This is a genomic window from Hominiventricola filiformis (assembly GCF_020686965.1).
In the GTDB taxonomy this organism is placed as follows: domain Bacteria; phylum Bacillota; class Clostridia; order Lachnospirales; family Lachnospiraceae; genus Hominiventricola; species Hominiventricola filiformis.
The window spans coordinates 1-57671 of the sequence record NZ_JAJEPS010000004.1 but is presented as its reverse complement, the minus strand read 5'-3'; the positions used below and the strand labels follow the sequence as shown (position 1 = coordinate 57671).

Sequence of the window (57671 nt, the reverse complement as noted above, 5' to 3'; positions counted from 1 at the left end):
GCAGCAGCGTGTGGGAATTGCCCGCGCCCTGGCAGTAAAACCGGAATTTATCGTATGTGACGAACCGATTTCCGCACTGGACGTATCCATTCAGTCCCAGGTGGTAAATATGCTGGAGGACATGCAGGAAGAGATGGGACTGACCTATCTGTTCATTGCCCATGACTTATCCGTTGTCCGCCATATTTCCAACCGGATCGGTGTTATGTATTTAGGCTCCCTGGTGGAGCTGGGTGAAAGCTATGAGCTGAACCGCCACCCGATTCATCCGTATACCCAGACACTGCTTTCCGCAGTACCGGTACCGGATCCGAAGCTTTCCAGAACGAGACAGAGAATCGTCCTTCAGGGTGATATTCCGAGTCCCATGAATCCGCCAAGCGGATGTCGTTTCCATACCAGATGTCCCTATGCGACCGAGCGCTGCAGCATAGAAATGCCGGCCTTTAAAGAACACGAGCCGGGACACTGGGCAGCATGTCATCTTCTGGATAAATAAGAGTATCAGAACGTAAGTTCTTTTGATACATGCGTGTTTTCACGCGAAGAATATAAAGGAGGATCGTATTATGAAAAATACGAAAAAGTTTCTGGCACTGGCACTGGCTTCTGTTATGGCAGTATCTGTAGCAGCCTGCGGAAGCAGCAGCTCCACTAACGACACATCTGCAGCAGACAGCAGTACTACTACTGAAGCAGCAGATACCACTGCATCCGCCGATGGATATAACCTGGCAGTCTGCCTGGCATCTGAGCCGATGACCATTGACCCGGCTCTGAACTCTGCTGTTGACGGAGCAATTATGGCCAATCATATGTTCGAGGGCCTTGTAAAATGGGTCGACAACGGAAACGGAGAAGCAGAGCTTGCTCCTGGACAGGCTGAGTCCTGGGAGAAGACCGTGAATGATGATGGTACCGTTACTTACGCAATTAAAATGCGTGATGGTATCAAATGGTCTGACGGAAAAGACGTAACTGCTGGCGATTTTGAGTACAGCTGGAAACGTCTGGCTGATCCGGCTACTGCTGCAGACTACTGCTATATGATCGATATGGTACAGGGATATGCAGAAGTTGCAGACGGATCTGCAGACAAAGATACTCTTGGAATCAAAGCCATTGATGACAAGAACCTTGAGATTACTCTTTCCTATGACTGCCCGTATTTCGAGGAGATCATGGCATTCCCGGCTACTTTCCCGGTTCGTCAGGATATTGTAGAAGGAAATGAAGAGTGGACTTACAGCCCGGAGACCTACATCGGAAACGGTGCATATAAAATGGTTGAGTGGTCCCATAATGCATACATTCTTACCGAGAAGAGTGAGACTTACTATGATTATGAGAAACTTGGTCCGGACACCATCAAATACACCCTGCTGGATGACAACAACGCTATGCTGGCAGCATTCAACAGCGGTGAGCTGAACTTCATCATGAACTTCCCGACTGACGAGATGGCTAACTATCTCGCATCTGGACAGATCACGGTAGCTCCGTACATCGGAACCTACTATGTATGCTTCAACACAGAGGATGAAGTATTCTCCAACCCGCTTGTTCGTCAGGCATTCTCTCTGGTTATCGATCGTAACTACATCGTAGAGAACGTATCTCAGTCCGGTGAGGTTCCGGCTACCGGATATGTTCCGTCTGGTGTATATGATGCAGAGGGCGCTAACGGTGATGATTTCCGTACTGTAGGTGGCGAGTACTACAGCGTATCCGCTGACGATTATCAGGCAAACTGCGACAAAGCCCGTGAGCTTCTTGCAGAGGCAGGATATCCGAACGGAGAGGGATTCCCGGCTGTTGAGTACATGTACAACACTGACGACCGTCATAAAGCAATCGCTGAGGCACTGCAGAACATGTGGCAGACCGAGCTGGGCGTAACCGTTAACCTGAGCAATCAGGACTGGAACGTATTCCTGAAGAGCAGAAAAGACGGAGATTTCCAGATCGCACGTAACGGCTGGATTGCTGACTACAATGATCCGTGCTCTTTCCTGGATATGTGGTATACCGGCGGTGGAAACAACGATGCACAGTACTCTAATCCGGAGTATGATGCTCTGATCGACGCAGCAAAAGCTACATCTGACCAGACTGAGCGTATGGCTGCTTTCCACAAGGCTGAGGATCTCCTTATCGGACAGGATAGCGTTCTTGCACCGATCTACTTCTATACCAACCCGTATATGCTGTCTGATAACATCAGCGGTATGTACTACACTCCGCTTGGATATTTCTTCTTCGGATATACCCAGCAGAACTAATGATTGTAAAAATCATGGCGCAGGCCGGACAGGAAACTGTCTGACCTGCGTCTTTTTTTGTCCATTCATTGAAACCGTAAGCATTTTCTGCTAAAATAGACAGGAAGTTTGAAAATATGGAGGCACCGGTGTGCGGGATTATGATGCGGAAGAACAGTTAAGACAGAAGAAAAGGGAGCGGCAGCGGATGGAAAACCGCAGAAGAGCCCGTGAGCGACAGCGGAGAAAACGACGAATGTTGATGGCCGCGACGGGAACCGCCGCAGTGGTTCTGTTGGCGCTGGGAATCTGGTTGATGACCGGCCGGACAGGGAAGGCAAAACTGTCGGAAGATTCTGGAGAAACAATGCAGGAACAGACAACGACATCAGTGTCGGATACCGGAGATGATGCAGGGGATAATTCGCAGGATGTGGAGCAGGCTTCTGGGGAAGAAGATCAGGAAGCGGAAGAGACAGAAGCTTCGGTCCAAACATCCTCCATGCCATTTGCGGCAGGTTATGATGCAAAAGAAACAGACAGTACCACCTACCTGGGCAGTGATTCGGTACAGAGCGGCTATGCATTGTTAGTAGATCTCGATGACAATACTATTGTATCTCAGAAAGGGGCTTATGATCGGATCAGCCCGGCTTCCATGACGAAGATTCTGACCGTTCTGGTTGCGGCTGAGCATGTGACGGATCTTGATGATACCTTTACCATTACCAAGGAGATCACCGATTTCAGCTATTCCCATGACTGCAGTGCGGTGGGATTTCTGGACGAGGAGACGGTAACCGTCCGGGATCTTCTCTATGGAACGATCCTTCCCTCCGGCGGAGATGCGGCTGCAGGTCTTGCCTGCTATGTGGCAGGTTCCATGGATGCCTTTGTGGACATGATGAATGAGAAGCTTGCAGAGCATGGACTGTCCGATACGGCACATTTTACCAACTGTGTGGGATTATATGATGAAAATCATTACTGCAGCATTTATGACATGGCCATGATCTTAAAGGCAGCTGTGGAAAATGATCTGGCACGGGAGGTGCTGACCGCACATACCTATACAACCAGCGCAACAGAGCAGCACCCGGAAGGAATTACCATTTCCAACTGGTTTTTAAGAAGAATCGAAGATAAAGATACAAAAGGCACGGTAGTCTGTGCCAAGACCGGGTTTGTTGCTCAGTCTGGCAACTGTGCTGCTAGCTATGAGGAGACAGACAGCGGTAAACATTATATCTGTGTGACTGCCAATGCGCACAGCAGCTGGCGGTGCATCTATGATCATGTGGCTGTTTATCAGGAATATACAAATTGAAAGGAAGAACATTATGGAAAAAAATGAGATTCTGATGATCTATGGAAAAAACTATAAGGAGATGACTAAGGAAATCCTTACATCTGCGAAACTGGCCGAGCAGATCGGTGACAAGAAGAAAAAGATCGGTCTGAAGCCGAATCTGGTAGTTGCAAAAACTCCGGACAGCGGTGCAACCACTCATATGGAGATGATTGAGGGAACCATCGAATACCTGCAGGAGAATGGATTTAAAAATATTTCCATTACGGAAGGTTCCTGGGTTGGTGATCGTACTCAGGCTGCATTCCGTGTCTGTGGTTACCCGGAAGTGGCGCGCAAATACGGCGTAAAACTGGTGGACAACCAGCAGGATACTTATAAATCCTACAACGCAAAGGGTATGCAGCTGAATGTCTGTGATTTTCCTATGTCTCTGGACTTCCTGATTAATATGCCGGTTCTGAAAGGACATTGTCAGACAACGATTACCTGTGCCCTGAAGAATAACAAAGGTCTGATCCCGAACAGTGAGAAACGTAAATTCCACACTATGGGCCTGCATAAACCGATCGCACATCTGGCAACTGTTGTACCGAATGATTTTATTCTCGTTGATAATATTTGTGGAGATCTTGATTTTGAAGAGGGTGGCAACCCGGTAACCATGAATCGTATTATGGCATTCCGCGATCCGGTTCTCTGTGATGCATATGTCTGCGAGACAATGGGCTATCCGGTCAGTGAAGTGGCTTATATCGGTATGGCAGAGAAACTGGGTGTCGGATGTGCGGATACTTCCAAGGCAAAGATTATCGAGCTGAATGAAGGTTGCAATGCAAAGGGAAAGATCCGTATGACCAGAAGAGTGCAGGAACTGGCAAAATATGTGGAACCGGTGGATGCCTGCAGTGCCTGCTATGGTTCTCTGATCTATGCGCTTGATCGTCTGAATGATATGGGCATGCTGAGAAATTGTAAGAAAAAGATTGCCATCGGGCAGGGGTATAAAGGACAGACCGGTGAGATCGGTATCGGTCACTGTACCTGTGGCTTTGAGAAGAGCTGCAAGGGATGCCCGCCGAAAGCCATTGATATGGTAGAATTCCTGAAGAAAGAGCTGTAAGATGAATTATAAGGCAGTTTTGCAGTATGATGGGACACGCTATCGTGGATGGCAGACCCAGGGAAATACGGATAATACGATACAGGGCAAGCTGGAAACATTGCTCACGAAGATGGCAGGAGAGCCGGTGGAAGTGAATGGTTCCGGAAGAACGGACGCAGGGGTTCATGCCGCCGGACAGGTTATCAGTTTTCGGTGTAAGACGAAAGAATCACCCGAGGAGATCTGCCGATATATGAATGAATATCTGCCGGAAGATATTGCTGTTCTGACCGTGAAGGAGGCTGCTCCCCGGTTTCATGCGAGACTGAATGCCGTGCGGAAGACCTATGTCTACCGGATCTGGAATGCACCGGTCAGAAATGTATTCCGCAGAAGATTTACCACATGGATCCAGAAACCGCTGGATCTTGATGCCATGGAACAGGCGGCAACTCTTCTATGCGGAACTCACGACTATCGGGCGTTCTGTTCCCTGAAGAAGTTCAAGAAGTCTACCGTGCGTACCATTGAGAAGATCGAGATCGGAAAGATGGGACAGGAGATCCGCATTTCTTATACCGGAGATGGATTCCTTTATCATATGGTCCGCATTCTGACCGGTACGTTGGTGGAAGTGGGACTGGGGCTTCGGAAACCGGAAGAAATGACGGAGATACTGGAAGGGCAGGAGCGCACAAAAGCCGGACGGCTTATGCCGCCGGAAGGACTGACGCTGGAGAGCGTGGAATATTAGATATATGGGGTGATCTTTGATCGCCCCATAATAATTTAAAGCGGGGATGAAAAATGAAAAAAACAGATTTGAGATACAGAGCATACGTACAGATTTTAAAAGAAGAACTGGTACCGGCAATGGGATGTACCGAGCCGATTGCACTGGCCTATGCGGCGGCAGTAGCGAGAAAGACACTGGGAGTACTGCCGGATAAAGTAGAAGTGGCAGCCAGTGGAAGTATTATCAAAAATGTAAAATCTGTGATCGTGCCGCATACCGGACATCTGAAAGGCATTCCTGCGGCAGCGGCGGCAGGAATTGTGGCAGGGGATGCGGAAAAGAAACTGGAAGTAATCTCCTATGTGAAAGAGGAACAGGTTGAGGAAATCAAACAGTTCCTGGAACAGACCCCTATTACAGTGGAACATCTGGAAAGCGGTATTACTTTTGATATTGAAGTAACCGTTCATGCAGGCGCAGATTCTGCAAAGGTGCGAATTGCTAATTACCATACTAATATTGTAAGAATTGAGAAAAACGGAGAGATCCTTGAAAATATTCCAGTATCGGGAGAAGAGGAGAATAACCTGACGGACCGGAGTCTTCTGGATATGGAGCATATCTGGGAGTTTATCAATACCGTAGATGTAGAAGATGTAAAACCGATACTGGAGCCGCAGCTTCGTATGAATATGGCCATTGCAGAAGAAGGTATGACCAATGATTACGGTGCTAATATCGGAAAAGTCATCTGGAAAACCCAGGAACATACGACTGCCAACCATGCCCGAGCCATGGCTGCCGCCGGATCTGATGCCCGTATGAACGGCTGTGAGATGCCGGTTGTCATCAATTCAGGAAGCGGTAATCAGGGTATCACCGCATCTGTGCCGGTTGTTATCTTTGCAAGAGAACTGGGTGTATCCGAAGAGAAGATGTACCGTGCCCTGGCACTGTCCAACCTGACGGCAATTCATCAGAAGACGCCTATCGGAAGACTTTCCGCATTCTGCGGTGCCATCAGTGCAGGCGTAGGCGCCGGAGCTGGTATTTCCTACTTAAAAGGCGGAGATTACAAAGTGCTGATTCATACAGTAGTCAATGCCCTTGCCATTGTATCCGGTATTGTCTGTGACGGCGCAAAAGCTTCCTGTGCTGCCAAGATTGCAACCGCAGTAGAAGCAGGCATCATGGGATATGATATGTACATGTGCGGACAGGAATTTCATGCAGGAGACGGCCTGGTTGGCGCAGGTGTGGAAGCCAATATCCAGAACGTAGGCCGCCTTGCAAAAGATGGAATGAAAGAGACCAATCAGGAGATCATTAAGATTATGATTGGATGTTAAATCGTAATTTTCTCCCGCTCTTTCAGTATTTTCGGAAAGAAATGAAAGAACAGGCAGCTGGTCATGGTGGCGGACACCACATCGGCCACCGGTTCTGAGAAGAAGGCAGCATCTGCGGTGAGCAGGGCAGGCAGAAGGATGAGCCCGGTGAGGAACACAAATTTCCGGAAAGCAGAGCAGAAGAGTGCCAGCTTCACTTTGCCGAGGGCGGTGGTCTCGTCCACCAGCGGATACTGTACGGCCAGCGGGATAATCATGAAGGTGAACCGCTTAATATAGATAACGGAACGGCTCAGAATCACAGGATCCTCCGTGAAAAGCTGTACATAGACAGGGGATACGGTCCAGGTCACAATGGTCATTAGAATACAGAAAGTAACGCACAGTCCGGTGATGCACAGAATCGCTTTTTTGATTCTCTCTGCATCACCTTTTCCATAGTTAAAGCTGACCACCGGCTGGCTGCCGAGAGTAATGCCGCCCATGGGCATAGTGATGAGCAGAAGATAACTCTGTACAATGGTTGCACAGGTGACCAGCGTATCACCCTCACCCGGACCGCCGTAACGCTGCAGCACGGTGTTCAGCACAATGAGCAGAATGCTGTCACTGGCAAGAATCAGGAACGGGGAGAAACCAAAGGTGACAATTCGTTTCATGACGCTTACATGAAAATCGCCCCAGCCAAGTCGTACCGGCATCCGTTTGCTGAACAGGCAGTCAAGTACAAAGAGACAGGAGACGATCTGGGAAATGACCGTCGCAATGGCAGCTCCGGCAACGCCCATATGGAAGACAAAGATGAAAAGCGGATCCAGAAGAATATTCAGGATCGCGCCGATGACGACTGTTGCCATGCCTAGGCCGGAAAATCCCTGGGCAATGAGAAAGCTGTTCATGCCGCCGGAGATTAATGCGAAGAAGGTTCCGGCAGTATAAATCGTCACATAGGTATTGGCATAGGAAAAGGTTGCATCACTGGCGCCAAACCACATGAGCAGCGTATTTTTACTGAGCAGGAATCCGCTGGTCAGTACGGCAGACAGAATCAGAAGCATTAAAAATCCGTTGTTCAGTACCTGACGGGCTTCTTTTTCATTGCCGCTTCCCATTTTCATAGCCATGATGGGGGCGCCGCCCTGACCGACCATGGAGCCGAAGGATGCCAGAAGTGTAACAATCGGCGCACAGATGCCGACACCGGCCAGTGCCAGATCGCCGACACCGGTTCCAATATACATTCGGTCTACAATGGAATATAAGACATTTACCAGCTGCGCCAGCATCGTAGGGATGGCCAGCTTTACTACCAGACGGGGAATTTCATCCCGCCCAAGATCATTTGTTCGACTCATGGGATCAACCAATTCCTCCAAGTAAAATTCCCAGTATCAGTACAAGTACACATAGCGGACAGTAAATATATTTGCAGACAGGAAGAAACAGATCGGTAAAGGGTTTGTCCCTTCCTTTGTTTACTTGTGTTTCTACATATGTCTTTCCACAGATCCAGAAGAACATGATTCCGGCAAGTCCGGCGCCAAGAGGGCAGATATAGATGGACAGCACATCCATCCAGTCGGATACGATGCCCTGAATGCAGATGGAAACAATCAGTGAAAATACAGCAATCAGAGTACAGGAAGTCTTTCTTCCAAGGTGAAGCTTTTCCTGGATGGTTGCAATGGGCGCTTCATACAAGTTAATGAGTGAGGACAGCCCGGCGGAAAAGACAGCCACAAAGAAGATCATGGCAATCAGATGACCACAGGGCATAGATTTAAACAAAGCCGGCAGATAGATGAACATCAGTCCGGGTCCACCCTGGTCAAGCTGTGCACCGATGGTTGCCATAGCCGGAATGATAACAATGGCTGCAAGAAGAGCTGCAATGGTATCAAACAGGGCAACACGTCCGGCAGCCGCCGGAATATCCTCCTTGTCAGAGAGGTAAGAGCCATAGATCAGTGTACCATTTCCAGCGACAGATAAAGAAAAAAAGGCCTGTCCGAGAGCAAAAATCCAGGTTTTCGGGTTTGCTAATATAACCGGATCAATTCGGAAAATATACCGGTAACCGTCGATAGCACCTGGCTGGAATGCTACATAGATTCCGAGAATGGCGAACAGAATAAAGAAAACCGGCATCATGATCCGGTTGGCTTTCTCGATACCCTGACCGATACCAAACATCAGGATGATCATGCCAATGAGCAGCGCAACAATCTGCCAGCCATTATTTCCAAAAGAACCGGCCATCTGCCCGAATTCTGCTCCGAATCCATCTGCGTCAGATGGCGCCAGAGTAGCTCCGGTGAAGGAACCAACCATATATTTTAGAATCCATCCCATGACAACAGTATAGCCGATAGCCATGGCAAGGGCGCCGAGTACAGGAATATATCCAAGAAGTTCTCCTGTACTGCGGTGCCCTTTGATTTCACACGCATAACCAAATGCATCTACAGGACCGGAGCGGGCTGCTCTCCCAAAACTCATTTCGCCGATGACTCCGGTAAAACTGATCAGTGCCACAAAAAGAAAATACGGAAGCAGATAGGAACCGCCTCCGTACATGGAGACTCTGGTTGGAAACATCCAGATATTGCCCATACCCACGGCAGAGCCGATACAGGCCAGAATAAATCCCCATTTATTGTTAAAAGAATCTCTTTTTTTCATTTGTTACTTGTCCCTCGCATTCATAAACTCAATGTATCTATGATACATGATTGGAGTCGGAAAGTAAATGAAAAAGAGCATCAGACGAACTACAGAAAAAACTCAATACCAAATACCACGGCGCAGCAGATGACAGCTACCGGTAAAAGTCCAGCACCTGCATAAGCAGCGATGATACCAATCAGCAGTGCCAGTGCACCGGAGATGGGAGACTGGGTGGCGTGGATAATGGCAGGGAATGTCATTACTGCAAGTGTTACATAAGGTACATAGTACAAAAACGACTGAAGAAACTTATTTTCAATTGGTTTTCGGATCAGGGTCAGCGGAAGTACGCGGATCAGGTAAGATACGGCTCCGGTGATAAAAATGTAAACATACATATTATGCGTCATGTTCAGGACCTCCTTCGGTATGGATCGGGAAGAAATAAGCTGCTCCGGCAGACAGTATTACAGTCAGGATAATGGTTCTGGTGCCTTCGGAGATGGAAGAGATCAGCGGGAGACAGGAGGAGGCGTAACTTGCAGCAAATGCCAAAATGATCAGTGCTGCAACGACCTTATCCTTTTTTGCCGGAGGAATGATGATTGCCAGGAACATGCCAAACAGAGAAACACTTAATGCACTCACAACACGGGCCGGCATGATATTTCCGGCAATGATACCGCAGGCCGTTCCGGTTGCCCAGCAGGGAATGGCGGTCAGCATGGCGCCGTAGGTATAGAAAGGTTCCAGATAGCCGGGACGGGCAATGGCGATGCCAAAGAGCTCATCGGTAATATCGTAACCCATTAAAAGCCGGTGCCCGAAGGAAAGCCCGGGTTTCAGACGCTGTCCCATGGCGCAGCTCATGAGAAGATACCGGGCATTGGCAATCAATGTAACGACAGCAATTTCTATGTAGGAAGCATTGGCTGCGATCACGGTAATTCCGGCATATTCTCCGGCAGACGCATTATTCAGAAAGCTGAGCAAAAATCCCTGAACTGCATTCATGCCCGCGTTTCTTGCGGCAATACCCAGTGAAAAAGCCACTGCAAAATATCCAAGTCCTATGGGGATGGCATCCTTCATTCCCTCCTGGAATATCTTTGCATTTGATTTACTCATAACACGGATTCCTCCCAAGAATCAGATTTATTTTCTGAGCAATATTTTAGCAGTCTTCTTTACATAAGTAAAATGAATGATTATGATGAATACATAAGAAAAAGTGATGAGGTGAACAACATGTTATCCAGATATGAAATATTTTGCAAAGTAATGGAAAATGGCAGTTTCACAAAGACAGCAGAAGAACTGGGATATTCTCAGAGTGCCGTCAGTCAGGCAGTTCGGACTTTGGAACAGGAGACAGAAACGGTGCTCATTGACCGGAAAAAGGATGGAATTGGACTGACCGCAGACGGTGAGCAGTATCTTCCGTATTTTCAGCAGATCTATCAGGCGGAAAAGAATCTGGAACGAAAAGAAGAGGAAATGAAGGGACTTACCAACAGCGCCATTCGAATTGGAACTTTTACCAGTGTCAGCCGTACCTTCCTGCCAAGACTGATGATGGAATTTAAGAAACAATATCCGGAAGTGCGATTTATTCTTCAACAGGGGGAATATACCAGTATTGCCCAGTGGGTAAGAAACGGAAGCGTGGATTTTGGATTTGCCAATGCAGAAGCAGTGCCAGGGCTGGAAACCAGTATTTTATATAAGGATGAAATGGCGGCCGTACTGCCAAAAGGACATCCACTGACCGGAAAGCAAGTCATTTCACTAAAAGATCTTGAGCAGGAACCTTTCATTCTTCTGGATGAAGGAGAGTACAGCGTACCTGAGCAGGCTTTTCGGCGGGCGGGGCTGCATCCGAAAATTGAGTACAAAGTATACGACGATTACTCTATTTTAGCTATGGTACGACAGAGCCTTGGAGTCTCTGCCATGTATAAAAGAGTGCTGGAAGGATTCGAAGCAGGGCTTGCCGTCCGCCCGGTAAAAGAGCGGATGGAACGTCCGGTGGCACTGGTGTGGAAAGATTGGAATACGATGCCCTTTGCAGCAAGAAAGTTTGTGTCTTATGTGCGGTTAAAATTTTAACAAACTACCAGATCTTGCAGATATTGAGAAATTTTTGCGTGAAAGACACTTTTTCTTGTATTTCCTATGGGCCATGATATAATAACAGCGTCTTGAAAGTTATACTACGCTAATTATTTATCACAAGGAGGTTCATAGATGAAAAATTTTGAACAGTGGGGCGGATTTGAAGGCCGCATCTGGAAAGAAGAGATCAATGTAAGAGATTTCATCCAGAAAAACTATACCCCGTATGAGGGAGACGAATCCTTCCTGGAGGGACCTACAGAGGCAACTGACAAATTATGGGGAATTCTGCAGGGACTGCAGAAAGAAGAGCGTGCAAAAGGCGGCATTCTGGATATGGATACTCATATTGTATCCGGCATCACATCCCATGGAGCAGGATATATCAGTGAAGAGACCAAAGATCTTGAGCAGGTCGTAGGACTTCAGACAGACAAACCACTGAAGAGAGCATTTATGCCCTTTGGAGGAATCAAGATGGCCGAGCAGGCATGCCAGACCAATGGCTACGAGCCGGATCCAGAGCTACACAAAATCTTTACCGAGTACTGCAGAACTCATAATCAGGGCGTCTTCGATGCTTATACTCCGGAGATGAAGAAAGCACGTCACAACAAGATCATTACCGGACTTCCGGATACCTACGGAAGAGGACGTATCGTCGGTGACTACCGTCGTGTGGCTCTGTACGGAATTGATTTTCTGATGGAGAAGAAGGCAGAAGATTTCGCGAACTGCGGAGATGGAACCATGACTGATGATGTGATCCGTCAGAGAGAAGAGATCAGCAGACAGTATCAGGCACTTGGTCAGATGAAGAAGATGGCTGAAATCTACGGCTTTGATATTTCCCAGCCTGCCAAGAATGCAAAAGAAGCAGTACAGTGGCTGTATTTTGGATATCTGGCAGCTGTGAAAACCCAGAACGGTGCAGCTATGAGTGTTGGTCGCGTATCTACCTTCCTTGATATCTATATTCAGAGAGATCTGGAAAATGGCAGCCTCACTGAGAAAGAGGCCCAGGAGCTCATCGACCATTTTGTTATGAAGCTTCGTATGGTAAAATTCGCAAGAATTCCGTCCTATAATCAGTTGTTCTCCGGCGACCCGGTATGGGCAACTCTGGAGGTGGCTGGTATCGGTGTAGATGGACGTTCCATGGTTACCAAGAATGACTATCGTTTCCTGCATACGCTGGTCAATATGGGACCGAGCCCTGAGCCGAACCTGACCGTATTGTATTCCTCCGCGCTGCCGCAGAACTTCAAGAAATTTGCAGCTGATATCTCTATCCGCACCAGTTCTGTACAGTATGAGAATGATGATGTGATGAAGCCGGTATGGGGTGATGATTACTCCATCTGCTGCTGTGTGTCTGCAACCCAGACCGGTAAAGAGATGCAGTTCTTCGGAGCAAGAGCAAATCTGGCAAAATGCCTTCTGTATGCCGTAAACGGTGGTGTAGACGTAAAGACCAGAGAGCAGGTTGGACCGGCCTATAAACCGATCACTTCCGAGTATCTGGATTACGATGAAGTCATTGCAAAATACGACAAGATGATGGACTGGCTGGCAGGCCTTTACGTAAATGTACTGAACCTGATCCAGTATATGCATGACAAATATTACTATGAAGCAGCTGAGATGGCCCTCATTGATACTGATGTGAGAAGAACCTTCGCAACCGGTATTGCAGGATTCTCCCATGTAGTAGACTCCTTAAGTGCCATCAAATATGCAAAAGTAAAAACCGTTCGTGATGAGACAGGTATCGTAGTCGATTATATCACCGAGGGAGACTTTCCAAGATATGGTAACGATGATGACAGAGCAGATGACATCGCTGTATGGCTTCTGAAGACATTCCTTGACAAGATCAAAAAGCATCATACCTACAGAAATTCCGAGGCAACCACCTCTATCTTGACCATTACTTCCAACGTAGTCTATGGTAAGGCAACCGGAAGCATGCCGGACGGAAGAAAAGCAGGCGAGCCGCTGTCTCCGGGAGCAAACCCGAGCTATGGTGCTGAGAAGAGTGGACTTCTGGCTTCCCTCAACTCCGTTGCAAAACTTCCCTATGAGTGGGCACTGGATGGTATTTCCAATACCCAGACCATCAATCCGGATGCACTGGGACACAGTGAGGATGAGAGAATCAAGAATCTGGTACAGGTGATGGACGGATACTTCGATCAGGGCGCACATCACCTCAATGTCAATGTATTTGGAACCGAGAAACTGATCGATGCGATGGAGCATCCGGAGAAAGAGGAGTACGCAAACTTCACTATCCGTGTATCTGGATATGCAGTGAAATTTATCGATCTGACAAGAGAGCAGCAGATGGATGTGATCTCCAGAACCTGCCACAAGAGCATGTAATTGGCTATGAATGAGCATACCGTAATCACCGGAAAGATTCATTCTCTGGAAACATTTGGACTGGTAGATGGTCCGGGAGTCCGGTGCGTGGTATTTCTGCAGGGCTGCCATATGCGCTGCAGATACTGCCACAATCCGGAGACTTGGAGCATGCAGGGAGGCGAAGATTCCACAGCAGAAGAAATGTTTCATAAAGTGTACCGTTACCGGAATTACTGGGGAAAAGATGGGGGGCTTACCGTCAGCGGCGGTGAGCCTCTTCTCCAGTTAGACTTTGTAACGGAATTTTTCTGCTTGGCAAAAGAAAAAAAGATAAACACAGCACTGGATACCTCCGGCAATCCATTTTCCATGGATCCGGAATATCTGGAAAAATTTGACCGGCTCATGAATCTCACCGATCTTTTTTTGCTTGATATTAAGGCGGTGGATGGAAAGATTCATAAGGAACTGACGGGACAGCCCAATGACAATATCCTTGCCATGGCCCATTATCTGGCTGACCATGGAAAATCTATGTGGATCCGCCATGTACTGGTACCCGGACTGACAGATTCGGAAGACGACCTTCTGGCACTCCGGGATCTGGAGCGGTCTCTTCCAACACTCAAAAGAGTGGAAGTTCTTCCTTATCATACCCTTGGTTTGTTCAAATGGAAAAAGTTAGGAATAACATACTCACTGAATGGAGTGCCGACACCGACGGAAGAAGAAGTAAGAAGAGCGGAAGAAATTCTTGAAGTACATAAATATTAAGTAATAAAGGAGTTTGATAAATTCTATCAGCTCCTTTTCTTGCGTTTTTTGTTTTGGTCTGTTATGATAATCCTTGGTTAGCAAATACTAACTAACGTGAATAAATCAGGAAACTCCATTTTCAAAATCACCGGAACCTGGACAATTCCGGTGAAGGAGTCCTGCTTGACATGGTAGTAATGAAAAATTTTACATAAAGGAGACATTTACTATGGATTATTTAGAGATTGAAAAGGTAGTAGGAAGAGAGATTCTGGATTCCAGAGGAAATCCTACGGTAGAAGCAGAAGTTTATCTGGCTGACGGAACCATCGGCAGAGGAACCGCTCCCAGTGGTGCATCCACCGGAGAGTTCGAGGCTCTGGAGTTAAGAGATGGTGATAAGAGCAGATACCTTGGAAAAGGAGTTACCAAAGCAGTAGAGAATATCAATACCGTCATTAATGAAGTATTGACCGGTATGGATGCATCCGATACTTATGCCATCGACAAAGCGATGATCGAGGCTGACGGAACCAAAGACAAATCCAAACTGGGTGCAAATGCAATCCTGGCTGTATCCATCGCAACAGCAAGAGCAGCATCTGTTTCTCTTGATATTCCGCTGTATCGTTTCCTTGGCGGTGTATCCGGCAACCGTCTTCCGGTTCCGATGATGAACATCGTAAATGGCGGATGCCATGCACTGTCTTCTGGATTGGATGTGCAGGAGTTCATGATTATGCCGGTAGGCGCTCCGTCCTTCAAAGAGTGCTTAAGATGGTGTGCGGAGGTATTCCATGCACTGGCTTCTATTTTAAAAGAGCGCGGACTGGCTACTTCCGTAGGTGACGAAGGTGGATTTGCTCCGGCACTGAAGTCCGATGAAGAAGCAATCGAGACCATTCTGGAGGCAGTAAAGAAAGCTGGCTACGAGCCGGGCAAAGACTTCAAGATCGCTATGGATGCGGCATCTTCTGAGTGGAAGAGCGAGAAAGGCAAAGGCTTCTACAAACTTCCGAAAGCAGGAACCGAGTATACTTCCGAGGAACTTATTGAACACTGGGCAAAACTCTGCGAGAAATACCCGATCTTTTCCATCGAGGATGGTCTGGATGAGGAAGACTGGGAAGGCTGGCAGAAACTGACTGCAAGACTGGGAGATAAAGTACAGCTGGTTGGCGATGACCTCTTCGTTACCAATACTGAGAGACTTGCAAAAGGTATCAAACTGGGTGCAGGAAATGCCATCCTTATCAAACTGAACCAGATCGGTTCCGTATCTGAGACACTGGAAGCAATCAAGATGGCTCACAAAGCTGGTTATACCGCGATTTCTTCCCATCGTTCCGGTGAGACCGCAGATACTACCATTGCAGACCTTGCAGTAGCACTCAACACCTGCCAGATCAAGACCGGTGCTCCGAGCAGATCTGAGCGTGTTGCAAAATACAATCAGCTGCTCAGAATCGAGGAACAGCTGGGCGCAAGCGCTGTCTATCCGGGAATCGGTGCTTTTAATGTAAAGAATGACTAAAATATATGTATGATATGAATTATAGGAGGAGCCGTTGCTAAGCAACAGCTCCTTTTGCTAAAGCTGCCGGCGCAGGGTAGCAAAGATGTGATAGTAAGTCACCCTTGCACAAACTACCAAAATCCCTTATAATAAATCGGATTGACAGTTAACAACAGAAATTAATAGAAAAGGTAGTTTATGCGTAAATTAGCGTTATCAGATGAGATCCTGATGACCATTGAGAAACCGGCCCGTTACATCGGCGGAGAAGTCAATGCGGTCATGAAGGACAAGGAAAAGGTAGACATCCGGTTTGCCATGTGTTTCCCGGATGTGTATGAGATCGGTATGTCCCACCTGGGCATTCAGATTCTCTACGATATGTTTAATAAGAGAGAGGATACCTGGTGTGAGCGTGTCTATTCTCCGTGGAATGACATGGACAAAGTGATGCGGGAGCAGCAGATTCCGCTTTTTGCGCTGGAATCCCAGGATCCGATCAAGGATTTTGATTTCCTGGGTATTACCATTCAGTATGAGATGTGCTATACCAATATCCTGCAGGTGCTGGATCTGGCACAGATCCCGCTGGAGGCATCCCAACGTACAAAGGAGCATCCCTTTGTCATTGGCGGCGGTCCCTGTACCTATAATCCGGAACCGCTGGCAGATTTCTTTGATCTGTTCTATATCGGAGAGGGTGAAGTGCAGTACGATGCCCTTCTGGATCTTTACAAAGAATGGAAGGTAAGCGACGCATCCAGAGAAGACTTCTTAAAGAAAGCGGCACAGATTCCGGGAATCTACGTTCCGTCTTTATATAGTGTTTCCTATAAAGAAGATGGGACCATTGATAAAATGATCTCCCTCTGTCCGGAAGCACCGGAGAAGGTGAAGAAGCAGCTGGTGCTTGACGTCACCACTTCCAGTTACCCGGAGAAACCGGTGGTTCCGTTTATCAAGGCAACCCAGGACCGCGTGGTACTGGAGATTCAGAGAGGCTGTATCCGCGGATGTCGTTTCTGCCAGGCCGGTATGCTGTACCGTCCCACCAGAGAGCGGGATCTGGAGATGCTGAAAAAAGCAGCTTATGCCATGCTGAAAAATACAGGCTACGAGGAGATCTCTTTAAGCTCTTTAAGTTCCAGTGATTATTCCCATCTGAAGGAACTGGTCACTTTCCTGATTGATGAATTCGGAAGCAAGGATATCAATATTTCTCTGCCGTCCCTGCGTATCGACGCATTTTCTCTGGATGTGATGGGCAAGGTGCAGGATGTGCGGAAGAGCAGTCTGACCTTTGCACCGGAAGCAGGTTCCCAGAGGCTCCGCGACGTCATCAACAAAGGTCTGACAGAGGAAGTCATCTTAAACGGTGCCGGACAGGCCTTCGAGGGCGGCTGGAACCGTGTAAAACTGTATTTTATGCTGGGTCATCCTACGGAGACCGAAGAAGATATGAAGGGCATTGCATGGCTGGCAGAGAAGATCGCTGAGCGTTATTATGAGGTGCCGAAGGAAAAGAGAAACGGAAAGTGCCAGATTGTAGTCAGCACTTCTTTCTTTGTGCCGAAGCCCTTTACGCCGTTCCAGTGGGCGCAGATGTGTACCAAGGAGGAGTTCCTGCACAGAGCCTATATCGTCAACCATGAGATCAAAGACCAGCTCAACAAGAAGAGCATCAAATACAACTGGCATGAGGCCGATGTCACCATTCTGGAAGGCGTTCTGGCAAGAGGAGATCGAAAGGTAGCAAAGGTCATTAAAAAAGCCTATGAGAAAGGCTGTCTCTTTGACTCCTGGACGGAAGGTTTCAAAAATGAACTCTGGATGGAAGCTTTTGCAGAATGCGGAGTGGATATTGATTTTTATACCATTCGTAAACGAGAGCTTGACGAAGTGTTCCCGTGGGATTTCATTGATATTGGTGTAACCAGAGCATTCCTTGAGAGAGAGTGGAAAAAGGCGCATGAGGAGACCGTAACCCCCAACTGCCGGATGCAATGTTCCGGCTGTGGTGCAGCTGTCTTCGGAGGAGGTGTCTGCCGTGAACATTAGAGTCAGATTTCGCAAATATGGAGTATTAAAATTTATCGGACATCTGGATGTTATGAGATATTTCCAGAAGGCTATCCGCCGGGCAGACATTGATATCTGCTATTCAGAAGGATATAGCCCCCATATGATTATGTCCTTTGCATCTCCCCTTGGATTAGGTCTGGAGAGCGACGGCGAATATATGGATATCCGGATTAACGGTTCCATCTCATCAAAGGAAGCGGTTCGCCGCCTGAATGCGGTGATGGTGGAAGGAATTGACGTTATGAGCTTTCGGGAGCTTCCTGAGAACAGCAAGAATGCCATGGCGAGCGTGGCAGCGGCTGATTATGAAGTGCGTTTCCGGGAAGGCTGCGCGCCGGAAGATGGCTGGAAAAAGCAATTTACAGAATTTCTTGCACAGCCGGAAATGCGGATTGTGAAAGAAACCAAGAAGGGACAGCAGGAGATTGACATCCGCCCGTGGATCTACAGCTGGGAGATCGTGGATGATATGATCAAAATGCAGGTATCCGCAGGAAGCGTTCACAACCTGAAACCGGAAATGGTACTGAAAGCATTTGCAGAACATATTGGCTGGGACATGCCGCAGTTTGCTCTGCTGGTGACCAGACGGGAAATGTACGCAGATCAGGGAACAGAAGAAGAGCGAAAACTCATTTCTCTGGAAGCGCTGGGAGAAGAAATTGGATAATACAAGAATCATTACCTATATAAAAGACGGAGTTCTGGCAGACGCTCTCTATGAAGATGGGCGCATGATGGAATTGTTTCTCATTTCCAAGGAGCAGGAATCTATCCTTGGAAATATCTATATAGGAAAAGTAAAGAATATTGTAAAAAATATTCAGGCGGCATTTGTGGAAATCGAGCATGGGATACTCTGTTACCTTCCTTTAGAGGATGCGAGATACCCGGTTTACACAAAGCCCAAAAAAGGAAAAGAACTGGCGCAGGGAGATGAACTGTTGGTGCAGGTCAGCCGTGAGGCTGTCAAGACCAAGGCTCCGTCACTGACGGCATGTTTTGGACTGACGGGCAAATATCTGGTACTCACCTGTGGAAACCGTACCGTGGGATATTCAGGGAAACTGAGCGGTGTGGAGAAAACCAGGCTGAAAGCATGGACAGCACTGCATGAATTGCCTGAGGATGCCGGGATGATCGTGCGGACCAATGCAGCGGGTGTTCCGGAAGAAGAACTTGACAGGGAATTGGGGCGGATGCTGGAGCAGTATCAGTATCTTAAGACACAGGCGGTGCATCGAACTGTTTACTCCTGCGTATACCGGAGTCGACCGTCGTATCTGAATTCTGTACTGGGAAGCAAAAGCAGTTCACTGAAAGAAATTCTGACAGATGACATGGAGATCTATGCAGAATTGAAAAAATTTCTGGAGGAAGAGATGCCGGGAGACGGACAGAAGCTGCGTCTGTATGAAGACCGGCAGCTTCCGCTGAAAGCCCTGTACCGGATGGAGAAAAATCTTGACAATGCATTGTCGGAAAGGGTATGGTTAAAATCAGGCGCTTATCTGGTGATTGAACCGACAGAGGCTCTGACAGTGATTGATGTCAATACCGGAAAATGCATTGCCGGAAAAGACAAGCAGGCTGCGATCCGGAAGATTAACCGGGAAGCAGCGCTTGAGATCAGCCGCCAGATGAGACTTCGGAATCTGTCTGGAATGATTCTTGCAGACTTCGTAGATATGACAGAACCGGGAGCGGATGAAGAACTGTTAGAATTTATGCGGGAACAGCTGAAAAAAGATCCGCAGAAATCGGCTGCTGTCGATATGACAGCGCTTGGACTGATGGAGATGACCCGGAAGAAACAGAAAAAAACATTGAAAGAACAGGCGAAGGAGTGCGGAATATTATGATAGAGGTGCAAGCTTTAAAAGAAAAAGGACATTATAAGAGTTTTCACATCCAGGGGCATGCGGGCTATGCGGATGCAGGTGAAGATATTGTCTGCGCAGCCGTATCCGCACTGGTGATCAATACCATTAATTCGATTGAAGAATTTACGGAAGATGCCTTTACCTGTGACTGTAAGGATGGGATGATCGAAAGCTGGGAGTTTACATCCGATGTATCGGCTGGCACAGATCTCCTGATGGATGCGCTGATGTTGGGCCTTCGGAACATTGTAAAATCATATGGAACGGATTATCTGCAGGTGGCTGATACAGAAGAAAAATAGAACGAAAGTTTAAAAAAGTTAAGGAAAATTACTTGACAGAAATAAAATACTATGCTAATATATCAAAGATGCCGCGCAGTGAGGTTATAAGTTTGTCGAAGGACAGCACCGGAATTGGCGAGTAAATATTAGGAGGTGCCATATGTACGCGATTATTGCAACAGGTGGTAAACAGTATAAAGTATCTGAGGGCGATGTAATCAAGGTTGAAAAACTTGGTGCTGAAGCAGGTTCTAACTATGTTTTTGATCAGGTTCTTGCCGTATGTGACGACGCTCTTACCGTAGGTACTCCGGTAGTAGAAGGCGCTACCGTAGAAGCATCTGTAATCGGTGACGGAAAAGCTAAAAAAGTTATCGTTTACAAGTACAAGAGAAAAACTGGGTATCATAAGAAAAACGGTCACAGACAGCAGTATACCGCTGTTAAGATCGAGAAGATCAACAAATAACTTACAGTTACCTATTAATTAAGAATTCAGGGAGGTGTAGACCTATGTTGAATATGAACCTTCAGATGTATGCACATAAGAAGGGAGTCGGTTCTACTAAGAACGGCAGGGATTCCGAGTCCAAGAGACTGGGTGCCAAAAGAGCTGACGGCCAGTTTGTGAAAGCCGGAAATATCCTTTACAGACAGCGCGGAACCAAGATTCACCCGGGTGTGAATGTAGGACGCGGCGGAGATGATACTTTGTTCGCATTAGTGGATGGAGTTGTTCGCTTCGAGAGAAAAGGAAGAGACAAAAAACAGGTTTCTATCGTTCCGGTAGCAGCTGAATAATCCGCATTCACAAGGGCTTCAAGTCGGTAAGATTTGAGGCCCTTTCTTAATCATTTCAGATTTTAGTCAGCCGTACCTGCGGCTGTAGGTTGAAAAAGGAGACGACACATGTTTGCAGACAGAGCAAAGATATATATCCGCTCGGGTAAGGGCGGGGACGGCCATGTAAGCTTCCGCAGAGAATTGTTTGTACCGGACGGTGGTCCGGACGGCGGTGATGGCGGAAACGGAGGAGATGTGATCTTCGAAGTGGACGAAGGACTGAATACGCTGACCGACTACCGTCATAAGCGCAAATATGCGGCGCAGGACGGACAGGAAGGCGGAAAAAGAAACTGCCACGGAAAAAGTGGAGAGAGTATTGTATTAAAAGTTCCGGAAGGAACGGTTATTAAAGATGCAGAGAGCGGTAAAGTGATTGCGGATATGTCCGGAGAAAACCGCCGGCAGATAATCTTAAAAGGCGGACGCGGAGGTATTGGAAATCAGCATTTTGCAACTTCTACCATGCAGGCACCGAAGTATGCAAAGCCGGGACAGCCCTGTCAGGAGTTGGAGGTTATGCTGGAGCTGAAAGTGATCGCAGATGTGGGATTGGTTGGATTTCCAAATGTGGGTAAATCCACGCTTCTTTCCCGGGTGACCAATGCACAGCCAAAGATTGCCAACTATCATTTCACAACCTTAAGCCCGAATCTTGGTGTGGTTGACCTGGACGGTGACGGATTTGTTATCGCAGATATTCCGGGACTGATTGAAGGTGCATCAGAAGGTGTGGGACTGGGACTTGATTTTCTGCGTCATATTGAGCGTACCAAAGTTATTATCCATATGGTGGATGCGGCTTCTGTAGAGGGAAGAGATCCGATTGCAGACATTCATGCCATCAATAAAGAATTAAATGCCTATAACCCGGAGATCGCAGCCAGACCGCAGGTCATTGCGGCCAACAAGATTGACGCTATCTGGGATAAGGAAAATGATCCGGTAGAGAAAATCCGTAAGGAATTCGAGCCGGAAGGAATCAAAGTATTCCCGATTTCCGCAGTGACCGGACAGGGACTGAAAGAACTGATGTATCATGTAAAAGGACTGCTGGATACTATGGATCATAAACCGGTTGTCTTTGAACAGGAATTCTTCCCTGAGGATATGTTTGTAAGAGAAAATCTTCCGTATACTGTGGAAAAATCAACTGAAGAAGAAAACACTTACGTGGTGGAAGGCCCACGAATCGAGAAAATGCTTGGTTATACGAATCTGGAATCTGAGAAAGGATTTGCATTTTTCCAGAGATTCCTGAAAGATACAGGTATTCTCGAGGAACTGGAGGCTGCCGGCATCCAGGAAGGCGATACGGTCCGGATGTATGGTTTGAGTTTCACGTATTATAAATAGAGGATAAAGAATATGACAAGCAAGCAGAGAGCTTATTTAAAGAGTCTGGCTCAGACGATGGAACCGATCTTTCAGATCGGCAAGAATAGTCTGACTCCGGAAAATACAAAGGCAATTGCAGAAGCATTGGAAGCTAGGGAACTGATCAAAGTCAGTGTACTCCAGAACTGCATGGATGATCCGAAAGAGATTGCTTCTCTCGTAGCAGAGAGAACACGTTCCCAGGTAGTACAGGTCATCGGCAAAAAAATTGTTCTGTATAAAGAGGGAAAAGAAGAAAAGAAGAAAATCGTTCTCCCGAAATAAAGAGGTTCTTATGGTAGAGGGCAGAAAACAGATTGGGATCATGGGAGGAACTTTTGATCCGGTTCACAATGCGCATCTGGTACTGGCAGAGCAGGCCTACAGCCAGTTTTCACTGGATGAGGTCTGGATGATGCCGAATGGCAATCCGCCGCATAAACGGGAATATTCTCAGGCAGATGTAGGGCATCGGATGGAGATGGTACGTCTTGCAATCCAGAATGTTCCCTATCTTCGGTTGTGTGGTCTGGAGCGGTCTGAAAACAGTTATCATTATACGTATGAAACGATGTCTGTTTTAAACAGCACATATCCGGATCATCAATTTTACTTTATTATGGGGGCAGATTCCCTTTTTGATTTTGAAGACTGGAAAGAGCCTGCAATTATTTGCAGAGAGTGTGTTCTGCTGGCAGCGACCAGGGATCATTGCCGAAAGGAAAAAATTCTCCGTAGAATAGAAGAGCTGAAAGAAAAATATAATGCGGATATTCGTATTTTAAATACTCCGAACATGGATGTGGCATCGGAAGAAATCCGTCGGAAAATTCAGCAGAAAGAAGATATTGCCGGGATGGTTCCTGAAGACGTAGCAAACTATATCAGACAGAATCACCTATATGAATAAGGAGGGAAAAACATGGATGCAATCTGTATCAGAGATTTAAAACGTGATCTGAAGAAAAACATGGACGAAAGCCGTTATGAGCATACCCTTGGCGTGATGTATACAGCTGGAGCGCTTGCCATGCGGTATGAGTGCGATCTTGACAAAGCATTACTGGCTGGTCTGATGCATGACTGTGCAAAGTGTATGCCGAATGCCAAGAAACTGAAAGTAGCAGAAAAGCATGGACTTGAGATTACGGAGATCGAGCAGAAAAATCCATTTATGCTCCATGCGAAGGTAGGAGCCCTCCTTGCCGAAAAAAATATGACATTGAAGATCAGGAAGTGTTAAGTGCCATTCGCTGGCATACGACCGGAAAACCGGACATGACACTTCTGGAGAAGATTGTATATGTGGCTGATTATATTGAACCTAAAAGGGATAAAGCACCAAATCTGAAAGAAGTCCGGAAAATGGCATTTGTAGATCTGGATCAGGCACTACTCAAGATTCTCGGAGATACTCTGAATTATCTCGGAGATTCACCGGACGAGGTGGATACGATGACGAAAGCAACTTATGATTTTTATAAAAATCAGATACAACCATAGAGGAGGAAACTTATGGTATTAAAAAACTCAAAGGAAATGGCAAAGCTTGCAATCGCAGGTCTGGAAGAAAAAAAAGCAAACGATATCAAAATTCTTGATATTTCAGATGTATCCGTACTTGCAGACTACTTTATTATTGCATCTGGCAGCAACCGAAATCAGGTGCAGGCCATGGCAGATGAAGTAGAAGAGCGTCTTTACAAAGCAGGATATGAGCAGAAACAGATCGAAGGATATCAGACTGCAAACTGGATCTTGATGGATTATCAGGATATTATTGTTCATATCTTTGATGAAGAAAACCGTCTGTTCTATGATTTGGAGAGAATCTGGAGAGATGGAAAGGTAGTTTCGGAAGAAGAATTAGAGGCATAAAATGGAAAAACATGATCACATTCTTTCTGTAGAGAAGAAGACGGATAACCGTTTTCTGAATATGTACGACCTTCAGTATGAAAACAAAGTTGGGGGACAGGGTATCTATCATATTGCGTCCCGCGGCGCATCCATAGAGGAACTGAAGCTGAAGACGCATAAAAATAAACCGGATGGAGTGATTATCTATGCACTGTATGGTCCTAAGAGGGATAAAGTGGTAATGGTACGCCAGTACAGGTTTTCTGTAGATGATTATGTTTATGAATTTCCGGCAGGGCTGGTGGATGCGGGAGAGACATACGGTCAGGCTGGAGCCAGAGAACTGAAAGAAGAAACGGGTCTTGATTTTACACCGGTGAAAGCAGATGAAATGTACTCGAAACCTCTGTTTACGACCATTGGGATGACGGATGAGTCCTGTGCTACCGTATATGGGTATGCGTCAGGGAAGATATCCAAAGAAGGGCTTGAGGATAATGAGGATCTGGAAGTTATCATTGCAGATCGGAAGGAAGTCCGCAGAATTCTGAAAGAAGAGAATGTGTCGATTAACTGTGGTTATTTACTGATGCATTTCCTGTGCCATACGACGGAAGATCCATTTTATTTTCTCAGATAGAGAAAAAGGGGAAGTGCTGTCAGGCACTTCCCCTTTTGTATACAGAAAAGTTATAAGTGGGAGAATGAAACGATGTTATCGAATTTTATCATTGCAGTAAAAGCAGTCATACCAACCTTTCTGCTGATTCTTCTGGGAATGGGAGGAAGACAGTTTCATATTATGACGGATACAGAGCTCAACCATGCCAATAAAGCAGTCTTTGAAATCATGTTTCCAATCATGATGTTTTATAATATTTATTCTGCGGATTTTTCAGGAGTAATCATTCCGCGGTATATTGCGTTTTGTGTGGTGATGCTGTTCATTGTATACGGTCTGGGTGTTGTGGTGACTCTTCTGACAGAAAAAGAGAATTACAACAGAGGTGCCTTAATTCAGGCTATTTATCGGAGCAATTTTGTCCTGATGGGAATTCCGATTATGAAAAATCTGATGGGAGAAGAGGCGCTGGGACTGACGACGATTATGGTAGCATTTATCATCCCTATCTATAATACACTGGCAGTAGTGACACTGGAAGTATTTCGAGGCGGAACACTACATGTGTCAACAATACTGAAGCGGATCATCACCAATCCCATGATTCTTGGTGCGGGAGCAGGTCTGATCGCGGCGGGTTTCCGGTTGCAGCTTCCGGCGATCCTGGCAACCCCCATGAGCCAGGTGTCGTCTGCGGCATCTACGATTGCGCTGATGATCATGGGAGCTACATTCCGGCTTGGAAGTATCCGGGAAAACAGTAAGAATCTGGTCATTGGAGCGGTGGGCAAACTGATTGTCAGTCCGGGTCTTGCTTTGACGGCAGGATATCTGCTTGGCCTTCGGGATCTTCAGCTGGCACTGTTGATTATTATGTTCGGTGCACCCTGTGCGGTATCTGGTTATACGATGGCACAGCAGATGGACAGTAACGGGGAACTGGCGGCAGGATGTTTGATCATCACGTCACTGCTGTCCTGCATTACCATCTGCGGGTGGATTTTCCTGTTTAAACAGCTGGGAGCTTTTTAGTTCCCGGCTTTTTTTGCGCTTTTTATTGTGAAAATTATTCATCTTATATATGAAATGTATGAGTTTGATTGCAGCATCTTCCCGTGATATACTCTGGAAGTAACTGCCTTTTATGGCAAACCATACAAAGGGGAAAATTTGGAGGGTACAAACATGAGAGAAAACAAACGAAAACTAGGACTGGTTCCCAAACTGATCATTGCGATCGTGCTCGGTATTCTGATCGGGCAGTTTCTGCCAGAAGGCTTCTGCCGTCTGGTTGTCACATTATCCGGACTTTTCAGTACATTTTTAAAATTCGTCATTCCGCTGATGATCCTAGCTTATGTCACTATGGGAATCGCGGATCTGTCTCAGGGTGCAGGTAAACTTTTACTGATCACCGTAGCGATTGCTTATGGTTCTACACTGATCGCAGGAACCGCTTCCTTCCTGGTAGCTGACAATCTGTTTCCGAGTTTTATGAGTGCGGGGGCACTGGAGCAGATCGCGGCAACCGCAGATGCTTCTTTAAGTTCTTATTTTTCCATTTCACTGGAACCGGTATTAGATACCCTGTCCGCAGTGGCACTGGCTTTCGTTCTCGGACTCTGCCTGTCTACCATGAGAGGAAAAGAGTTGGGAAACAGCCTTTATAACGGCATCGGTGATTTTTCCAAAATTATTGACAAGGTACTTCATACGGTGATCATTCCGCTGCTTCCATTGTACATCTGCGGTACTTTTGTGGACATGACCAAATCCGGCAAGACCTTCGCTATTTTGAGCATTCTCTGGAAAGTCTTCCTTGTGGTCATCATCATGCATCTGATCTGCATTGCCATCCAGTTCTGCATTGCAGGTGCAGTAAGTAAGAAGAATCCTTTGACATTAATCAAAAATCAGATTCCAGGGTATACTACTGCATTAGGAACCCAGTCTTCTGCGGCAACCATTCCGGTGAATCTGCAGTGTGCAGAAACCGATGGTGTCTGTGAACAGATCCGTAATTTTGTAGTCCCGCTGTGTGCCAACATTCATATGGCAGGTTCTATGATTACCATCACTGCCTGTGCAACCGCTGTCTGCCTGATGAATCAGCTGCCCATCAGTCTGTCCACTGTGATTCCATTTATTATGACCCTTGGTATTGCCATGGTGGCTTCTCCGGGCGCTCCAGGCGGTTCTATTATGACTGCTCTTCCGTTCCTGTATATGATCTTCGGTGCAGAAGCAGGTGATCCTAACGGCCCGATCTGTGCAATTATGGTGGCACTTTACATCACTCAGGATTCCTTTGGAACTGCCTGCAATGTATCCGGTGACAATGCCATCGGTGTGATTGTAGACACGATTTATCACAAATTTATCGTTAAGGAGGCATAGGATGTCCTTTATCAGTGTCTTTGATGTGTTAGGACCGAATATGATCGGACCTTCCAGTTCTCATACTGCCGGAGCGGCAAAGATTGCTTATCTGGCACAGAAGATGATTACAGGACCACTCATACAGGTGGATTTTACGCTCTATGGTTCTTTTGCCAGAACCTATCGGGGACACGGTACAGACCGGGCACTGCTGGGCGGAATCATGGGATTTACTACCGATGATATGCGGATACGGAATTCTTTTGAAATTGCAGAAACAGAAGGTATTGCATTCACATTTCTGCCCGATGAAGAAGAGACAGATGTGCATCCTAACACCGTCGATATTCATATGGTAAATAAGGCAGGTCAGGAGATGACGGTTCGCGGTGAATCACTGGGCGGAGGCAAGGTACGTATTTCGCGTATCAACAAGGTTCAGGTAGATTTTACGGGCGAATACAGTGCGGTCATCGTCATTCAAAAAGATCGTCCCGGTGTTGTTGCTCATATTACGAAGGCTTTAAGTGACCGAAACGTCAACATTGCTTTTATGCGTCTTTTTCGGGAAGGAAAGGGAAATGTTGCTTACACGATTGTAGAATCTGATGGTCATCTTCCTGAAAATATTCGGGAAGAACTTCTGAAGAATGAACATGTCCATGATGTCATGATCGTACAGCCTTAGAGAGGAGAAGAGGTTGATGATGGATTTTAAGAATGCAAAAGAACTCCTTCATCTCTGTGAAGAAGCAGGAAGCAGCATTTCGGATATTATGCTGAAAAGGGAGATCGAGCTGGGAGAGATTTCAGAGATCGAAGCGCTGGCTCGTATGGAAAAAGCATTCCATATTATGAGGGATTCTGCTCGAACGCCTGTTAAGACTCCGGTGAAATCTATGGGCGGACTCATTGGAGGCGAAGCGAGAAAGTTATCCGAACACCAGGCAGCCGGAAAAGGTCTGTGCGGACCGATTCTTGAAAAGGCCATCACATATGCCATGGCGGTGCTGGAGACGAACTCTTCCATGGGTCTTATTGTGGCAGCACCTACGGCAGGCTCAGCAGGGATTGTGCCGGGGCTCATGCTTGCGTTTCAGGAAATATATGGATTTTCTGATGAACAAATGATAAAAGTGCTTTTTAATGCCGGAGCTGTAGGCTATCTGGCTATGAGAAATGCAACGGTAGCCGGAGCAGTGGGCGGATGCCAGGCAGAGGTTGGTGTGGCATCCGCCATGGCAGCATCTGCAGCAGTCGAACTCATGGGCGGAACACCAGGACAATGTCTCGATGCGGCTTCCACGGTACTTATGAACATGCTGGGATTGGTCTGCGATCCAGTAGGCGGACTGGTGGAATATCCCTGCCAGAATCGGAATGCTGCAGGTGTAGCGAATAGTCTGATTGCTGCGGAAATGACCCTTGCAGGAATTCCACAGAGGATTCCCCTGGATGAGATGATTCAGGTCATGTATACCGTAGGAAAACGAATTCCTGCGGAACTTCGGGAAACCGCAATGGGGGGATGTGCAACCGCACCATCCGTATGTGGTGGCTGCAACGGCTGCGGCTGACGGATATATTTCGTCTTTTATCCCCCGTAATAATTAATAATCATACATTCCGCAGTCTCATTGGTTCGGTTTTCATAGACATGCGGAATGGAAGAGGCGAACAGTAACGCGTCGCCAGGATGCAGGACATGTTCTTCACTGCCTGCCGTAAGCGCCACTGTGCCACGGATTACATAGAGATATTCCTGAGCCTTAGGCGGGTGGCCGATAGACGTATGGGAACATCCCGCATCCAGCTCCATTTGAAAATACTCAAAATTCCGGGAGGAACTGCAGGGAAAATAACAGCGGAGACGGTAAGTCCCAAAATCATCCCGCTGAATCTCTGTATCCTCCTTTCGAACCAGATCACATTCCTTCTGCGGCTCTTCCAGAAGAGCTGTATAGGGAATGCTGAGTCCATCGGCAATCTTCAGAATCGTATTGATGGTAGGATTGCTGTTTCCTTTCTCAATTTCCGACAAAATTCCTTTACTGATTTCTGAAGTTTTGGCCAGCTGCCCCAGGGACAGATTCCGTTCTGTCCGCAATCGCCGCAGGTTTTCGCCGATAATTTTTCCAAGATCCATAGAAAAGCTCCTTTTTGGTGGCTGTATTTTCTCTGTTGACAAACAAATCATATCAAGGTAATATGAAAAGGTCATTCAGAATATTGAACGAATGTACAATTTATTTTATTATAAAGTTTACGGAAAGGATCGTCAAGTCGGCCTTTAATCCCATTGCGGCCTTTTTTCTGGCGTTGATGGTCAATGCAAGACATCTGTTCTACGGATTATCTATGCTGGAAAAGTATAAGAATACTGGATGGAAGAAGCCCTATCTGATCTTTGGTATGTGCGATGAATCCTTTACCATTAACTCAGCTGTGACGCCACCGGAAGATGTGGACAAAGGCTGGTTCATGTTCTTTGTAAACCTTCTCAATCAGATCTACTGGGTGTTCGGTGCCACCATGGGAGCATTGCTTGGATATGTGATTCATTTTAATACAGAAGGTATTGAATTCGTCATGACCGCTCTCTTTGTGGTCATGCTGGTCAATCAGTGGGAAGAGCATAAAGATCACCGCCCGGCACTCATCGGCCTTGTCTGCCCGGTGATCTGTCTGATAATTTTCGGCGGTGACAACTTTATGATTCCATCTATGATCCTCATGACGGTAAGCTTTCTCATCGGAAGAAAATATATGGATATGGAGGCAGCAGAAAAATGACCATTACACAACAGATTATTACCATTATGGCTGTCGTTCTGGAAACCATCCTTTATATGGCACTGGTACAGATGGTATTTGAAACGATACAATTCTGATGCAAACTTTTTGTAGGATGATCAGATACGAAGAAGGGGAGAAGATGTGTAATGCTGAAAATATTGATTGCCGAGGATGAGGAACCCATTGCAAACCTGATCCGTGTAAACCTGACCAGGGCAGGGTATGAGTGTACCTGTGCCTGTGACGGAGAAAAGGCGGCAGATCAGATGGAAAACGGACATTTTGATTTGCTGCTTCTGGATATCATGCTTCCGAAGATCAATGGCTATGAGCTGATGGAATATGCCAAAACTCTGCAGCTTCCAGTCATTTTCATCACTGCCATGGGAACAACGGAACATAAAGTAAAAGGGTTGAAGATGGGAGCGGAAGACTACATCTCCAAACCCTTTGAGATTGTGGAATTGCTGGCGCGGGTGGAGACGGTTATGCGTCGCTACAATAAAATCGGAAAAACCATCCGGATTCTGGATGTAGAGATTGATCTTTCTTCCAGAGTAGTAACTCAGAACGGAAAGCAGGTCTTACTGACACTGAAAGAATACGAACTATTATTGTTCTTTGCCCGGAATCCTAACATTGCTCTGTACCGGGAAGTGATCTATGAGCAGGTGTGGGAGAAAGAATACACCGGAGACAGCCGGACCATTGACCTACATGTCCAGAGGTTGAAGAAGAAACTGGGTTGGGACAAACACATCTGTGCTGTCTACAAGATCGGCTATCGTCTGGAAACCTGATGGAGTAACAGAATATGAAATTTTTCTGGAAAATCTATTTTTCCTTTACTGTATTATTTTTATTGGCTTTTGGCCTCTTTGGCACCTGGATGATCCAGATGACCTTTCAACAGTCCTATCAGAAAGCACTGAAGGATGGAGAATGGGATAACCGAATGTACCAGCTGGCCTTTGAAACCAGCCTGAGTAGTATGAATCCGGAGACCCTGTCCGATAACATGGTACAGGTGATCGCAGTAACGGTAACACAGAATCTTTCTGATTCCGGTAATGTCTACCGCATCTACAACAGCAGCAAGGACCTGCTCTATGAAAGAAACAGCTGTAAGATTGACGGAACGGAACCTTTAAGTGTACTAAGTCAGGAGCAGCCCTGCAGTTATCTGGTAAAACGGGCAGGAGATACCACATGGCTTCTCTATGCCTGCAGGTCTACTGTGGGAGGAAAGACTTACCTGTTGGAAAGTCTGACAAATATTTCAGATATTTATCAGGAGCGGGAAAGCTACTATGACTGGTATACGGCAGTTATGATGGGCATGACGGTGATGGTGACGCTTCTGGTATTTTTTATCAGCCATATGCTGACCCGTTCAGTAACGAGTCTGTCACAGACGGCACGCAGATTTACAGAAGGGGATCTGTCTGCCAGAGCGGCGGTTTCCGGGAGCGATGAGGTTGCAGAACTTTCGGCAGATTTTAATCGGATGGCAGTATCATTATCGGATAAGATCGAGGAGCTGACTATGCAGGCGAAGCGGCAGGAAGATTTTACTGCATCTTTTGCCCATGAACTGAAGACACCGCTTACTTCGATTATCGGGTATGCGGATATGATCCGTTCGATTGACTGCACCAGGGAAGAAACCATGGACGCAGCCAACTATATTTTCCAGCAGGGAAAACGCCTGGAAAGTCTGTCATTTAAATTGTTGGAACTGATTGTAGCAGAACATCAGCAATACCAGTACCATTATTTTTCTGTCCGCAAGCTTTTAGAGGAAGCGCAGATACTTACGGAAGAAAAACGAAAGGAACGGAATATTTCTGCAGAGAGGGTCTGCGATGACGGACTGATTTTCGGGGAAAAAGATCTTCTGCTCTCTCTGTTTGTAAATCTTCTTGATAATGCAAGAAAGGCACTGCCGGAGAATGGAGAGATTCGGATTCTTGGAAAATGCCGCAGAAACGGATATTTTTTGTGTATCTGCGATAACGGCTGTGGCATGGCACCGGACGAAGTAACCAGAATTACAGAAGCTTTTTATATGATAGACAAGTCAAGAGCCAGAAAAGAGGGCGGAGCAGGACTTGGTATGACGCTTTGCAGCCGGATCATCGGACTTCATCATGCAAGATGGAAAATATTCAGTCGTCAGGGAAAAGGAACAGTGATTGCCATTCATTTTCCGGAAGGGGAGGAGATTTATGATAAGGAAGATTAACCGCCGATTCTTTATCTGTCTGTGCGGAGTGATCGGCCTTGCAGTTGGGACCATCATCGGTCCGAGATATTTTAGCCGGATGCTGGATCAGACAAACCTGAATACGGTGTCCGTGGTGAATCGTGACAGTTTTTCTTTCCTGGAACAGAGTTCCGATCAGCTGGCCGATCAGGTGAAACTCCTGAATTCGATTGGAAATGGTGGAAATCTGATGCTGCTATCCAACTATTCTGATCAAAAAAACTGGCAGAACAGTACATTGATTGCCCAGATTGTCGATCAGGTAGCGCTGGCATCCACAAACGGATATATTCCATGGCTGGAACCCGGGAACTATGAAAATTATCTTATGGAGGCAGGAAAAAAGGAGGTAGCAAAGGAAGCACCGGCTTTTTATGATTGGATGGATGAACTTCGATTTGCGAAATATTACAGCCTGACTTGTGAATCTGACCCGGATAGCCATATGATGCAGATGATGAATCTCTGGTATTTGCGTTTTTCTGATGAACAGACATTTGATTACTATTTTCTTGTAAATGCATCCACCTGCCAGATTTATTATGCAGAGATCTATAATCTGCTTACCGATAGGGAAGCAGATGACAGTTGGACGGAATTACCGCAAAATGCAACAACCATTGCAGAAGTTTTTTACGGAGAGGAATATACGGAACAGTTTGCATCAGGAGCCTTTTATTATTATCAGGCTAATGATTTTCAGATCGTATATGGAGATGAAGGGCGGAACTATGACTGTCTGTCAGTGCTGCGTCTGGAAGAGGGAGAAAGCGCCTATATAGAAATGCAAAAGCATGAGAAGAACACTCAATTAAAACACCCAATCTATGGATACAGTGTAGGCATCCGCGGACTGGGCGATAAAATTCAGAAAAATATGAACTAATACAAAAAGAGCGCTTTCTGATGATCTGATTCATCAGAAAGCGCTTTTGCTTTTTATGAACTTAATTGAACATGCGGAACACGCCGAATACTTTACCAAGAATCTGTACATCATCCAGAATGATCGGATCCATGGAATCATTTTCCGGCTGAAGGCGGATATGACCGTCTTCTTTATAAAAGGTCTTGACAGTAGCAGAGTCCTCTACCAGCGCCACTACCATATCTCCGTTCTCCGCATTACTCTGCTGACGAACCATAATATAGTCGCCGCTGAAAATACCGGCATTCACCATACTTTCGCCCTTTACTTTCAGCATAAAGCAGTCTGTATTAGGCATGTATTCTGCCGGGATGGGGAAGTAGCCTTCAATATGTTCCTGCGCCAGAATTGGCTGTCCTGCGGCAACGGTACCAATCATAGGAACATTGACCATCTCGCGGCGGGTCAGGTTAAACTGATCATCCATAATCTCAATAGCACGAGGCTTGGTGGGGTCTCTTCTGATATAACCATTTTTTTCCAGTGTCTCCAGATGAGAATGCACTGAGGAGGTGGATTTTAGATGGACAGCTTCACAGATATCCCTGACTGCAGGCGGATAACCCTTATTCAATATCTCAGATTTGATAAAATCCAGAATCTCCTGTTGTTTTGGTGTGATCTTTCCGTAACTCATAAAAGTTCCTCCTGCTAGTCGAACATTCGTTTTTTGTATTATAGCATGTACAGGCAAAAAAAGCAAACAAATGTTTTGTACATATGTTCTTAAAAGGCAAGTGTGTTGCCTTCATTTTCTGAATAGGTAGAGATTGTATCAGAAGAATGATTCATCAGCATATCGAGAAGTGCTTTGGCGGCAGGAGACAGAGGATGCTGGGGATTCTGGACGATACAGATACCGCGTCTAGGAACAGGAATATCCAGATCCAGCTGGATAAGTCCGTAGTTCATCAGATAGGAACGGGCAAACTTGTAGGGCACAAAGCCGATACCAAGGTTATGAAGAACGGTTGGAGCGACCAGGTCATTGGAGTTTACCTCAATATTCGGGCGAAGTTCGCAGCCATGGTCTTTGAAGATACTGTCCCAGAATTTTCGGGTGGTAGTGCCTTTTTCCATACAGACGAGAGGATAGGTACTCAATTCTTTTAAAGTCATTGTCCGTCCCTGTAAAAATGTATAATGATTTCCTGCAATGACGATATCCTGAAAATCAGAGACCCGTGTTACATGAAAATGATCGACTCCTTCAATGGGCGTAATGGAGACGGTGAAGTCGACGGTTCCGGCATTCAGTGCAGATACGGAGCCTGGTGTGGAGAAGGAGTGAATCTGCATATTGACATTAGGAAACTGCTGGCGGAACTGTTCCAGGTAGGGAAGAAGATAGTAACGCATGGTCAGTTCGCTGGCACCGATATTGATCTTGCCGCTCTGACAGTTGACGAATTCCTGAAGCATGCCACCGGCACGGTCCATTTGCTGAACAGCACGGCTTACCTGTCGGAGAAGCATCTGGCCTTCGGCAGTGAGAGTAACACCTTTTCGAGAACGGAGGAACAGCTTGCACTGCAGTTCCTGTTCCAGATTCTGGATATATTTTGTGACCGTCGGCTGTGTCAGACACAGATGTTGTGCCGCCAGGGAAATATTTTTCGCGTTAGCCACCTCATAAAATATTTTATAATAATCAAAGCTGATGTCCATTCCGTTTACCCCGTTTTCTGCGTGAAAATCTTGTTAAGATATTCATATAATCTATGGTAATAGTAAAAAAAAACGATTATACATTTCGTTTCTTTCGTATTATAATAGGTTCTGAGCTTTGAGGCAAGGTTTTCTTTTAATAGGAAAAAACAGCCTCGGCAAAATAAGAATTCTTTAGAAAGGAAGTGCAGTTATGGGTAATTTAGGGCCAAAGCTGTTGGAAGAGTTGCAGTGTGAAAACGTCTTTACCATAGGCGGTATCGGTATCTCTGAATCAGTTGTTGTAACATGGATTATCATGGCGGTATTTCTGCTGGCAGCAATTCTGTTGACCAGAAATCTGAAGGTTGAGAATCCCGGTAGAGGTCAGTTGATGCTGGAGTACATCGTGACCTGGCTTCAGGGAATCGGCGAGGGAATTATCGGTGAAGAAGAGAAGGGGTATGCATCATATCTTACTTCGATACTGATTTACCTTGGTGTCGCAAACCTGATCGGTATGCTTGGATTCAAACCGCCTACCAAAGACCTGAATGTGACTGCAGGACTTGCTCTGATGAGTATTTTCCTCATTGAGTATGCAGGTATTCACAAAAAAGGTTTCCGCGGATGGCTGAAAAGCTTTACACAGCCAATTGCGATCGTTACCCCAATTAATATACTGGAAGTGTTTGTAAAACCGCTTTCTCTGTGTATGCGACTGTTTGGTAACGTATTGGGTGCATTCGTTATTATGAAACTGATTGAGTGTATCCTCCCCGTCGGTCTTCCGGTCATTTTCAGCGCATATTTTGATGTGTTTGACGGACTGATTCAGGCCTACGTGTTTGTTTTCCTGACGGGACTGTTTATTAAAGAAGCTATTGAGTAAAACGAAGGAAAAGAAAAGGAGATTATTTTTATGTCTACATTAATTGCTATCGGAGCAGGTATCGCCGTACTGGCAGGTATTGGAGCAGGTATTGGTATTGGTATTGCTACTTCCAAAGCAGCAGAAGCTGTTGCAAGACAGCCGGAAGCTGAGGGTAAAATCACGAAGATTCTTCTTCTGGGTGCAGCACTTGCAGAGGCAACCGCTATTTACGGTTTCGTTATCGCACTGCTGATCATCATTCTGTTACAGTAAAGAAAGGCGGATTTTGTAAATGTTAAGATTAGACTTAAATCTGGTCTTTACCATTGTCAATCTGTTGATCTGGTATGTGATCATTCGTAAATTTCTGTTTAAGCCGATCAATGACATTATCACAAAGCGTGAGGATGCGATCAAGGCGCGTTATGCTGAGGCAGAACAACTGAAGCAGGAAGCACAGGAAGAAAAAACGAAAAGTGCACAGTATCAGGCACAGATCGAGAGTGAAAAGGCTAAAATTATGGCAGCTGCACAGGCAGATGCGCGTGTGGAATTCGATCAGATTGTAGCAGATGCGCATAAGAAGGCAGGACAGATTGTTGAATCTTCCAAGAAAGAAGCAGCTCTTCAGAAAGAAAAAGTAATGAATAAAGCAGAGCAGGAAATCCGTGGTCTGATCCTTGAGGCAGCAGTAAAATCTATGCAGTCCCAGAACAGTGACGAAGCTCTTTATGACCAATTTTTGACAAAAGCAGGTGAGACAACTCATGAAGAATCTTAGTTCCTATCTGGATCGGCTTACAGCAGTACGGATGCGGCCGGAAGTCCTGCAGCATGCCGTAGATATTCTGAAAGCAGTTCCGCAGATTCAGACTGAGCTGGAAAATCCGGCAACCACCCGTATGAAACGGGAGGATATTATTCAGGAAATTTTCCCGACAGAGTCCAGAGAATTCCTCCTTTCCCTGGTGGAGGATGGTGCTCTTGGTTCTTTACAGGATATTTTAAAGGCATATATGGAGATGTCAGAGGAAGAGAGAACACCTCTTTCCTGCGTCCTGGAATATGTTTCTGAACCGGATGATGCTCAGTATGAAGGTATTATCAAATTTTTAAAACATCAGTACCCGGACAGGGTCCTGAATATTTCCAGAAAACAGAATAAAGCGCTTGGAAGTGGTTTTATTCTTCATGCCGGAAATGAGGAATTCGACTGGAGTGCTTCCGGACGTAAGAAAGCACTGCAGGAAAAATTGCAGTTGTTAGATGTGTCCGGTGATGGTCCGCTCGTTGCGCAGAAGGCAATTATCAGCATCTTAAAAGGCAGCATGAACGATGTGGATATTGCAAGCCAGGAAGTTGGTGTAGTTAGCCGCGTAGGTGATGGTATTGCATATATTGACGGTGTTGATCATGCCATGTATGGAGAAATCCTTGTATTTGACAATGGTGAGAAAGCCATGGTACAGGATATTCGTGAGCACGAGATTGGCTGCATCCTTCTTGGAAAAGATACCGAGATTGAGGAAGGAAGCCGTGCAGCACGTACTGGTAAGATGGCAGGTATCCCGGTAGGCGATGGCTATATTGGCCGAGTAGTAAATGCTCTTGGTGAACCGATCGATGGAAAAGGAAAAATCGAGACTACCGATTACCGTGCAGTTGAAGAACCGGCACCAGGCATTATTGACCGTCAGTCTGTCGATACACCGCTTGAGACAGGTATTCTGTCTATTGACTCTATGTTCCCTATTGGACGCGGACAGCGTGAGCTGATCATTGGTGACCGTCAGACAGGTAAGACTTCCATTGCTACAGACACCATTCTGAATCAGAAGGGTAAGAATGTGATCTGTATTTATGTTGCAATTGGTCAGAAAGCATCTACCGTATCCAAGCTGGTGCATAATTTTGAAAAACACGGTGCTATGGACTACACGATTGTATTATCTTCTACAGCAAGTGATCCGGCTCCTCTGCAGTATCTGGCTCCGTATTCAGGAACCGCACTGGCAGAATTCTTTATGCACAGAGGACAGGATGTCCTGATTGTATATGACGACCTTTCCAAGCATGCAGTAGCATATCGTGCATTGTCCCTTTTGCTGGAGCGTTCTCCAGGACGAGAGGCATACCCGGGTGATGTATTCTATCTGCATTCCCGTCTGCTGGAGCGTTCCAGCCGTTTGAGCGACAAGCTGGGCGGCGGCTCCATTACCGCACTGCCGATCATTGAGACTCAGGCAGGTGATGTATCAGCATATATTCCGACCAATGTTATTTCCATTACAGATGGTCAGATTTTCCTGGAGAGTGATCTTTTCAACGCAGGTATGCGCCCGGCAGTCAATGTCGGTCTGTCAGTATCCCGTGTAGGTGGTGCAGCACAGACAAAAGCAATGAAGAAGGTTGCCGGAAGTATTCGTGTGGATCTGGCTCAGTATCGTGAGATGGAAGTATTTACCCAGTTCAGTTCTGATCTGGATGCGATTACGAAGGAACAGCTGGAATATGGTAAGCGAATGATGGAACTTTTAAAACAGCCGCTGGGATCTCCGCTGTCTCTGCATGAGCAGGTAATTACTCTGTGTGCAGCAACGCATAAACTGTTCCTGGATGTCCCTGTAAAAGAACTGAAGAAGTTCCAGAAAGAAATGCTTGCATGGATTGATCAGAAACATCCGCAGATCGGTGAAGAGATCGAAGAACTTCACAGTCTGAGTGATACACTGATCAGTAAGATTGTAGATGCAGTAAAGGAATACAAGAGTCAGGTGGTGAAGTAGTATGGCAGGACTGCGCGAGATCCAGAACCGGATCAAAAGTATCCAGGATACGAGAAAAATCACCAATGCCATGTACATGATTTCATCCACCAAGATGAGAAAAGCAAAGCAGGATCTGGAGAACACGGAACCGTATTTCTATACGCTGCAGTCTATGATGGCACGTTTGCTGCGGCATCTTCCGGATGTCAGCCATATCTATTTCGAAGATGAGGCTTCGGAAGATGCAAAGATGGAGAATACAGATAAGAAAAAGATCGGTCTTTTGGTTGTAACGGGAGATAAGGGTCTTGCCGGAGCATATAACCATAATGTGCTCAAACTGGCACAGGAATATCTGGACGATCAGGAGAATGAGATTGAGCTTTTTGTAGTTGGAGAGCTGGGGCGTCAGTATTTTATGGGACAGCATATTCCGATTCAGGAAAATTTCCAGTATACTGCTCAGAATCCCACATTCAGCCGTGCCCGTTGGATTGCTGAGATCCTGCTTGGAAAATTTCTTTCAGGTGAGCTGGATGAGATAGATGTTATCTTCACCCGTATGGAAAACAGCATGACGAGTAATGCTGAGGTTCGTCGTATGCTTCCGCTGCAGAGACCGCCTATGCCGAAGATTCCGATTGATGTTCGGCAGGAGGAATTTCGTACTGTTCCGGATGACAAATCTGTTGCAGACAGTATTGTACCGAACTATATTACGGGTTTTATCTATTGTGCGCTGGTTGAGTCATTCTGCAGCGAGCAGAATGCCCGTATGCAGGCAATGGAATCTGCAACTAATAATGCGGATGAACTTCTCCACGATTTAGGCATCATGTACAACAGGGCAAGGCAGGCTGCCATTACACAGGAAATCACTGAGGTATGCAGCGGTGCCAGAGCCCAGAAGAAAAAGACAACATAAAAGGAGATGCATGTGTGATGGAAAAAGGTAAAATCATACAGGTTTCAGGCCCGGTTATCGACGTGCTGTTCGAGAAGGGCAATCTCCCTCATATAAAGGACGCTTTGAAAGTTGATAATCACGGAAAAGAGTGCGTGATGGAGGTAGCAAAGCATATGGGACACAATGTGGTTCGATGCATTATGCTGTCTGCCAGTGAAGGACTCTGCCGTGATATGGAAGTTGTCCAGACCGGACAGGGAATTACTGTTCCAGTCGGAGAGAAGACCCTTGGCCGTCTCTTCAACGTTCTCGGTCAGACCGTAGACGGAGAGGGAGAGATTACAGATTCAGAAAAATGGTGTATCCATCAGGATCCGCCTTCATTTGAAGATCAGAGCCCGGTTGTAGAGATTCTTGAGACCGGTATTAAGGTCATTGATCTTCTGGCACCTTATGCAAAAGGCGGTAAGATCGGTCTGTTCGGCGGTGCAGGAGTTGGTAAGACCGTCCTTATTCAGGAACTGATCAGAAATATTGCTACCGAACACGGCGGATATTCTATCTTCACCGGTGTCGGAGAGCGTTCCCGTGAGGGTAATGACCTGTGGAGTGAGATGAAGGCATCCGGAGTATTGAACAAGACTGCACTGGTATTTGGTCAGATGAACGAGCCACCTGGAGCACGTATGCGTGTTGCAGAGACAGGACTGACCATGGCTGAATATTTCCGTGATGAGATGCATCAGAACGTGCTTCTCTTCATCGATAACATTTTCCGTTTCGTACAGGCTGGTTCTGAGGTATCTGCACTGCTTGGACGTATGCCGTCCGCAGTAGGATATCAGCCGACTCTGGCTACTGAGATGGGTGAACTGCAGGAGCGTATTGCTTCCACGAAGAATGGTTCAGTTACTTCTGTACAGGCTGTTTATGTGCCGGCCGATGACTTAACCGACCCGGCTCCGGCAACGACCTTCGCACATCTGGATGCAACCACTGTACTTTCCAGAAAGATCGTAGAACAGGGTATTTACCCGGCAGTTGATCCGCTGGAGTCCACTTCCCGTATTCTGGAAGCAGATGTAGTCGGAGAGGAGCATTACGAAACTGCAAGACGTGTACAGGAAATGCTGCAGAAATATAAAGAGCTGCAGGATATTATCGCCATCCTTGGTATGGAGGAATTGTCTGAGGAAGATAAGCTGACGGTTGCCCGTGCAAGAAAGATTCAGCGTTTCCTGTCTCAGCCGTTCCATGTAGCTGAGAACTTTACCGGTATTCCCGGTAAATATGTACCGCTGAAAGATACCATCAAAGGTTTCCAGGCTATTATTAACGGTGAGATGGATGAGTACCCGGAGGCAGCGTTCTTCAACGTAGGAACGATTGAGGAGGTAGTCGCTAAGGCCAAGACCATGACGGCTTCCGTATAGAGGTGATGGATCATGTCGAAATTTTATGTGAAAATCATATCCAGTAACCGAATTTTTTATGAAGGTTTCTGCCATTGCTTGATTATCCCGGCAGTAGATGGTGAGCAGGCAATTATGGCACATCATGAAGAAACCATTATTGCCGTACAGAACGGCGAAATGCGTATGCAGAAGGAAGAAGGCGGAGAATGGTCCTATGCAGTCCTTGGAAAAGGGTTTTGCATGGCTGCTAACAACCGTGTTACCGTCCTTGCCGATACGGTGGAGCGTCCGGAAGAAGTGGATGTCAACCGTGCAAAAGAGGCATTGGAGCGTGCGCAGGAGCGTCTTCGTCAGAAGCAGAGTATTCAGGAGTATCATACGACACAGGCAGCTTTGGCCCGTGCATTGACGCGTCTGAAGGAGACCGAAAAGTTTTTGAGATAGACTGTCTGGTAGGACAGTGACCATCCGCGAGGCGGGTCGGAGGAATTCCATTATTCCAAAGACCCGCCTTATTGGATTGTTTAGATGAGGTACAAAAGAGTGAAGGAAATATTGTTGACCGGCATTGACGTCGGTTCTACTACAACCAAAATAGCTGCGATCAATCCGGAGAACGGAAAAGTTGTTTACTCGGATTATAGAAGGCATCAGGCAGCTCAGGTACACAGCGTATATGATGCCCTGAGACGACTGGAAAAAGCCTTCCCACATACAAAAATCAGACTGGTGCTCACGGGTTCCGGAGCAAAACTTCTCTCAGAGAGACTGCATGTACCGTTTATTCAGGAAGTGGTTGCCAATTCCATGGCATTAAGAGAGCAGTATCATCATGTCAGAACGGCCATTGAGCTGGGCGGACAGGATGCAAAAATGATTTTTTTTAAAGAAGATGAGAACACAGGGCTTCTAAATGTTACCGATATGAGAATGAATGGAAGCTGCGCCGGAGGAACCGGGGCATTTATTGATGAAATTGCATCTATTCTTCAGGTGCCGGTGGAGGAATTTAATGCACTGGCTGCAAAGGGGACCTGTGTGTATGATATATCCGGACGATGCGGTGTTTATGCAAAAACAGATATTCAGCCGCTTCTAAATCAGGGAATTGCCAGGGAAGATCTGGCACTTTCTGCATTTCATGCTATTGCAAAGCAAACGATTGGAGGTCTTGCACAGGGACTGGACATTGAAAAACCGGTCATTTTTGAAGGTGGTCCATTGACCTTTAACCCGACGCTGATCCGTGTTTTTGCGGAACGTCTGGGATTGAAAGAAGAGGAGACTCTGATTCCGGAACATCCGGAACTGATGGTGGCATATGGTGCAGCCCTTTCGCTGGAAGAACTGTTTACAGATGAGGGAGAAGCACGTGAGATTCCAAAACTGATGAAACAGCTGCTTCTGGAAGAACAGAGTGAGCAAGGGGAGATTTCAGACAGTGCAAAACCGTTCTTTGCTTCTGAAAAAGAGAAGCTTGCATTTGAAAAGAGGCATTCTCATCATCCTCCGGAATGGAAGCTGCCGGAAAAAGGAGAGACAGTAAGAGCTTACCTTGGTATTGATTCCGGCAGTACGACGACAAAATTTGCACTGATAGATGAAAGAGAGGAGATTCTGGGATCATTTTATGCTCCCAATGAAGGAGATCCGCTGACAGTGGCGAAGACGGCACTCATAGATATGCGGGAACGTTACAGACAGGTCGGAGCAGATCTGCAGATTCTGGCAGCAGGAACTACAGGATATGGAGAAATGCTGTTTGCAAAGGCATTTGATACGGAATGCCATACTGTAGAGACGGTTGCGCATGCAAGAGCAGCGGAAAAATATGTTAAAGATGCCACATTTCTTCTGGATATCGGAGGACAGGATATGAAAGCAATCTGGCTGGATCATGGCATTATCACCAACATTCTGGTCAATGAGGCCTGTTCTTCCGGATGTGGCTCGTTCCTTGGAAATTTTGCGGCAAATCTGCATATTCCCATGCAGGAAATTGCTTCTGCCGCATTTTCATCTGAGCATCCGGCAGCCCTTGGCAGCCGCTGCACAGTATTTATGAACAGCAGTATTATTACCGAGCAGCGGAACGGAAAGCTTCCGGAAGATATTATGGCGGGACTGTGTCGTTCTATCATTGAAAATGTATTTACCAAAGTCATCCGTATTTCCAATGTAGACTCTCTGGGAGACCGTATTGTGGTGCAGGGCGGTACGTTTGAAAATGATGCCGTACTCTGCGCACTGGAACAGTATCTGGGGCGTGAAGTTATCCGTGCACCATATCCGGGTATCATGGGAGCCATCGGTGTGGCTTTGATTACAAAAGAACAGTTTGAGACAGGAAAGAAGAAAGCATCCTTTATCGGACTGGATGCACTGGATGAGTTTTCATACAGCAGGGAAGCAAATCTGCCGTGCCCGTTCTGTACGAACCACTGCCGCAGAACGATTGTGAAATTTTCCAACGGAAATTCCTGGATTACCAATAACCGCTGTGAGCGTGGCGAGATTCTCGGTGATCCGAAGGATGCAAAAGTACGTGAAAAATTGAAAGAAGTACGGAAAGAAAAGGATGCCGTTCCGGACCTTTTTGATCTGCGGGAAAAACTGTTGTTTGAAGAGTATCCTTATCCAAAGCTCTTGCCGGAAAAAGAAACGGTTATTGGAATTCCGAGAGTATTGTCTTACTGGGAGACCATGCCGTTCTGGACCACCTTCTTCCGTTCACTTGGCTATCAGGTGCAGATCTCAGACAAGAGTACCAGAAAAATCTATGAAAGCGGACTGTCAGCAGTGACTTCCGATACGGTATGCTTTCCGGCAAAACTGGTACATGGCCATATCAGGAATCTGACAGAGCATCATGTAGACCGCATCTTTATGCCGACGATTACAACCGTATCTTCGGAAAATACAGCCAGCACCAGTGAATCTATGTGTGCGATCGTCAAGGGATATCCGATTGTCATCCGCAATTCTGATAATCCGGAAAAACGTTTTCATATTCCCTTTGATGCTCCGTTATTTCACTGGTATCGGACGGAAGACCGGAACCGGCAGCTCACCGCTTATATGAAAGATACGTTTGATATTTCACCGGATATCACAAAAAAAGCCATAGAGGCGGCTGACCAGGCACAGGCATCATTTGAAAGACAGCTGAAAGATGCCGGGGAAAAAGTGATGCAACAGGTGAGGTCAGAAGGTCGTTATGCAGTGGTTCTTGCATCCAGACCTTATCAGAATGATGCGCTGGTGAACCATGATCTGCCGAAAATGTTTACCAGTATGGGAATTCCAGTGCTGACGGCAGATTCTGTTCCGGGTGTGACGGAGGTGGATCTGAGCAACAGCAGACTGGATATCGTGAATAATTATCATGCCAGAATGCTTTCTTCCGCAGTGCTTGCGGCAGAAAGTGAGCATCTGGAATATGTACAGATTGTAAGTTTCGGATGTGGTCATGACGCATATCTTTCCGATGAGATTATCCGTATGATGAAGGAAATCTCAGGAAAGACGCCGCTGATTCTGAAGCTGGATGAAAGTGATGTGCAGGGACCTCTGAAGATTCGTGTGAGATCCTTTATAGAGACAGTAGAGATGAGCCGGGAACTTCATATGCATCGGGAAATACATGCTCTTTCTGATCCGTACCCAGTGAAATTTACAAAAAAGTGCAGAAAAGAACGAATCGTACTGGTACCGAATACCTCTCATGCATTTTGCCGTGTTATGTCTGCTGCTCTTTCCGGACAGGGTATCCGTGCAGTACCATTGGAAGTGGGAAGAGAAGATGCCATCCGTCTGGGAAAACAGTATGTTCATAATGATATCTGTTTCCCGGCACAGATTGTTATCGGCGAAGCACTGGCAGCGTTGAGAAGCGGAAAATATGATGGACAGCAAGTAGCAGTGGGTATGGGAAAATATGTAGGGGATTGCCGTCTTACACATTATGGTGCGCTGCTCAGAAAGGCACTGGACGATGCCGGTTATGAAGATGTTCCGGTGCTCACCAACGATGATGTGGATGTTCACCATATGCATCCGGGCTTTAAGATGAATATGCTATCAGCAGTGCGCATAGCATTTGCCCTGCCCATGATTGATGCACTGGAGGAACTGCTCAGAAAAATCCGTCCTTATGAAAGAATAAACGGAAGTGCGGATGCGGCATTTGAGCGTGCTATGGATCAGGTAATCTACGGAATGATGAGATCCGGTGTTCCGGGAGCAAAAAAGGGATTCCGGAAGGCAATCGAAATCATGAAAGAAGTAGAGTATGACCGCAGTGTGCCGAAGCCTGGTGTGCTGATTGTAGGTGAGTATCTTCTGAATTTCCATCCAGGAGCAAACCATGACATCGAAAAATATCTGGAACAGAATGGATTTGAAATTATCGAAGCAAAGATGACGGATGTTATCCGCAAGACATATTTTTACCAGGGATCTCAGATTCGGGAATATCATCTGAAGAAACCACTGGATAAGAAAGCCTGGTTTGCGATTGTAGATAAAGTATTCAATATGGCACATGATATGACCGATGAGATTGCATTGGCTCATCCGCTCTATGAGAAAGCATGCAGAATGCAGGATCTGGTAAAGGAGAGTGATCCGATCATTCATCACACCTTTGACGCGGGAGAGGGTGTACTCATTCCGGGGGAAATTCTTCATCATGCTGCACATGGATGTAAGGCATTTATTATCCTGCAGCCCTTTGGATGTCTGCCGAATCATGTGGTAGGACGAGGTATTTCCAAACGCTTGAAGGAGTTGTATCCGAATGTCCAGATTCTGCCGCTGGACTATGATCCGGATGTGAGCTTTGCCAATATTGAGAATCGGCTGCAGATGCTGATTATGAATACAAAGGCGGCTGCAGAAGAAGAAAGACGGCAGGAGGAGCAGAAGAAAACGCAGCAGAAGGGAGCCTGATGACATGAAAGTGCTATGCATTGGTTCTGCGGTGATGGATATTGCAGCTACACCGATAGAAGACTCTGTAAACTGGAAAGAAAAACAGAGGATTTCCGATATTCGGATTCTTCCGGGCGGAGATGCCGTAAACCAGAGTATTCATCTGGCGGATTTTCGGGTGGATACGGCATTATGTGCATGCACAGGAGATGACAGCACCGGCCAGATGTTGAGAGCAGCATTACAGGAAAGAAATGTAGATGTTTCTTTTGTACGATCGAAAGAAGGCATACGGACAGGAACGGCCATGGTGCTGATTAACCCTGAAGGGGAACGACATATTTTTTCCGTGCAGGGAGCGCACAGCACGTTGTGTGCGGAAGATTTACCGAAAGTGCTTCCCGAAGACTGCAGGGCAATTTCACTGGCCAGTCTTTTCTCCATGCCGGAACTGGAGTGGAACGGATTGCTGCCATATCTTCAGACAGCCCATCACCAGAACATTCGTGTGTTTGCAGATCTGGCGGCAGATAAGCAGGGACTGGGCCTTGCAGGAATAGAACCGTTTCTTCCGGAAATTGATTACTTCCTTCCAAGCCTCTATGATGTTCTGAATATGACAGGAACAGAGACCGCGGAGGAGGCAGCGCGTGTATTTCGAAATCTGGGAAGTGATCATGTCATTATTAAATGTGGTTCTGAAGGCTGCTATTGTTCAGATAAACATTTTTCAGGGTGGATTCCGGCAATTCCGGTACGTCCGGTGGATACTACCGGGGCAGGAGATTGTATGTCCGCTGCATTTATCTACCGAATTCTGGAAGGGGATTCCATGGAGGACGCTTGCAGATATGCCTGCGCAGCAGGTTCTTACAGTACATTGTTTGTCGGTGCTTCCGAGGCAAAGCTGACAGATGGCAGGGTAAGAGAATTTATGAAAACAAACGGAGATACAGTGTTGTCATGAAAAGCTTTATCTGGAAACAGTACACCGTTCAGATTACGAAGAAAAATGTAAAAAATACAAATGTGCGAATCAAGAGAGACAATCCTCATGTGATTCTCATGTCTATTCCATACAGTGCGACCTATAAGGCAGGACTGCTGGCTCTGGAGACTCCGCATATCCGGCATTGGCTGGATAATTATGAACGTAAATTAAAACAACAGCCAGTTCCGACCGACGAGGAAAAATTTCGGAAAGAACTGGAAAAAGAAAAAATGGCACCTGCTTACCGCGACCGGCTTCTGGAACTGCTTCCCGGTATGTTTCGAAAATGGGAGCCGATTCTCGGCGTCTGCAGCAACAAGGTGACTATTCGTAAAACAAAATCCCAGTGGGGAAGCTGTAATACAAAAAACGGAAATATTTCTATCAGTCTGTGGCTGGGTGCTTACCCGGAAGAATGTATTGAATATGTGGTTGTCCACGAACTGACGCATCTTCTGGAACGCGGACATAATGTGCATTTCTACGGAATTCTTGACCAGGTTTATCCAAACTGGAAAGCGTGTCGGGAACGATTGAAAAAGGAGTAAATGAATGAGTAAAGACTATGTAGACTATATGGTGGAAGAGACCAGAAAGATTCTTGCAATTGACAGTCCTTCCGGTTACACACGGGAAGTGGCAGACTATGTGATGGAGGAATATAAAAAACTTGGTTACGAACCACAGCTTACGGTAAAAGGCGGAATCCTTGTTGCAATTGGCGGCAGAGACAAAGAAAATGCAGTGCAGCTGGAAGCACATATTGATACTCTTGGCGCAATGGTGGCAGAGATTAAGAGCAATGGAAGACTTCGAGTGACCGCTGTCGGCGGAATGAATGCAAACAATGCGGAAGCAGAAAACTGTAAAGTTATCACCCGTTTTAACGGAAATTATGAAGGTACTTTACAGCTGATCAATGCATCGATCCATGTAAACGATGAATATGATGGTATAAAGAGAAGTTATGATTCTGTTGAAGTTATCCTGGATGAAAATGTAAAAACAAAAAAAGATACAGAAAAGCTGGGTATTATGACCGGTGATTTTGTGTGCTTTGATCCAAGAACAACAGTGACAAAGTCCGGATATATTAAGAGCCGTTTTCTGGATGATAAATTGAGTGTAGGAATTCTGCTGGGATATGCAAAATATTTGAAAGAAGAGAATGTGACACCAGAGAGAATGATTTACCAACATATTACAGTCTTTGAAGAAGTAGGACATGGTGGAGCAGCATCCATCCCAGAAGGGGTTACAGAAGTCATTTCTGTTGATATGGGATGTGTCGGAGAAGGACTTGCCTGCGATGAAACACAGGTATCCATCTGTGCAAAAGACAGTCATGGTCCATATCATTATGATGTAGTAAGCGGTCTTATCAAAGCTGCAAAAGAAAATAATATTGATTTTGCCGTAGATGTGTATCCTCATTATGGCTCTGATGCAGATGTGGCGCTCACTGCAGGATATGATGTGCGTCATGGTCTGATCGGTGCAGGCGTCTATGCTTCCCATGGATATGAAAGAAGTCATGTGGATGGGGTGAAAAATACATTTGAACTTCTGAAAGCATACCTCGGGTAAATGACTACGGAATAAAGGAGTGTAAAACAATGGAAGAAATGATGGAAGAATATGTGACATTTCATGTAACAGCAAAAGATGGTTCCGATGTGGAGATGGCGGTTGTCGATGAATTTGATTTTGAAGAGAAACATTATGTAGTCGGTGCGGTTGTGAAAGATGACACGATTGATGATGAGGGTAGGTATATCTACGAATGTATCATGGATGGTGATGATTTCACCGTGCAGCAGATTAAAAAAGAATTCGACTACAGACGAATCGCCAATGCATATATGGCGATGGATGGGGAAGAGTAAAATTATTCCAGTATCATCTATTTAATGTTGTATTTTGCAAAACTATATGCTATTCTAAAAGTGCACTGGAAGTGATCATGCTTTCGGTGCACGTATCTTAATAACGTGTCAAATCTCATTCTCGGAGCTCAGATCGAGCAAATTTCCCGACAATGAACACAATGGAATATGGAGACGGCGGGAAGAAAGAGTTCACTTCCGGGATAGAAGGCAGAGGACATGGAATGCCTGAAAATTTCTTTCCTTCAGTTCTCGTAAGAAGAAAGGGGCATTTATGTCAGAAAACACGGTTATACAGAAAAAGGATGATTTCATCATGCTTCCTACTTCTGATTTCTGTTTTAAAGAACTGATGCAGAATTCAAAAGTACGAAAAGGTATTATTTCAGCATTGCTTGGAATAAGTCCAGAAGAAATTGCTGGAACAAAGCTTTTGCCAACCAGTACAACAGAAGAATATCCGGATGGAAAACTGGGAATCCTGGATGTACTGATCAAATTGGAAAATGGAACTCAGGTAGGAATGGAAATGCAGGTGGCGAAATATGACTACTGGACTAATCGGATTCTATTTTATCTGTGTAGAATGTTTACCGGTCAGATCGAGAAAGGAGATACTTACGATAAACTGAAAAAATGTATTCATGTGAGCTTTCTTGATTTTATTCATTTTGAAAACGATTATGATTTTTACAGAAAGATCACATTGAGAGACGAGAAAAACAGCGAATATACGGATTTGCTGGAATTACATATTCTGGAATTAAAAAAACTACCGCCAGAAGAACAGAATGAAAATGGACTTTTAAAATGGACACGATTTCTAAATGGAAAATGCAGGGAGGATTTTGAGAAGATGGCAGAAAAAGATGAATATATCGATGAAGCATACGAACTCCTGAAGAAGATGAGTGCAGATGAGCGAAAACGCTTGGCGTATGAAGCAAGAGAAAAAGCGGTGAGGGATTATAATACGCAGATAAAGAGTAGTTTGGAGAGGGGAGAAGAAAGACTTAATTCGTTGAATAGACAATTGCTGAAAATGAATAGAATGAACGATTTGGTGAAGGCGGTTTCGAATAAAGAATATCGACAAAAGCTATATTTAGAATTTGGATTATGAATGAAAAAAGGCTGCTTGTGAAAGCAGTCTTTTTCATAAATTCATAAACAAACACACTTTTCAATTCACAGGCAAGATTACCTGACGTTTGTAATTTAGCATATACGCAGAACAATTACAAGTAATATTGTATTAAAAAATAATTTGTGTGATTGTTTGATTAAATTATAAAAGAAATTTAAATCAGCATTGACAGAAAAATATAGCAGTATTATAGTTAAATTGTGGAAAAAGAAAAAACCTTCAGATCTGGCAATCCGAAGGTTTTTGAAAGTAATTCAAATTATAATAATTTAGAATAACTTCACCGAAATTTATTCTAACGTATTAAATTATAATTTGTCAATTATTTTCTCTGGGGCATTCGCTCCCTTTTTCCATTTCAAAAATTTAAAATTACAAAGGAGATGCGTGAAATATGATTGTTTTATAAAAAAATCCATGCTATGATTGTATATATAGCACAAAAAACGAAAAGAAAAAACTGAATATTGAATAAAAGTTAACAAAGGTGAATGCTATATGGAAGAAAAATACATCGGGCATGTAAATTCTGAAACAAAGGAAATTCAGAGTTTAAAAGAACATCTTGAAAATGTTCGTTATCTGGCGGAGAAGAATTGTCCGCTGGAATTATTTCGGTATATTGCTCAGGTGACGGCTTTGATCCATGATATGGGCAAAACACGACAGGAGTTCCAGGACTATATGAACGACATTCTGGAACATGGAGAATATGCAATTCGCCATCAGATTGATCATTCATCTGCAGGGGGACTGCTTATAGAGGACATGAGCAAATTCAGATCAATATCTTCTCTGATAGGAACGGCAATCTATGCGCATCATGGTCTGCAGGACTGTATCGATATGGAATCCGGAGCAGGGCTTGCAGAAAAGCGGAGAGTAAAAGAAACAGATTATGAGGAAATAAAGAACCGATATTTCCAGATTGTTGATAAAAAGGAACTGCATGATCTGCTGGTTCAGGCAAATCGGGACTGGCAAAAGATTTACCAACATGTAAAGGAAGTAGTTGGCGATACCCAAAGTTCGTGTGTTGATAAAGAGTTCTACCTTGGAATGTACGAGCGTTTCCTATTGTCGATACTCATTGACAGTGACTGGAGTGATACGGCGAGCATGATGAATGGAGAAATGCTGCCAGAACGGATGTCCGCAGAAGAAACGTTACGGATATGGGAATGTATGCTGACACATTATCGAAATTACATGGACGATATGAAACAGCATGGAACATATAGTCCGCTGAATTGTTATAGGGAAGAAATTTCTGACCGTTGTTATGAAGCTTCTCAGGAACGGAAAGGGCGTTACCGTCTGACGGTTCCGACAGGTGCCGGTAAGACACTGAGCAGTCTTCGGTTCGCGTTAAATCGAGCGGTCAAAGAGAAAAAGCAGCACATTTTCTATATTTCACCGTATAATTCCGTGTTGGAGCAGAATGCGGATGAAATACGGAAAGCAGTTGGAAATGAGAGCTATATTCTGGAACATCACTGCAATATTGTGAATGAAGATGCAGTGCAGGAAGTGATTTACAAAAACCTAACAGATAACTGGGATTGTCCGTTGATTGCAACGACAGCAGTGCAATTGTTGAATACGTTGTTTTCCGGAGATAAAAGTTGTATTCGAAGAATGTACAGTCTGTGTAACAGCATTATTGTGTTTGATGAAGTTCAGGCAATTCCCGCAAAGTGTACGGAGCTGTTCAATCTTGCAGTGAATTTTCTGACCGAGTTCTGCAATACGACAGTGGTATTGTGTTCGGCGACACAGCCATCTCTGGCATCACTTCCACAGAACAATCTGATGGAATGCAGAGAAATGGCAGATAGAAGTGAAACTTATGCAGAAGCATTTCGCAGAGTAGGGATTGAAGATAAGACAGATCTGGTTCCAGGTGGGATGTTACTGGATGATCTGAAAGATTTTACGCGGGAGGCTTTCCGAAATTATAAGCAGGTGCTGGTAATTGTAAATACAAAGAAGCTGGCGCTGGAATTGTATGAGTCCTTGAAACAGGAAGATCTTGAAGAGTGTGCATTGTTCCATCTCAGCACCAATATGTGTCCGGCAAACAGAGAGGATATGTTAACAGAAATTAAGGGTGTATTACATGACAGGAAAAAGCCAGTTATATGTGTCAGTACACAGTTAGTAGAAGCGGGAATTGATTTTTCCTTTGGGTGTGTGATTCGATCTCTGGCGGGACTGGACAGCATTGTGCAGGCAGCAGGACGCTGCAACCGCCATAAAGAACGAAAAATGGGCATTGTGTACATCGTAAAAATGGCAGCAGATCTGGAACGGATCGGCCGAATGAAGGAAATGACAGCTGCGCAGGATGCCTGCAAAAGCTTTCTGTTGCAATTTCACAATCAGCCAGATGATTTTCAGAATACGCCGGATTCAAAAACAGCAGTAAAGCAATATTACAGGTTGTATTATCAGAAATTGGGATCGCAGATCACACAGTATCCCTGTTCGCAGACAGAAACTTCTCTTGTAGAATTGCTTGGAAAAAATGAAGCGGGAGTTCGGCAGTATGCGCGACATCACGATGGTCAGCAACCGGCATTTCTGCTCCGGCAGGCATTTCAGACAGCCGGAAAAGAATTTGAGGTGATCTCAGAGGATGGAAAAGTGTCTGTGGTGGCACCTTATAATGAAGAAGCACGGGCATTGATTGCTGAACTTGAAACAGGGAAAAAAGGACTGGCAGAGCAAAAGCAAATATTAAGAAAATTACAGAGGTATACGGTAAGTATCAGTCCAACCATGAAAGAAAAATTAAGAAATGCATTGTATCAGGTAGGAGATACAGGGGTACTGGTATTAAATGATATGTATTACAATCAGGAAACAGGAGTACAGGAAAATCCAACACAGGGATTTCTTGATTTTTAATAACAACTGAGAGGGGTGAGACAATGGAAAAGTACAGAAACACCATAGAATATCAGGTATATGGTGATTATGCACTCTTCTCCGATCCGGTAACCCGGGTCGGTGGAGAGAAGAGCAGTTATCATATTCCAACCTATGAAGCATTAAAAGGAATCACGGAAAGCATTTACTGGAAGCCAACGATCATGTGGATCATTGATGCGGTTCGCGTTATGAATCCAATTCAGACGGAGACGAAAGGAATTCGACCAATTGCTTATAATGGGGGAAATGAGCTGGCTTATTATACCTATCTGAAAGATGTATGTTATCAGGTGCGGGCACATTTTGAATTCAATCTTAATCATTCGGAATTGGAAGAAGACCGCAATGAACACAAGCACCATAATATTGCCAGACGGATGGTGGCGCGTGGCGGCAGAAGAGATATTTTTCTTGGAACCAGAGAGTGCCAGGCATTTGCAGAACCCTGTGTATTTGGCGAAGGAGCAGGCTATTATGACGATATGCCTGGGGAAGTTTCCTATGGATTTATGTACCATGGAATCACTTATGCGGATGAGGCAATTCTGGACCAGGAAAAAAATAAGATGACGGTCAATTTCTGGAGACCTGTTATGAAACAGGGAGGGATCATTGAATTTATCAGACCGGAAGAATGCCCGGAAAAACGATTTGTCAAAGAGATGAGTGTCCGGGCTTTTGGTAATGATAATTGCTCCGGACTTTCAGAATTTTCAGAAGAGGAGGTGGCGGATTGAACTGGGAACAGGAACTGCTGAATCTGTATGAAATCAATGCTGATAAAGTGGGACAGGTTAATTACAGGGTTTACAGAAAAAAGGGAGAAGATCTGAAAGTTCCTTATGTATTGCTGCCTCCTTTTCACACAACGGTAACAGCGCAGATTGAAGTGGAGATTGATGAGGACGGAAAGTTTCTGGATGCGTCGGCGGTTGCAAATGAAGATAAACAGACCATCATTCCGATAACAGAAAAATCAGGAAGCCGGACGGCCGGTAAAGCTCCGCATCCTCTGTGTGATAATCTACAGTATCTGGCAGGAGATTATGGACGATATTCCGGAGAAAAAACAAAGGGAGCTGAGGAATGCCATGCATTGTATATGAATGCATTAAAAGAATGGCATGAATCTCCTTATACGCATAAAAAAGTCGATGCAGTTTATGCATATTTAAAGAAAAATACGCTGATGAAAGATCTTGCAGAAACAAAAGTGCTTCTTTTAGATGAAAATGGCAATTTGGATGCATCTGCTAAAATTCAAAATATTCCGCAGGAAAAAGCATTTGTAAGGTTCGTAGTCCGTCAGAAATTTGCGAAGGATATTGTAGAAGAAAACTGCTGGTTGGATAGGACATTACAGGATGCATTTATCAGATACTATCAGACAATGGAAGGAGAAAAAAATCTGGATTATTTGACAGGAAAACAGGAAGTACCGTCTTATCTGCATCCTAAAAAAATTCGAAATGAAGGAGACGGAGCAAAACTGATTTCTTCCAATGACACAACGAATTTTACATTTCTGGGGCGTTTTCTGACGAAAGAGCAGGCATTTTCCATAGGTGGAGAATCCTCACAGAAAATTCATAATGCGTTAAAATGGATCATTCGAAGACAGGGAGTCAGTTTTGACACACTGACAATGGTGACCTGGGAATCGAATCTGCAACCAATGCCGAGATGGGATGCCTCTACGGAGATTCTTGTAAGCAGCCAGACATCGGAAGAAGAGTTTGAAGAAGAGTTTGATGATGATTTTGGAGAGGATCTGGCAGATGAAGATCTGGCGCAGGAAAAGAAAGAGAACGTGTCGGATGGAAATATGATAACCGCTTTTCAATTCTGCAGTGCCTTAAAAGGCTATCGGAAAAAGATAGAGAATTCTTCCAGAATGGTATTGATGGCATTTGATGCAGCAACAACAGGACGGCTGGCACTGGCAGAATATAAAGTACTGGAAACCGGAAAATATCTGGAAAATATTGAAAAATGGCATCTGCAGGGAGGATGGCTGCAGCAAAAATTTAAAAATAAAAAGATTGTGAGATATGAAGGAATTCCGGGTATTACAGAAATTGCGGATATACTGTACGGATCGGATGCAGGAGGATTTCTGACTATTAATGATAAAAATGGAAAGAAACTGTATGGTGAGTTGAGCAAACGTCTTCTTCCATGCATCTGGAATGGAAGAAAACTTCCCTATGATCTGGTGGTGACAGCAGTAAATAGAGCGAGCAATCCCCAGTCCTATAAAGAACGATTTAACTGGGAGCGGGTATTGATGCTTGCCTGCTCATTAGTGAAGAAGTATAGATATGAAACAAGTAAGGAGGAATGGAAGTTGGCATTGGAGAAAGAGTGTAAGGATAGAAATTATTTATATGGAAGACTGCTGGCAGTGGCTGACCGGATTGAATACCGGACATATGACATGGATCGGGATGCCGGGAGAGTGACGAATGCCAAACGATATATGAGCACGTTTGCACAGAGACCGTATGATACATGGAAAATTATTGAGGAAAATCTGCAGCCATATTTGAATAAGCTGAAGGCAGTGGAAAGACGATACTATGAAAACTTGATTGATGAAATCTGCCAGCAGTTTACGTCGGAAAGTTTTTGCGATAATACAAAGCTGGATGGACTCTATCTGCTTGGTTTCCACAGCCAGTCTTATGATCTGAAAACTTACAAAAAAGAGGAAGAATAAGGAGGCAAACTTATGAGTGCATTAAAAGGAAAAATTGATTTTACATTATTTATCAGTGTATTAAATGCAAATCCAAACGGGGACCCGTTAAATGGAAACCGTCCTCGTATGAACATGGATGGATATGGGGAGATTTCGGATGTTTGTATTAAGAGAAAGATCAGAAACCGTTTTCAGGATCTGGGGCAGAGAGTATTTGTACAATCCGATGACCGTTCCGATGATGGATGCAGCAGCTTGAAGGAGAGAGCAGACAGCTGCGAAAAACTGAAAGTGGAAATTGCGAAAAAGAAAAAAGCTGACAGAGATCTCTGTGCAAAAATTGCGTGTGAGGAATGGCTGGATGTGCGGAGTTTTGGACAGGTGTTTGCATTTAAAGGAGAGGATGTTTCCTTTGGAGTAAGAGGACCTGTATCTATTCACCAGGCGGTAAGTCTGTCTCCGGTTGATATTATCAGTATGCAAATTACAAAAAGCGTAAACAGTGAAGCTGGAAAAGAAAGTAAAGCTTCTGATACGATGGGAACAAAGCATCGAATCGGATATGCAGTATATAAGGTGATGGGAAGTGTTAATGTACAGCTTGCAGAGAAAACCGGTTTTACGCAGGAAGATGCGGAAATCCTGAAAGAAGCCTTAAAAACACTTTTTGAAAATGATGCATCTTCCGCAAGACCTGATGGCAGTATGGAAGTGTGTCAGATGTACTGGTGGCAGCATGAAGAAAAGACACCTGCGATTTCCAGCGGAAGAATTCAGCGGGCTTTTCATATTGATCCTGTGAGCAGACCGAAAGATTTTACAGATTATCATATCACATGGAATCTGGAGGGCTGCATGGAACCGGAGGTATTTGATTTTGTATAACGAAGAAGATTTTCTTCAGTTATCAGGAATTCAACATTTTGCCTTTTGCAGAAGGCAGTGGGCACTTGCTTATATCGAACTGCAGTGGCAGGAAAATGTGCGGACAGTAGAAGGAAAACTGCTTCATGAAAAAGCACATGATGTGTCCCTGAAAGAAAAAAGGGGTGACCTGATTATTTCCAGAGCAATGCCGGTACATTCCAGAGAACTTGGCATCAGCGGAGAATGTGATATTGTGGAATTCCACAGGTCAGAGCAGGGAATTTCGCTGGCAGGAAGAGATGGCTTTTATGAAGTAATTCCGGTCGAATATAAACGAGGAAAACCAAAAGAAACGGACATTGATGCATTACAGCTGACGGCTCAGGCAATCTGCCTGGAAGAAATGTTGTGTTGTGAGATTCCCTGTGGTTATTTATTTTATGGGGAGATCAAGCATCGGGAAAAGATCGAATTTACCCCTCTTTTAAGAGAAAAGGTCAGTTCCGGTTTTCAGGAAATGCATAAATATTTTGAGCAGCGTTATACGCCAAAAGTAAAATGGAGCAAAAGCTGTAACGCCTGCTCGCTGAAAGATATCTGTATGCCGGTACTGAATAAAAATCTTTCCGTATCCCGGTACATTGATCAAAAAATAAAAGAAAAGGATGGTGACTGATGAAACGTCTGTTAAACACTTTGTATGTAACGGGCAAGAATCGGTATCTGTCCCTGGACGGCGAAAATGTTGTAATTTCTGATAAGCAGGAAGAAATAGGGCGGATTCCATTACATAATCTTCAAGGAATTGTAACATTTGGATATACGGGAGCCAGTCCGGCGCTGATGGGAGCCTGTGCAGAACGGAATATAGAGCTGACTTTTATGTCCGGAAATGGAAGATTTCTGGCGAGGGTGACCGGTGAGGTAAAAGGAAATGTTATTTTACGGAAGCAGCAGTACAGAATCAGCGAAAATCCCTATGAGAGTATCTGCTATGCCAGAAATTTCATCACCGGAAAAGTATTGATATTGTCAATATTGGTTGACACATTTATCTCAAAGATATCATTTCCTATGCAGCCAGGCCCAGAGATTGGTAGT

55 protein-coding genes and 1 pseudogene (1 of these 56 running past the window's edge) are annotated in these 57671 nt (G+C 45.4%); 49 read left to right on the top strand and 7 right to left on the bottom strand.

All coding sequences use genetic code 11. The features are described from left to right. From LKD36_RS05725 to LKD36_RS05700, 6 genes are all read left to right on the top strand, one after another. Positions 1-499, top strand: partial view of an ABC transporter ATP-binding protein gene (locus LKD36_RS05725; protein ID WP_308459035.1) — the 3' end only. 515 nt of this gene lie to the left of the window's left edge; the window shows 499 of its 1014 coding nt (coding positions 516-1014); the start codon falls outside the window, past its left edge; its stop codon occupies positions 497-499. 70 nt (positions 500-569) lie between these two features. Then, a complete protein-coding gene (locus LKD36_RS05720; RefSeq protein ID WP_308459034.1) occupies positions 570-2282 on the top strand; it encodes a peptide ABC transporter substrate-binding protein in 1713 nt (570 codons plus the stop codon). A 130-nt stretch (positions 2283-2412) separates the two neighbouring features. Beyond that, a complete protein-coding gene (locus LKD36_RS05715) occupies positions 2413-3588 on the top strand; it encodes a D-alanyl-D-alanine carboxypeptidase family protein (protein WP_308459033.1) in 1176 nt (391 codons plus the stop codon). Between the two features lie 13 nt (positions 3589-3601). Next, positions 3602-4693, top strand: a complete 1092-nt coding sequence (locus LKD36_RS05710) for a DUF362 domain-containing protein (protein WP_308459032.1) — start codon at positions 3602-3604, stop codon at positions 4691-4693. Position 4694: 1 nt separating this feature from the next. Further along, positions 4695-5429 carry a tRNA pseudouridine(38-40) synthase TruA gene (gene truA / locus LKD36_RS05705; protein WP_308459031.1) on the top strand — a complete coding sequence of 245 codons (735 nt, stop codon included), beginning with the start codon at positions 4695-4697 and terminating at the stop codon, positions 5427-5429. Positions 5430-5482: 53 nt separating this feature from the next. Next, a complete protein-coding gene (locus LKD36_RS05700; protein WP_308459030.1) occupies positions 5483-6760 on the top strand; it encodes an L-cysteine desulfidase family protein in 1278 nt (425 codons plus the stop codon). Here the strand turns inward: LKD36_RS05700 and LKD36_RS05695 are convergent. The 4 genes from LKD36_RS05695 to LKD36_RS05680 all read right to left on the bottom strand — a co-directional run bounded on the left by LKD36_RS05695 (position 6757) and on the right by LKD36_RS05680 (position 10555). Beyond that, entirely contained in the window at positions 6757-8115 is a 1359-nt protein-coding gene (locus LKD36_RS05695) for an MATE family efflux transporter (protein WP_308459029.1), read from the bottom strand. The genes LKD36_RS05700 and LKD36_RS05695 overlap by 4 nt on opposite strands. A 4-nt stretch (positions 8116-8119) precedes the next feature. Next, on the bottom strand, positions 8120-9442 hold the full coding sequence (locus tag LKD36_RS05690; RefSeq protein WP_308459028.1) for a sodium-dependent transporter: 1323 nt from the start codon (positions 9440-9442) through the stop codon (positions 8120-8122). Between the two features lie 89 nt (positions 9443-9531). Continuing rightward, positions 9532-9837: an AzlD domain-containing protein gene (locus tag LKD36_RS05685; protein WP_118769539.1), complete on the bottom strand. Its 306-nt coding sequence runs from the start codon at positions 9835-9837 to the stop codon at positions 9532-9534. Beyond that, entirely contained in the window at positions 9827-10555 is a 729-nt protein-coding gene (locus tag LKD36_RS05680) for an AzlC family ABC transporter permease (protein WP_118769540.1), read from the bottom strand. The genes LKD36_RS05685 and LKD36_RS05680 overlap by 11 nt, the downstream gene beginning before the upstream one ends. Before the next feature lie 120 nt (positions 10556-10675). Between LKD36_RS05680 and LKD36_RS05675 the strand changes: the two genes are divergently transcribed. The 20 genes and pseudogenes from LKD36_RS05675 to sdaAA all read left to right on the top strand — a co-directional run bounded on the left by LKD36_RS05675 (position 10676) and on the right by sdaAA (position 29088). Next, a complete protein-coding gene (locus tag LKD36_RS05675; protein WP_308459027.1) occupies positions 10676-11536 on the top strand; it encodes a LysR family transcriptional regulator in 861 nt (286 codons plus the stop codon). Between the two features lie 138 nt (positions 11537-11674). Continuing rightward, entirely contained in the window at positions 11675-13927 is a 2253-nt protein-coding gene (pflB, locus tag LKD36_RS05670) for a formate C-acetyltransferase (protein WP_308459026.1), read from the top strand. 6 nt (positions 13928-13933) lie between these two features. Next, complete coding sequence (pflA, locus tag LKD36_RS05665) at positions 13934-14683, top strand: pyruvate formate-lyase-activating protein (RefSeq protein ID WP_308459025.1); 750 nt, start codon at positions 13934-13936, stop codon at positions 14681-14683. Positions 14684-14894: 211 nt separating this feature from the next. Beyond that, positions 14895-16199: a phosphopyruvate hydratase gene (gene eno / locus LKD36_RS05660; protein WP_308459024.1), complete on the top strand. Its 1305-nt coding sequence runs from the start codon at positions 14895-14897 to the stop codon at positions 16197-16199. A 180-nt stretch (positions 16200-16379) separates the two neighbouring features. Continuing rightward, entirely contained in the window at positions 16380-18239 is a 1860-nt protein-coding gene (locus tag LKD36_RS05655; RefSeq protein WP_308459023.1) for a TIGR03960 family B12-binding radical SAM protein, read from the top strand. Further along, positions 18229-18933, top strand: a complete 705-nt coding sequence (locus LKD36_RS05650; RefSeq protein ID WP_308459022.1) for a TIGR03936 family radical SAM-associated protein — start codon at positions 18229-18231, stop codon at positions 18931-18933. The genes LKD36_RS05655 and LKD36_RS05650 overlap by 11 nt, the downstream gene beginning before the upstream one ends. Beyond that, on the top strand, positions 18926-20125 hold the full coding sequence (locus LKD36_RS05645; RefSeq protein ID WP_308459021.1) for a ribonuclease E/G: 1200 nt from the start codon (positions 18926-18928) through the stop codon (positions 20123-20125). Before LKD36_RS05650 ends, LKD36_RS05645 begins: the two co-directional genes overlap by 8 nt. Beyond that, the gene (locus LKD36_RS05640) at positions 20122-20448 is read left to right on the top strand and encodes a ribosomal-processing cysteine protease Prp (RefSeq protein ID WP_118769546.1); all 327 of its coding nucleotides are present in this window, start codon (positions 20122-20124) and stop codon (positions 20446-20448) included. The genes LKD36_RS05645 and LKD36_RS05640 overlap by 4 nt, the downstream gene beginning before the upstream one ends. Before the next feature lie 142 nt (positions 20449-20590). Further along, the gene (rplU, locus tag LKD36_RS05635) at positions 20591-20899 is read left to right on the top strand and encodes a 50S ribosomal protein L21 (protein WP_118769547.1); all 309 of its coding nucleotides are present in this window, start codon (positions 20591-20593) and stop codon (positions 20897-20899) included. Between the two features lie 44 nt (positions 20900-20943). Next, positions 20944-21231, top strand: a complete 288-nt coding sequence (gene rpmA, locus LKD36_RS05630) for a 50S ribosomal protein L27 (RefSeq protein ID WP_118769548.1) — start codon at positions 20944-20946, stop codon at positions 21229-21231. 108 nt (positions 21232-21339) lie between these two features. Then, on the top strand, positions 21340-22629 hold the full coding sequence (gene obgE / locus LKD36_RS05625) for a GTPase ObgE (RefSeq protein WP_118769549.1): 1290 nt from the start codon (positions 21340-21342) through the stop codon (positions 22627-22629). Positions 22630-22641: 12 nt separating this feature from the next. Next, on the top strand, positions 22642-22935 hold the full coding sequence (yhbY, locus tag LKD36_RS05620) for a ribosome assembly RNA-binding protein YhbY (RefSeq protein WP_118769550.1): 294 nt from the start codon (positions 22642-22644) through the stop codon (positions 22933-22935). Between the two features lie 10 nt (positions 22936-22945). Then, complete coding sequence (gene nadD, locus LKD36_RS05615) at positions 22946-23560, top strand: nicotinate-nucleotide adenylyltransferase (protein WP_308459020.1); 615 nt, start codon at positions 22946-22948, stop codon at positions 23558-23560. Positions 23561-23572: 12 nt separating this feature from the next. Then, positions 23573-24153: pseudogene (gene yqeK, locus LKD36_RS17665) on the top strand (bis(5'-nucleosyl)-tetraphosphatase (symmetrical) YqeK). A 12-nt stretch (positions 24154-24165) separates the two neighbouring features. After that, complete coding sequence (rsfS, locus tag LKD36_RS05600) at positions 24166-24528, top strand: ribosome silencing factor (protein ID WP_118769553.1); 363 nt, start codon at positions 24166-24168, stop codon at positions 24526-24528. A 1-nt stretch (position 24529) separates the two neighbouring features. Next, positions 24530-25150 carry an NUDIX hydrolase gene (locus tag LKD36_RS05595; protein ID WP_118769554.1) on the top strand — a complete coding sequence of 207 codons (621 nt, stop codon included), beginning with the start codon at positions 24530-24532 and terminating at the stop codon, positions 25148-25150. Positions 25151-25222: 72 nt separating this feature from the next. Next, positions 25223-26164, top strand: a complete 942-nt coding sequence (locus LKD36_RS05590) for an AEC family transporter (protein ID WP_308459017.1) — start codon at positions 25223-25225, stop codon at positions 26162-26164. 153 nt (positions 26165-26317) lie between these two features. Further along, positions 26318-27529, top strand: a complete 1212-nt coding sequence (locus LKD36_RS05585; RefSeq protein ID WP_118769556.1) for a dicarboxylate/amino acid:cation symporter — start codon at positions 26318-26320, stop codon at positions 27527-27529. Position 27530: 1 nt separating this feature from the next. Then, complete coding sequence (sdaAB, locus tag LKD36_RS05580) at positions 27531-28199, top strand: L-serine ammonia-lyase, iron-sulfur-dependent subunit beta (protein WP_308459016.1); 669 nt, start codon at positions 27531-27533, stop codon at positions 28197-28199. A 19-nt stretch (positions 28200-28218) separates the two neighbouring features. Further along, the gene (gene sdaAA, locus LKD36_RS05575) at positions 28219-29088 is read left to right on the top strand and encodes an L-serine ammonia-lyase, iron-sulfur-dependent, subunit alpha (RefSeq protein ID WP_308459123.1); all 870 of its coding nucleotides are present in this window, start codon (positions 28219-28221) and stop codon (positions 29086-29088) included. 17 nt (positions 29089-29105) lie between these two features. Here the strand turns inward: sdaAA and LKD36_RS05570 are convergent, their stop codons facing one another. Further along, positions 29106-29657, bottom strand: a complete 552-nt coding sequence (locus tag LKD36_RS05570; RefSeq protein ID WP_308459015.1) for a helix-turn-helix domain-containing protein — start codon at positions 29655-29657, stop codon at positions 29106-29108. 83 nt (positions 29658-29740) lie between these two features. Here LKD36_RS05570 and LKD36_RS05565 point away from each other — a divergent pair, with 83 nt between their 5' ends. The 4 genes from LKD36_RS05565 to LKD36_RS05550 all read left to right on the top strand — a co-directional run bounded on the left by LKD36_RS05565 (position 29741) and on the right by LKD36_RS05550 (position 33459). Further along, a complete protein-coding gene (locus tag LKD36_RS05565; RefSeq protein ID WP_308459014.1) occupies positions 29741-30304 on the top strand; it encodes an AzlC family ABC transporter permease in 564 nt (187 codons plus the stop codon). Between the two features lie 149 nt (positions 30305-30453). Beyond that, positions 30454-31107, top strand: coding sequence for a response regulator transcription factor (locus LKD36_RS05560; RefSeq protein ID WP_308459013.1), 654 nt, complete (start codon positions 30454-30456; stop codon positions 31105-31107). Between the two features lie 14 nt (positions 31108-31121). After that, positions 31122-32552 carry a sensor histidine kinase gene (locus LKD36_RS05555; protein WP_308459012.1) on the top strand — a complete coding sequence of 477 codons (1431 nt, stop codon included), beginning with the start codon at positions 31122-31124 and terminating at the stop codon, positions 32550-32552. After that, positions 32536-33459, top strand: a complete 924-nt coding sequence (locus LKD36_RS05550; protein WP_308459011.1) for a hypothetical protein — start codon at positions 32536-32538, stop codon at positions 33457-33459. The genes LKD36_RS05555 and LKD36_RS05550 overlap by 17 nt, the downstream gene beginning before the upstream one ends. Before the next feature lie 61 nt (positions 33460-33520). Here the strand turns inward: LKD36_RS05550 and lexA are convergent, their stop codons facing one another. After that, positions 33521-34138, bottom strand: a complete 618-nt coding sequence (gene lexA / locus LKD36_RS05545; RefSeq protein ID WP_118769564.1) for a transcriptional repressor LexA — start codon at positions 34136-34138, stop codon at positions 33521-33523. 89 nt (positions 34139-34227) lie between these two features. After that, the gene (locus tag LKD36_RS05540) at positions 34228-35169 is read right to left on the bottom strand and encodes a LysR family transcriptional regulator (protein ID WP_308459010.1); all 942 of its coding nucleotides are present in this window, start codon (positions 35167-35169) and stop codon (positions 34228-34230) included. A 193-nt stretch (positions 35170-35362) separates the two neighbouring features. On the opposite strand from LKD36_RS05540, the gene LKD36_RS05535 reads away from it, so the two are divergent. The 19 genes from LKD36_RS05535 to cas1 all read left to right on the top strand — a co-directional run. Then, positions 35363-36040 carry a F0F1 ATP synthase subunit A gene (locus LKD36_RS05535; RefSeq protein WP_118769566.1) on the top strand — a complete coding sequence of 226 codons (678 nt, stop codon included), beginning with the start codon at positions 35363-35365 and terminating at the stop codon, positions 36038-36040. A 30-nt stretch (positions 36041-36070) separates the two neighbouring features. Beyond that, on the top strand, positions 36071-36295 hold the full coding sequence (gene atpE / locus LKD36_RS05530; protein ID WP_118769567.1) for an ATP synthase F0 subunit C: 225 nt from the start codon (positions 36071-36073) through the stop codon (positions 36293-36295). A gap of 19 nt (positions 36296-36314) precedes the next feature. Further along, complete coding sequence (locus LKD36_RS05525; RefSeq protein ID WP_118769568.1) at positions 36315-36803, top strand: ATP synthase F0 subunit B; 489 nt, start codon at positions 36315-36317, stop codon at positions 36801-36803. Next, on the top strand, positions 36790-38808 hold the full coding sequence (gene atpA / locus LKD36_RS05520; protein ID WP_308459009.1) for a F0F1 ATP synthase subunit alpha: 2019 nt from the start codon (positions 36790-36792) through the stop codon (positions 38806-38808). The genes LKD36_RS05525 and atpA overlap by 14 nt, the downstream gene beginning before the upstream one ends. A 1-nt stretch (position 38809) precedes the next feature. Next, entirely contained in the window at positions 38810-39715 is a 906-nt protein-coding gene (gene atpG / locus LKD36_RS05515) for an ATP synthase F1 subunit gamma (RefSeq protein ID WP_308459008.1), read from the top strand. Positions 39716-39732: 17 nt separating this feature from the next. Continuing rightward, complete coding sequence (gene atpD, locus LKD36_RS05510) at positions 39733-41130, top strand: F0F1 ATP synthase subunit beta (protein ID WP_118769653.1); 1398 nt, start codon at positions 39733-39735, stop codon at positions 41128-41130. Positions 41131-41142: 12 nt separating this feature from the next. Further along, positions 41143-41556 (top strand): ATP synthase F1 subunit epsilon, encoded by a 414-nt coding sequence (gene atpC, locus LKD36_RS05505; protein WP_118769571.1) that lies wholly within the window; start codon positions 41143-41145, stop codon positions 41554-41556. A gap of 99 nt (positions 41557-41655) precedes the next feature. Further along, positions 41656-46062 carry an acyl-CoA dehydratase activase gene (locus tag LKD36_RS05500; protein ID WP_308459007.1) on the top strand — a complete coding sequence of 1469 codons (4407 nt, stop codon included), beginning with the start codon at positions 41656-41658 and terminating at the stop codon, positions 46060-46062. A gap of 4 nt (positions 46063-46066) precedes the next feature. Then, positions 46067-47011, top strand: a complete 945-nt coding sequence (locus tag LKD36_RS05495) for a carbohydrate kinase family protein (RefSeq protein ID WP_308459006.1) — start codon at positions 46067-46069, stop codon at positions 47009-47011. Next, the gene (locus LKD36_RS05490) at positions 47008-47583 is read left to right on the top strand and encodes a M48 family metallopeptidase (protein WP_308459005.1); all 576 of its coding nucleotides are present in this window, start codon (positions 47008-47010) and stop codon (positions 47581-47583) included. Before LKD36_RS05495 ends, LKD36_RS05490 begins: the two co-directional genes overlap by 4 nt. A 4-nt stretch (positions 47584-47587) precedes the next feature. Next, entirely contained in the window at positions 47588-48622 is a 1035-nt protein-coding gene (locus LKD36_RS05485; RefSeq protein WP_308459004.1) for a M42 family metallopeptidase, read from the top strand. Between the two features lie 29 nt (positions 48623-48651). Further along, entirely contained in the window at positions 48652-48921 is a 270-nt protein-coding gene (locus LKD36_RS05480) for a DUF1292 domain-containing protein (protein ID WP_118769576.1), read from the top strand. A gap of 274 nt (positions 48922-49195) precedes the next feature. Beyond that, positions 49196-50044, top strand: a complete 849-nt coding sequence (locus LKD36_RS05475) for an Rpn family recombination-promoting nuclease/putative transposase (RefSeq protein ID WP_308459003.1) — start codon at positions 49196-49198, stop codon at positions 50042-50044. 522 nt (positions 50045-50566) lie between these two features. Then, on the top strand, positions 50567-52978 hold the full coding sequence (gene cas3 / locus LKD36_RS05470) for a CRISPR-associated helicase Cas3' (RefSeq protein ID WP_308459002.1): 2412 nt from the start codon (positions 50567-50569) through the stop codon (positions 52976-52978). A 23-nt stretch (positions 52979-53001) separates the two neighbouring features. Further along, positions 53002-53739: a type I-C CRISPR-associated protein Cas5c gene (cas5c, locus tag LKD36_RS05465; protein ID WP_308459001.1), complete on the top strand. Its 738-nt coding sequence runs from the start codon at positions 53002-53004 to the stop codon at positions 53737-53739. After that, positions 53736-55721, top strand: a complete 1986-nt coding sequence (cas8c, locus tag LKD36_RS05460) for a type I-C CRISPR-associated protein Cas8c/Csd1 (RefSeq protein ID WP_308459000.1) — start codon at positions 53736-53738, stop codon at positions 55719-55721. The genes cas5c and cas8c overlap by 4 nt, the downstream gene beginning before the upstream one ends. A gap of 12 nt (positions 55722-55733) precedes the next feature. Further along, positions 55734-56588, top strand: a complete 855-nt coding sequence (gene cas7c, locus LKD36_RS05455) for a type I-C CRISPR-associated protein Cas7/Csd2 (protein WP_308458999.1) — start codon at positions 55734-55736, stop codon at positions 56586-56588. After that, positions 56578-57246: a CRISPR-associated protein Cas4 gene (gene cas4 / locus LKD36_RS05450; protein ID WP_308459122.1), complete on the top strand. Its 669-nt coding sequence runs from the start codon at positions 56578-56580 to the stop codon at positions 57244-57246. Before cas7c ends, cas4 begins: the two co-directional genes overlap by 11 nt. Further along, a partial coding sequence (gene cas1 / locus LKD36_RS05445) for a CRISPR-associated endonuclease Cas1 (RefSeq protein ID WP_308458998.1) occupies positions 57246-57671 on the top strand: 426 nt, incomplete at its 3' end. The genes cas4 and cas1, both read left to right, overlap by 1 nt.

What these genes read in the sequence shown, in the direction of transcription:
- LKD36_RS05720 (WP_308459034.1), top strand. Translation starts at nt 570, where the DNA reads ATGAAAAATACGAAAAAGTTTCTGGCACTGGCACTGGCTTCTGTTATG.
- LKD36_RS05710 (WP_308459032.1), top strand. Translation starts at nt 3,602, where the DNA reads ATGGAAAAAAATGAGATTCTGATGATCTATGGAAAAAACTATAAGGAG.
- truA (WP_308459031.1), top strand. Translation starts at nt 4,695, where the DNA reads ATGAATTATAAGGCAGTTTTGCAGTATGATGGGACACGCTATCGTGGA.
- LKD36_RS05700 (WP_308459030.1), top strand. Translation starts at nt 5,483, where the DNA reads ATGAAAAAAACAGATTTGAGATACAGAGCATACGTACAGATTTTAAAA.
- LKD36_RS05695 (WP_308459029.1), bottom strand. Translation starts at nt 8,115, where the DNA reads ATGAGTCGAACAAATGATCTTGGGCGGGATGAAATTCCCCGTCTGGTA.
- LKD36_RS05690 (WP_308459028.1), bottom strand. Translation starts at nt 9,442, where the DNA reads ATGAAAAAAAGAGATTCTTTTAACAATAAATGGGGATTTATTCTGGCC.
- LKD36_RS05685 (WP_118769539.1), bottom strand. Translation starts at nt 9,837, where the DNA reads ATGACGCATAATATGTATGTTTACATTTTTATCACCGGAGCCGTATCT.
- LKD36_RS05680 (WP_118769540.1), bottom strand. Translation starts at nt 10,555, where the DNA reads ATGAGTAAATCAAATGCAAAGATATTCCAGGAGGGAATGAAGGATGCC.
- LKD36_RS05675 (WP_308459027.1), top strand. Translation starts at nt 10,676, where the DNA reads ATGTTATCCAGATATGAAATATTTTGCAAAGTAATGGAAAATGGCAGT.
- pflB (WP_308459026.1), top strand. Translation starts at nt 11,675, where the DNA reads ATGAAAAATTTTGAACAGTGGGGCGGATTTGAAGGCCGCATCTGGAAA.
- pflA (WP_308459025.1), top strand. Translation starts at nt 13,934, where the DNA reads ATGAATGAGCATACCGTAATCACCGGAAAGATTCATTCTCTGGAAACA.
- eno (WP_308459024.1), top strand. Translation starts at nt 14,895, where the DNA reads ATGGATTATTTAGAGATTGAAAAGGTAGTAGGAAGAGAGATTCTGGAT.
- LKD36_RS05655 (WP_308459023.1), top strand. Translation starts at nt 16,380, where the DNA reads ATGCGTAAATTAGCGTTATCAGATGAGATCCTGATGACCATTGAGAAA.
- LKD36_RS05640 (WP_118769546.1), top strand. Translation starts at nt 20,122, where the DNA reads ATGATAGAGGTGCAAGCTTTAAAAGAAAAAGGACATTATAAGAGTTTT.
- rplU (WP_118769547.1), top strand. Translation starts at nt 20,591, where the DNA reads ATGTACGCGATTATTGCAACAGGTGGTAAACAGTATAAAGTATCTGAG.
- rpmA (WP_118769548.1), top strand. Translation starts at nt 20,944, where the DNA reads ATGTTGAATATGAACCTTCAGATGTATGCACATAAGAAGGGAGTCGGT.
- obgE (WP_118769549.1), top strand. Translation starts at nt 21,340, where the DNA reads ATGTTTGCAGACAGAGCAAAGATATATATCCGCTCGGGTAAGGGCGGG.
- yhbY (WP_118769550.1), top strand. Translation starts at nt 22,642, where the DNA reads ATGACAAGCAAGCAGAGAGCTTATTTAAAGAGTCTGGCTCAGACGATG.
- nadD (WP_308459020.1), top strand. Translation starts at nt 22,946, where the DNA reads ATGGTAGAGGGCAGAAAACAGATTGGGATCATGGGAGGAACTTTTGAT.
- rsfS (WP_118769553.1), top strand. Translation starts at nt 24,166, where the DNA reads ATGGTATTAAAAAACTCAAAGGAAATGGCAAAGCTTGCAATCGCAGGT.
- LKD36_RS05595 (WP_118769554.1), top strand. Translation starts at nt 24,530, where the DNA reads ATGGAAAAACATGATCACATTCTTTCTGTAGAGAAGAAGACGGATAAC.
- LKD36_RS05590 (WP_308459017.1), top strand. Translation starts at nt 25,223, where the DNA reads ATGTTATCGAATTTTATCATTGCAGTAAAAGCAGTCATACCAACCTTT.
- LKD36_RS05585 (WP_118769556.1), top strand. Translation starts at nt 26,318, where the DNA reads ATGAGAGAAAACAAACGAAAACTAGGACTGGTTCCCAAACTGATCATT.
- sdaAB (WP_308459016.1), top strand. Translation starts at nt 27,531, where the DNA reads ATGTCCTTTATCAGTGTCTTTGATGTGTTAGGACCGAATATGATCGGA.
- sdaAA (WP_308459123.1), top strand. Translation starts at nt 28,219, where the DNA reads ATGGATTTTAAGAATGCAAAAGAACTCCTTCATCTCTGTGAAGAAGCA.
- LKD36_RS05570 (WP_308459015.1), bottom strand. Translation starts at nt 29,657, where the DNA reads ATGGATCTTGGAAAAATTATCGGCGAAAACCTGCGGCGATTGCGGACA.
- LKD36_RS05560 (WP_308459013.1), top strand. Translation starts at nt 30,454, where the DNA reads ATGCTGAAAATATTGATTGCCGAGGATGAGGAACCCATTGCAAACCTG.
- LKD36_RS05555 (WP_308459012.1), top strand. Translation starts at nt 31,122, where the DNA reads ATGAAATTTTTCTGGAAAATCTATTTTTCCTTTACTGTATTATTTTTA.
- LKD36_RS05550 (WP_308459011.1), top strand. Translation starts at nt 32,536, where the DNA reads ATGATAAGGAAGATTAACCGCCGATTCTTTATCTGTCTGTGCGGAGTG.
- lexA (WP_118769564.1), bottom strand. Translation starts at nt 34,138, where the DNA reads ATGAGTTACGGAAAGATCACACCAAAACAACAGGAGATTCTGGATTTT.
- LKD36_RS05540 (WP_308459010.1), bottom strand. Translation starts at nt 35,169, where the DNA reads ATGGACATCAGCTTTGATTATTATAAAATATTTTATGAGGTGGCTAAC.
- LKD36_RS05535 (WP_118769566.1), top strand. Translation starts at nt 35,363, where the DNA reads ATGGGTAATTTAGGGCCAAAGCTGTTGGAAGAGTTGCAGTGTGAAAAC.
- atpE (WP_118769567.1), top strand. Translation starts at nt 36,071, where the DNA reads ATGTCTACATTAATTGCTATCGGAGCAGGTATCGCCGTACTGGCAGGT.
- LKD36_RS05525 (WP_118769568.1), top strand. Translation starts at nt 36,315, where the DNA reads ATGTTAAGATTAGACTTAAATCTGGTCTTTACCATTGTCAATCTGTTG.
- atpA (WP_308459009.1), top strand. Translation starts at nt 36,790, where the DNA reads ATGAAGAATCTTAGTTCCTATCTGGATCGGCTTACAGCAGTACGGATG.
- atpG (WP_308459008.1), top strand. Translation starts at nt 38,810, where the DNA reads ATGGCAGGACTGCGCGAGATCCAGAACCGGATCAAAAGTATCCAGGAT.
- atpD (WP_118769653.1), top strand. Translation starts at nt 39,733, where the DNA reads ATGGAAAAAGGTAAAATCATACAGGTTTCAGGCCCGGTTATCGACGTG.
- atpC (WP_118769571.1), top strand. Translation starts at nt 41,143, where the DNA reads ATGTCGAAATTTTATGTGAAAATCATATCCAGTAACCGAATTTTTTAT.
- LKD36_RS05495 (WP_308459006.1), top strand. Translation starts at nt 46,067, where the DNA reads ATGAAAGTGCTATGCATTGGTTCTGCGGTGATGGATATTGCAGCTACA.
- LKD36_RS05490 (WP_308459005.1), top strand. Translation starts at nt 47,008, where the DNA reads ATGAAAAGCTTTATCTGGAAACAGTACACCGTTCAGATTACGAAGAAA.
- LKD36_RS05485 (WP_308459004.1), top strand. Translation starts at nt 47,588, where the DNA reads ATGAGTAAAGACTATGTAGACTATATGGTGGAAGAGACCAGAAAGATT.
- LKD36_RS05480 (WP_118769576.1), top strand. Translation starts at nt 48,652, where the DNA reads ATGGAAGAAATGATGGAAGAATATGTGACATTTCATGTAACAGCAAAA.
- LKD36_RS05475 (WP_308459003.1), top strand. Translation starts at nt 49,196, where the DNA reads ATGTCAGAAAACACGGTTATACAGAAAAAGGATGATTTCATCATGCTT.
- cas3 (WP_308459002.1), top strand. Translation starts at nt 50,567, where the DNA reads ATGGAAGAAAAATACATCGGGCATGTAAATTCTGAAACAAAGGAAATT.
- cas5c (WP_308459001.1), top strand. Translation starts at nt 53,002, where the DNA reads ATGGAAAAGTACAGAAACACCATAGAATATCAGGTATATGGTGATTAT.
- cas7c (WP_308458999.1), top strand. Translation starts at nt 55,734, where the DNA reads ATGAGTGCATTAAAAGGAAAAATTGATTTTACATTATTTATCAGTGTA.